Genomic DNA, 55,773 nt, shown 5'->3' with positions numbered 1-55,773 from the left:
CGCCGTGTATTTCGCGCTGTATTACGGGCTGTTCCGCTTCGTCATCCTGCGTTTCGACCTGAAGACGCTGGGCCGCGACGACATCGCCATCCCGGCGGGGCAGGCGGAGCCGGCGGCGTCCGGCGTCCGCTCCCCCGCGCCCGTTCCCGCCGGCGGCGTGGTGGCGAGCGACCGTGCCACCGCCTATCTGGCGGCGCTGGGCGGTGCGGAGAATCTGCGCGCGGTGGAAGCCTGCACGACGCGACTGCGCCTCAGCGTCGCCGACGGCGGCCGCGTGAACGAGGCGGAGCTGAAACGGCTCGGCGCCCGTGGCGTGGTCCGGCCGTCGAACAACTCGGTGCAGGTCATCGTCGGCCCTATCGCCGACCAGTTGGCCGGCGAGATCCAGGACGTCATGCGGCCGAGCGTCCGGGCGTAACCCGACGCCCGACCACCATCAGCGGGGCGTCAGCACGGTCACGATGGTGACCGGCTCCGCCCCGTCCAGCGCGCGCCGCATCGCCGCTTCGTCGGTGAAGCGGCCGTGCAGCCGGCGCCCCTCGCAGACCACCTCGACACGGCCGGCGGTGAAGGGCCAGGGGGAGACGGTGAGGGCGACGGTGATCGCCCTGGGCCCCGCGCCGGCGGCGGGGGCGACGCGAAGCTCCGTCCTGCCGTCCCCGCCCGTCGGCACGTTGCGCACCGTCACGTCGCTCCGCACGCCCCAGCCGATCTCCAGCGACAGCCGGTCGACGGTGGCGACCAGCAGCCGGTTGCGCTCGATCGCCTCCCGCGTCAGGGCGTCGGCGTAGCGCGGATCGGCCGACAGCGCGTCGATGCAGGCGCGCTGAAACCGTTGCTGCTCCTCCAGGAAATCGCGGACGCGCGCCGCGTCGCCGGCCGTCGCCTTGCTGGAATCGAAAAAGTTGCCGTAGATCGTGTTCGCGTGCAGCGAGACCAGCAGGGCGGGGTAGCGCCCGAAGGCGAGCGCCCGGTGCACGCCCTGCCGCCACAGGCCGGTGTGCGTCGCGACGTCCAGTTCCTGGAAGCTGTGCGGCCGTCCGGTCTTCGGATTCAGTGTCGGCGCCGCTTCCCAGTCCAGCCAACCGATGTCGTGCTGCTCGGCCCCCAGGCAGACCTCCTCGCGCGGCGACGGCGCGTCGAAGGCGTCGTTCCCCCAGGCGCGCAGCAACTGGCCGGACAGCCAGGCGTGGCTCGGCTGCGGAATGGCGACCACGCTGTCGCCGGGATCGCCATCCTGGGCATCGTTGCGTCTGAACAGCATGGCCTGTGCCAATCTCCTGCGTCCGGTGGGCCTCGTTTTTGTCAACAGCGCCTTTAGCGCCCTCTCCCGCCCCGGGAGAGGGAAGGGGCCCATGCGGAGCATGGGAAGGGTGAGGGGTAATGCAAGGATCGAACATCTGGATTCTTGGCCTACCCCTCACCCTCCCCACTTCGTGGGTCCCCTCCCTCTCCCGGGGCGGGAGAGGGCGTTTATCGCCAAACGCGATTGCCCGGCGTGCGGCTTGCCAATAATGGTGACGCCATGAAACGGACGGGCGTCAAGCCCAGGCTGCCGTCCGCTGGGCACCCTTGCGGGTGGGGTGGCGGATCCCCCTTGCCCATCACCGCCGTCCCGCCCACCCTGTTTCACCCCCACGGGCGCCACCAACACGAGTTCACGATGACGTCACCGACCGAAGACATCCATCCGCTGGACCGGACCGCCACCGCGATGGCCGCGGGCATCCGGTCCGGCAGCCTCAGAGCCGAAGCGGTGGTGGCGGAGGCGCTGCGCCGGGCCAGCACGCTGATCGGCCCGCTCAACCCCTTCACCCTGCTGCGCGAGGATCAAGCGCTCGACGCCGCGCGGCGGGCCGACCGGGCGGTGGCGCGCGGCGAGCCGACCGGGCCGCTGCACGGCGTGCCCTTCGCCGCCAAGGATCTGACGCCGACCGCCGGCGATCCGACCTCGCTCGGGTCGTGGACGGCGGGGGACTGGACGCCCGACGAGACCGCGCTGTGCATCCGCCGGCTGGAGCAGGCCGGCGCGATCCTGATCGGCAAGACGACGACGCCGGAGTTCGCCCATTCCGGCTTCACCGCCAGCCCGCGCTGGGGGGTGACGCGCAACCCCTGGGACCCGGCGCGCACCTGCGGCGGGTCGTCGGGCGGCTCGGCGGTGGCGGTCGCCACCGGGGTGGTCCCCTTCGCCGAGGGCACCGACATGGGCGGCTCGGTCCGCATCCCCGCCGCCCTGTGCGGCGCGGTCGGGCTGAAGCCCAGCCTGGGCCGCATCCCGATGACGATCCTGCCCAGCGTCTTCGACAACATCTCGCATTTCGGCCCGCTCGCCCGGACGGTGGAGGACGCGGTCGCCTTCATGGAGGCGGCCTCCGGCCCGAGCGACGAGGACATCGGCTCGCTTCCCCTGACCTTCTCCGGCGATGCGGCGCGGCGCGGCAGCCTGACGGGCCGCCGCTTCGCCCTGTCGATCGACCTCGGCTATTACGAGGTGCAGCCGGGGGTGGAATCGACGATCCGCGAGGCGGTGCGGGAGCTGCGCGCCGCCGGGGCCGAGGTCGACGAGGTGGCGATCCCCTGGACGCGGGCGGTGAACGACCAGTGGCTCGACGTCTGGTGCGTGTTCATGAGCGCCTATTTCGGCGATCGGCTCGACGCCCACCGCGCCCGGATGGACCCGGCGGTGGTGGCGATGATGGAGCACGGCTTCGCCATGGACGCCACCCACTACAAGCGGATCGAGTGTCTGCGCACCGCCATCTGGCGCGATCTGGCGCGGCTGTTCGAGCGGTACGACGCGCTGCTCTGCCCGACCTGCGCGGTGACGGCGCCGCTGGCCAGCGCCGGTGACGACGATTTCATGGCGACCTCGGCCGACGGGCGCTACCAGGGCATGGACATGACCTGCCCGTTCAACCTGCTGCCGCAATGCCCGGCGCTGTCGCTGCCGGTAGGGTTGGCATCGGCCGGCTTGGCGACGGGACCGTTGCCGGTCGGCTTGCAGATCGTCGGGCACCGCTTCGCCGACGAGGCGGTGCTGGGCATCGGCATGGCGATCGAAGCCGTTCTGGCGGACGCCGGCCGGACCGCTCAGATCCCGCCCTGGCACGCGGCGCGGCGCCGCTGAGCCGGCACCCGTGGCGCTGCCCGGTCATCGGCGCTTCCCTTCGCACAAAAAAGGGGTACGCTGGCAATCCGCGCGGCCAACCGATTGATAGGAGACCAGATGCCTGCCGAAACGGGCGACATCGTGTTCTTTCCGGGAAAGATCGGGCACATCGGCATGTTCTACGATGCGAACCGCATCATCCACGCCACGAATTCCGAGAACTTTCACCTCTCCGACAATCAGACGATGGACGGAGGGTCGATCAGCTACATGACCAGCCGGGCGTTCCGCCCGCCCTGGTCGAAGCTCCCCGCCGGGCAGGAGGCGGTGAAGAAGGCCGAGCTGCGCCGTGTTGCCGACCGCATGAAGGACATCGCCACCTACGGCCTTTACCGCGCCTTCCGCCTGTGGGCCGGCAACAGCAGCTTCGGCCCCGGCGCCGAAGCCCGGCTGGCCAAGTATCGGGCGCGGCTGGACGGCACGGCGACCGACGCCGACCGGAAATTCGTGACCCACATCACCTGCTCCGAGGCGGTGATGCTGACCTACCAGCTGGCCTTTCCCGACCGGGAAGCGCCGTTCTTCATCCGGCTCGACGCCGCGCACACGATGCCGAACACGTTGGCCGACTGGCTGCAGAAGAACGGATGGACGGCGGAAAGCGTGTGAACGCCCGAACCGCCGCCCCTCTGCCGGAAAATCGGCCGGTGTCGTCACCGGCCGACCGGTGTCACTCGCTGTTCTTCTTCAGGAAGGCGATCAGATCCTTGCGGGCCTGCTCGTTCTTGACCCCGGCGAAGGCCATCTTGTTGCCCGGCCGCGCGGCCTTGGGATCGGTCAGGTAGGTGTCGAGGCTGGCCTCGTCCCAACTGGTGCCGGCGTTCTTCATCGCGTCGGAATAGGCGAACCCGTCGACGGAGCCGGCCTTGCGGCCGACGATGCCGTGCAGGTTGGGGCCGACGCGGTTGGGGCCGCCGGCCTCGATGGTGTGGCAGGCCTTGCACTGGGAGAAGACCTTCGCGCCCGCCTCGGCGTCCTGCGCCGCGGCGCTGCCGGGCGCCATCATGAACAGACCCAGCGTCACGCCGGCAACGCCGAGCGCGGCAACAAATCCTGTCATCCTCTGCACCTTTCCTTGTGGAGTTGAAACGTCGGCCGGCAGCACCGGCGGACTCCGGAAGGCGGGCGCGGGGGTTACGCCGGTAAAGCGGCCCCGGCGCTGGCGACGTGACGCGCGCCCGCCGTGTCGTGGAAGAAGCCGTTGACGAGCGGGGCGTCGATCAGGCCGCCCAGTTCGGCCGCCACATCCCGCCCGTCGCGTTCACCGTCGATCAGCGCGCGGAACGCCTGGGCCACCCGCACCATGTCGACGGCCTGCGGCGACAGGCGGAAGCGGTCGACGCCCATCGCGACCAGCGCCTCCAGCTCCTCCGCCAGGCAGAGGCAGCCGTGCGACATCGTCTGGGTGCCGTTGACCGCCAGGAAGGGCTGGCCGTCCATCGTCGTCACCGCCAGGCCGTCCGGATCGTTGCCGCAGACGAACTGGCAGCCGTCCTTGTGCAGCCCATGGGCGCGGGCGTGGTAGCAGCGGGCGGAGATGGCGAGCGGGGCGCGGCCGAACACCTGCACCTCCACCGCGACGCCATGCTCCCGCCCGGCCTTCGCCAGGGTGGCGACCGAGGCCGCCGGCAGTTCGGCCGGCAGCGACACCGCCACCGCGCCGCGCCCGGCCAGCCAAGCCAGCGTCGCCTCGTTGTAGAGGTTGATCATCGGGCCGACGGCGTGGGGACGGCCGGCCAGCAGGGCCAGCGCGCCCATGTCGTTGGCCTCGATCGTCATCCCCTCACCGGTCACGAGGTCGCGCATCGCGGCGCGTTCGCGGTCGCTGCCGACCAGGATCGGGCTGGCGAACCAGACCGTCTTGCCGGCGGCGGTCAGCCGCTCCACCACCTCGCCCATCGCGTCGGCGAAGAAGGGCGCCCGCTTGAAGCAGACGATCTCGCCGACGATCACGGTGTCGACCGGCGCCTCGTCGGCGATGCGGGCGTAGAAGTCGCGCCAGCGGTCGACCGGCCAGTTGAACAGGACTGGTCCAAGCGTCAATGACGGCATCATGAAGTCTTTCCTCTCAGCGCCACGCGCGCTTGTAGGCGCCGGTCGTCTGGGTTCCGCCTTCGACCATCGCCTGCAAATCCAGCCGCGGCACCGGCTGCCCGGCGGCGAAGGCGGTCAGCGCCTCGCGGTAGGCGCCGACGACCGCGCCGATGTAGGCCTTGCCGCGCTGCCGCCCCTCGATCTTCAGGGCGTGGACCCCGGCCGCCTTCAGCTCGGGCAGCAGGTCCATGGCGTTGAGGCTGGTCGGCTCCTCGAACAGGTAGGCGGGGGTGTCGCCGGCGACGAAGCGGCCCTTGCACAGGGTGGGGTAGCCGGCCGGCTCGTCGGCGCCGACGACGTTGATGGTGAAGTCGCCCAGCTTGGTGGCCAGCGCGGTGCCGCGCGGCTCGTAGCGGACGTGGCTGGCCGGGGAGCAGACCCCCTGCTTGTTGGGCGACAGCCCGGTCGCGTAGGACGACAGCGAGCAGCGCCCCTCCGCCATCGGGCACAGGCCGCCGAACACGAACACCTCGGTCTCGATGTCGACCTCGGCGTTCAGGCGGGCGATCTCCGGCACGGTCAGCACGCGGGGCAGCACGACGCGGCGCACGCCGAACGCCTCGCGGTAGAGCCGGATCGCCTCGGCGTTGGCCGCCGATGCCTGGACCGACAGGTGCAGCCGCAGGTCGGGGTGGCGGCGCGCCGCGTACTCCAGCAGGCCGAGGTCGGCCAGGATCACCGCGTCGACCTTCAGCCGGGCCGCGTCGTCCACCGCGCGCTGCCAGGGGGCGAGGTTGCCGGCCTGGGGGTAGGTGTTGATGGCGACGAAGACCTCCACCTTGCGGGCGTGGGCGTAGGCCACCGCCTCCGCCACGTCGTCGCGGGTGAAGTTCAGGCCGGGGAAGTTCCGTGCGTTGGTTTCGTCGCGGAAGCCCAGATAGACCGCGTCGGCTCCGGCATCGACGGCGGCGCGTAGCGCGGCCGGGGTGCCGGCCGGGCAGATCAGTTCGAACCCGTCCATTCGCCTAAACCTCCGACGCCGGGCGCGTTCCGGCAAGGCGCGCCTCCACCCGGTCGAGCCCACGCCGCAGCGGCGGGGGCAGCAGCCGGCGCGCCGCCTCCAGCCGGTCGAGCGCCGGCCCGGCGTTGCGCCGCAGCACCGGCAGGACGCGGGCCAGCGGCCCGGCGATGGACGCGGCGTCGGCCATCAGGTCCATCTCCTCCCCGTCCAGCGTGTTGCGGAGCGCCAGGATCAGCGCGGTGTCGCCCTCGATCGCCAGTTCGCGGCGGAAGAACAGGGCGTCGCCGTCGATGCGGCCTTCCAGCAGGTCGAGCAGCCGGGCGTAGGGGCCGCGGATGATGGCGTCCGGCCTTGCGGCGTCGGGTCCGGCGTCGTCGTCGCGCCGGGTGACCCGCAGGGACAGCGCCGGCCCGACGCGCAGCGTCAGCGCGGCCGGCGTGTCCACCGGCTCGATCCGCAGGCTGGCTTCCGGCATGCTCCGCAGGGTGGCGAAGGCGCGCGGGTGGCGGGCGGCCAGCCGTTGGAACAGGCGGTCGAGCAGCGCGTCGCTCAGCCGCCCGCCCAGACGGGGGACGAGCCCGAGCCCCGCGCGGCCCAGGCGCATTTCGAACAGACGGGCGCGGTCGTCAGGTGTGGTATCGGGATCGCGCATCGGCGGCTCCCCTCCATGTCACTCGTTTGCATCACTCGTTTACAAGGGCCATGAAACGCGATACGGACCGCCCGTCTTTGATCAAGGTCAAGCTTACGCTGGAAAATCCGCGGCCATTATGCCGCACCGGCCAGCGCCACGCGGTCGATGACGTCGTACAGCTCGTGGTCCTCGCGGGCGATGCGCTGTTTCAGCGCGGTGACGACCTCGCGCGTTTCCCGGACGAAGGTGTCGGGATCCTTGGCGACCGCCAGCGGGCCGGGCCAGCGCGTGCGGTAGCGGTCGAAGCGCGCCCGCAGATCGCCCATCTCGGTCTGGAACCGCGCGGCGGTGCGCTGGAGCCCGGCGTCGGGATGGCTCATCAGCCGCGGGTAGAGCGCGCTGTCCTCCAGCGAGAGATGGACGGCGAAGATGCCGAACAGGTCGCGCACCGTGGCGGTCAGCGCGGTGGTGTCCGACGCCACCGTCGGCGACGTGAGCAGTGATTCGATGCGGCCGACCAGCCGGCTGACGGTGGCGTGGTGGTCGCGGTAGAGGGTGGTGCTGATCATCATGGTGTCTCCAACCGGTGCCGCGGGTTGTGTGGGCGGCGTTGGGACCAGAGTGCCGGCCGGAGCCCCGGTCATCGTTGCGCCGGCGCAAGCAGCGCGGCGAAAGACCGGATCGCCGCCGGCGACCGCGGCGCAAGGCGCGCGGTCGCCGGTCCCACGGCCGTCAGCCGCACATCCCGCCGCAGCAGGAGCCGTTGCGCCGCGCCAGCAGGCGTTCGTAGGGCAGGCTGACGACGCCCGCCGGCGGGATCACGCCCTGCAGCAGCGACAGCACGTCGGCCGGCATGGTGCCGGGCGGGCAGTCGGTCACCTCGCAGACTGAGGCGCCGGTGCCGGTCGGGCCCAGCGGTTCGTCGGCGGCGGCGATGACGACGTCGCCGTCCCGCTCGATGCGGACACGGTAGAGGGTGGCGGCCGCGTTCACCGGCCGGCCGATGCGGACGCGCCAGGCCCTGGGACCCTTCTCCTGGTAGTCCCAGGTGAAGCCGGGGCCGAAATGGCTCAGCAGCTGGTGGTGCAGCGGGCGCGGGTCATGGTCGTTGACCAGCACGAAGGCCTCGCCGGCCGCCAGGCCCTGGACGGCCTGGAAGATCAGCGGGTGGCGCTGGAAGGGCGGGATGGTCTGGAGGTCGATGACCGGATCGGTTGCGGCGGAGGTCTGCATCGTGGTCCGTCTGACAGCGTGGGTGACGGCGGGAGCGCCTGTGCCCTGCTGTAACCCGGACCGAGCGATGCTTCTTTGCTCCAGCACAAACAAGCGCCGCTCAGTGGGGCGGCGCTGCTGCCCCGGCCATGGCGCCGGCGAACGCTGCGTCGTCGGCCGGCGACAGCAGGGCGTCGGTGGCGGGCAGCAGGGTGGTTTCCTCTGTTTCGATGTGCGCCACCAGCGCGTCGACCAGCTCGCCGCCGAAGCTGTGGAACACCGGCCAGGTCTCGCTGTCGAAACCCTCGCGCAGCGCCAGCCGGCACAGCCGGCCCAGGCGCCGGGCGAGCGGCAGGATGTGGGCATGGTCGGTCAGCAGCGCCGCCGTCAGCTCATGCCCGCCCGCGGCGGCGAGCGCGGGGAACAGCGCCTCCTCCGCGGCGAAATGGCCGTCGAGCCCGCCATCCAGCTCGTCGGCGAGCGTGGCGACCAGCGCGCGGTCCGGCGACGCCGCCAGCGGCGGCGGGACGGCGTCGCCGGCGTGGCGGCCGAGGAAGGCCTCCAGCCGGTCGAGCAGGTCGAGCACGCGGTGGTGGTCGTCGTGCAGGATGCGGCCGGTCAGGCTGTCGGTGTGCATTCCCGGGACTCCGTGGGGGTGTGGGGGGCCGGCGTTGCGGCGAGGTCGGACAGGAAGGCGTCGAGGTCGAGCCCATAGGCGTCGGCCGCTTCGCGCACCGTCATGAAGGGTGCCATCGCGCATCCCGGGCAGGCCAGACCGCGGCGGAGCAGCACCGGGACGCACGCGGGACGCAGCCGCATCAGGTCGGCCATGGTCAGGTCGGCCAAATTCGTATCCGGTTGTGGCGGGCGGCGCCTGTGATCGGCGTCCATGGCGTCTGCTCCCTGCGGCGTGACGAAGGCGGGACCTCACCCTACGCGCCCGCCCGGCCCCGCTCTTTGCGCCGCCGCAAGCAGAAGGACCGATGAGGCACGACGGTCCCCGCTACCGGCCCCCGCTACCGGCCCCCGCTACCGGCCCTGGTCACCGGTCCGGGCGGAGCGGCGGCAGATCCTCGGCGATGGCGACCAGGGCGTGGGGCTTGCGGATCACCACCTGCTGGCGGCCGCTCTCGACGATGCCCTGGCTTTCCCAGGCCGACAGCGTCCGGCTGACGGTGTGCAGCGTGGTGCCGGTCATCTCCGCCACATCCTGGCGGGACAGCGGGAAGTCGATCTCCACCCCGGCCTCCACCCGCCGGCCGGCCTGACGCACCAGACGGATCAGGGCGTGGGCGATGCGGCGCTCGACCCGCTCGGTCGACACCTCGCGCAGCCGGTTCTGCACCTCGCGCAGCCGGTCGCCGACGATGGTCAGGGCGTTCATGGCGATGGCGGGATGGCGCTCCATCAGCACGGTCATCGCCGCCGTCGGCCAGGACAGCGCCAGGCTGTCGGACACCGCGACGGCGTCGGCGGGATAGAGGCCGTCGGTGAAGATCGCCAGCGTGCCGAACATCTCGCCCGGCCCGATGAAGCGCATCACCACCTGCTGCCCGTCCGGTCCGGTCTGCACGATCTTGACCCGGCCGTCGATCAGCGCGTGCCCGGCCGCCGCCGTCTCACCCTGGCTGAAGATGGGCGTCCCCTTGGGCACCCGCCGGGGGCGGGCGTGGCGGACGACCTCGGCCAGCGCGTCGGCGTCGAGGCCGGCGAACAGCGGCATGCCGCGCAGCACGGCGGGATCGGGGGACGGCGGCATGGCGGTGATCCTGTTGCTGCGTGGCGGGGTGGCGCTGCCAGTGTACCCATTCGCTCGTACCCATTCGCACACGAATTTGTTGTCCGTCAAACCGCCGGCACCCGATTTCGGGCAGGATGGCGCCATCCGGGGGCCGCGGACCAACCAGCAGAGGCTTGCCGTCATGAGCGTTTCACCCGCCGTCACCAGCGGCCACCGGCTGATGTACCCGGCCGCGGCGCTGTATGGCGCGCTGATGGTGCCGCTGTGGGTTGCCCAGTTCAGCGGCCTGCTGCCGCTCGGCTGGACGGCGGCGGTGCACGCGCACGAGATGGTCGGCGGCTACGCGCTGGCCGTCGTCGGCGGTTTCCTGATGACCCGGCTGTCGCGGGCGACGCTGGCGCTGGCGGCGCTGTCCTGGCTGGCGGGGCGGCTGGCGATGCTGGCGGGCCTGCCGCCGGTGGTGGCGCTGCCGGCCAGCTTCGCCTATCCGCTGCTGCTGTTCATCGTCGCCGGCGTGCCGTTCCTGCGCGGCGCGCGGAGCGGGCACAACGCGGTGTTCGGCCCGCTGATCGCCGCCTTCATCCTGTCCGAAGCCCTGTTCTGGGCGGCGGAGCTGGGCATCACCGGCGGCGGCGGAGCGCCGTTCGGCCTGGCTCTGGTCGGCACGCTGCTGATGACGATGGGCGGGCGCGTCATCCCGGCGGCCACCGCCGGCGCCCTGCGCAGCCAGGGGTTGACCCTGGTGCAGCGGGTGCAGCCGCGGCTGGAATGGATCGGCATCGCCGGGGCCGCCGTCGCCCTCCTGTCCGCCGCGTCCGGCCTGTACCCGGAGGTCGGCGCCGTCGGCGCGATCCTGGCCGGGGTCAGCGCGCTGGCGCGGCTGGCGCGCTGGCGGACCGCCGCCATCCTGCGGCATCCGGAGATCGCCAGCCTCCACCTCGGCTATCTGTGCGTCGGGGCCGGCTGGGTGCTGGCGGGGGGCGGGACGCTGCTCGACCTGCCGGGCGCCGCGGCGTGGCACCTCCTGGCGGTCGGCGGCTTGGGCATCCTGGCCAACGCCATGATGCTGCGGACGGCGCTGCAGCGGGAGGCGGAGGCGGTCCGCTTTCCGCTGCCGGCAACGGTCGCGGTCGGGATGCTGGCGGGGGCGGCGCTGCTGCGGGTGGCCGCGCTGTGGTGGCCGGCGATGCCGCCCCTGGTCGGCGCGGCGGTCCTGTGGACGCTGGGCCATCTGCTGATGGCCGCCGTCCTGCTCACCCGGCGCCGACGGTCGCCGCGGCGTCTTTCAGAATCAGATCGGGCAGAATCAGATCGGGGCCGTCACAGGAACGGCCCCTCACCGGTGTCATGAGGTCGGCGAAGGCCGACCCGTTACATGCAGGTCGCCTGCGCCGTCATCAGCAGCTCGGCGCCCTTGGCGTGCTTGCTGGTCGCGGCGGCGGCGTCTTCCGCCTTGCCGCTGGCCATGGCGGCGTTGAGCGCCTTCATCGCGTCCAGGACCGTGACGCGGTCGGCGCCGGTGATCTTTTCCGAGGCGCACTTGCAAGACTTGGCCGTCTCGGCCGACTTGTCGACACCCGTGCACAGAGCTTCGAAATCATCGGCGAACGCGACGGCCGGAAACAGGGCGGCGGCAAAGACGGCGGCGATCGCAAGCTTGGTCTTGAACATTTTTTGAAATCTTTCGAATGGATGATGCGGAAGATATGCTTACAATTTCGAATAAAAATCAAACTGTATTCTCGATTGGCGTCATGGACAACAAACAGTGCCAAATGAATGTGGTAAGTTTGTTTCGCAGTTGCCTGTCCTGCATTTCGCCATCGTCTCCCGCCGCCATCTTCCGCCGCCGACGGATGGCTGCGGTGAAACGTCGGTGAGCAGCCGTTGACAAATGGCCGAGCGCTCTTCTAGGCTTTGCCGCGTTCCCTGGGGCGCCTCGTTAGGAGGCTGAGACTCCGCCGGTCCGGACCTTGGTTCGGACAACGCGGTGACCCTTAGAACCTGATCCGGGTCATGCCGGCGTAGGGATGCGGGACGTTGCGGCCTCGATTGCGCGGCCGTGCTTTGACCGACCCCACGCGCACGCCCGGAACAGCCAGCGCCTCCCCCGGTCCATCGCCGGCGGAGACCGGGAATCCGATGGCGGAAAGGTGCGGGCGGACGTGAGCGACGAAGCGATCTACCAGGGCATGCTGGCGTTCATCGACGCCGGACAGGCCAGCGATGCGGAGTTCAACGCCAAGGCGCTGGAGATCTTCGCCCACCAGTTCGAACACAATCTGCCCTACCGGCGCTTCGCCATGCAGCGGGCGAAGACGCCGCGCAGCGTCAGGAGCTGGCGCGACATCCCGGCGGTGCCGATCAACGCCTTCAAGGACCTGACCCTGAGCTGCCGCCCGGCGGAGGAGTCGGCCCGCATCTTCATGACCAGCGGCACCACCAGGGGCGGCATCCGCGGCCAGATTCATCACACGACGCTGGCGGTCTACGACCGGTCGATGATCGTCAACTTCCGCCAGCGCGTCATGGCGGGGGCGGACCGGCTGCCGATGGCCGTGCTGTTCCCGGATGAGGAGGCGATGCCGAACTCCTCGCTGGCGCATTATCTGGCGCTGGCGCTGCGGATGTTCGGGACGGAGGGCAGCCGCCATTTCATCGGCGCCGACGGCTTGGACATCGACGGGCTGTTCGCGGCGCTGGCCGCGGCCGAGCGGACCGGCGAGCCCTTCGCCCTGCTGGGCGCCAGCTACAGCTTTGTCCATCTGATGGACGCGATGGAGCGGACGGGCCGCCGTTTCGCGCTGCCCGACGGCAGCCGGATCCTCGACACCGGCGGCTTCAAGGGCCAGTCGCGCGAGTTGGAGCCGGACGCGTTCTACGGCCAGCTCTCCGCCCGGTTCGGCGTGCCGCGCGGGCGCTGCATCAACATGTACGGCATGACCGAGCTGAGCACCCAGTTCTACGACGACGGCAACGCCACCTGCCCGTCGCTGAAGTCCGGTCCGCACTGGATCCGCAGCCGCGTCGTCAACCCGCTGACCGGCCAGGACGTGCCGCCGGGCAGCGTCGGCGTGCTGGTCCACCATGATCTGGCGCACATCAACTCGGTCGCCGCCATCCTGACCGAGGACGCCGGCATCCTGGAGGCGGACAGCGGCTTCCGCCTGCTCGGCCGCGTCGCCGGGGCCGACGCCAAGGGCTGCTCGCTGGCGGTCGATGATTTCCTCACCGCGGCGCGGGGCTGACGGGTCGTGGCCGCCGTGGGGAGCGCCGAATACGCCGGGCATCTGCCGGGCCTGTCCGCCGACGCGGTGGAACGGCGGGTCCTGACCTTCCGCGGCGTCGGCGGGGCGGTGGAGGTCGCGGTCCCCGTGCTGACCGCGGCGCAGGTCGCGCGGGTGGCGGAAACGGTGCGCGCGGCCGCCCACGGCTATCTGAAGACCCTGACCGTCGCCGAGATCGTCACGATCCTCGACCGCGCGGTGGCGCGGCTGCTCGACCGTGATGACCCGTGGCGGCAAAAGGCCGAACGGCTGCTGCCCATCGTCACCGGCTATGACGCCGAGATGGTCCGGCTCGGCCTGACCGGCTACCTGAAGACCTTCCGTGCGCCGGAGCTGCGCAAGTTCCTGGCAGAGGATTTCGCCAGCCCGCAGATCCTCGACGACTTCCAGCCGGTGCCGAAGGGTGGCTTCGCCCGCGCCTTCGGGCCGGACCTGCTGCTGCATGTCTGGGCCGGCAACGTGCCGGCTCTGCCGCTGTGGAGCCTGGTTTCCGGCCTGCTGGTCAAGGCCGGCACGGTGGGCAAGCTGCCGAGCGCCGAGCCGCTGTTCGCCGGCTGGTTCGCGCAACTGCTGGCGGAGATCGACCCGCGGCTCGGCGACTGCCTTGCCGTGGTCTGGTGGAAGGGCGGCGACGAGGCGGCGGAGCGGGCGTGGCTGGCCCAGGCCGACACGGTGGTCGCCTATGGCGGCAACGCGGCGCTGGCGGCGATCCGCGACCGCGTGCCGGTCACCACCCGCTTCCTGCCCCACGGCCACAAGATCAGCGTCGCCCTGGTGTCGCGCGCCGCGCTCGACCCGCGCCGGGTGGGGGAGGCGGCGCGGCTCGCCGCGCACGACATCGTCCGCTACGACCAGCAGGGCTGCTACTCGCCGCAGACCCTCTTCGTCGAGCGCGGCGGCCGGGTGTCGCCGCGCGATTTCGCCGGCTGCCTCGCCCATGAGCTGGCGGCGCTGGCCCGCAAGTTCCCCCGCCGCGAGCTGTCGATGGCGGAGGCCGGCGCCGTCGCGTCCTGGCGCGACGCGCAGGAGATGAAGGGCTTCGCCGATCCCGGCCGGCTGCTGCTGAGCGACCCGGCCGGCGGCTGGTGCGTCGGCTACACCGAGGCGGCGGAGGGACCGGCGCCGGGCGGGCTGAACCGCACCATCACCGTCGTCGCCGTCGATAGCCTGGACGAGGTGGCGGCGCGGCTGGCCCCCGCCAAGGCGTTCCTCCAGACCGCCGGCATCGCCGCGTCGCCGGAGGAGCTGTTCCGCCTCGCCGGTCCGCTGGGCGCCGCCGGGGTGACGCGGATCTGCGCGCTCGGCCGGATGACCGCGCCGGAGGCCGGCTGGCACCATGACGGGCGCTTCAACCTGCTGGACCTCGTCACCATGACCGAGATCGAGCGGTCGGCGGAGATCGCCGCCGACGGCTTCGCCCGCTATGCCGACTGAGCGGCCGGCCATGGGTTTCGTCGACATCGAGCGGGCGCGCTTCGGCTACGGCACCGAGCCCGCCATCGTCGACGGCGTCGACTGGACCATCGGCGAGGGCGCCTTCCATTGCCTCGTCGGCCGCAGCGGCTGCGGCAAGACCACGCTGCTGAAGCTGGCGGCCGGGCTGCTGGCGCCGACCGCCGGCGCCGTGCGCATCGGCGGTGCGGCGGTGCGGGCGCCGCGGCCCGACGTCGGCTTCGTCTTCCAGGCGCCGACGCTGCTGGAATGGCGCAGCGTGCTCGACAATGTGCTGCTGCCGATGGCGTTGCGCGGCCGGCCGGGGCCGCAGGACCGCGCCCGCGCGTTGGAGCTGCTCGACCTCGTCGGGCTGTCCGCTTATGCCGACCGCGGCCCGCGCGCCTTGTCGGGCGGGCAGCAGAGCCGCGTCGCCATCGCCCGCGCCCTGGTCACCCGGCCGGCCTTGCTGCTGCTCGACGAACCCTTCGCGGCGCTCGATGCCATCACGCGGGAGGAGTTGCAGGACGACCTGCTGCGGCTGTGCGCGCGGCACGGCACCACCGTGCTGTTCGTCACCCACGACATCGCCGAGGCGATCTATCTCGGCGACCGCGTCGCGGTGATGGCGGCCGGGCGCCTCAGCCACACGCTGACCGTCGATCTGCCGCGCCCGCGCCCGCCGGATCTGCGCTACGACCCGCGCTTCAACGATCTGTGCCGGGCGCTGCGCCACGCCATGGACGGGGAGGGCGCATGACCCGCGGGCGCCTCGCCTCCTGGCTGCTGCTGCCGGCGCTGCTCGCCGCGTGGGAGGGCTATTGCCGGCTGTCGGGCATTCCCGCCCTGGTCGTCCCGCCGCCGTCGGCGGTGGCCGCCGCGCTGTGGAACGGTCTGGCCGGCGGCCGCCTGCTGCCGCACATCGCCATGACCGCCACGGAGATGGCGTTGGGGCTGGCGCTCGGCTGCGTCGTCGGCTTCCTCGCCGGGGTGGTGCTGGCGGAGGCGCCGGGGCTGCGCCGGCTGCTCTACCCCTACATCATCGCCAGCCAGGTGGTGCCGAAGCTGGCGCTGGCGCCGCTGTTCATCATCTGGTTCGGCTTCGGCATGACCTCCACCGTGGCGATCACCGCGCTGATCTGCTTCTTCCCGCTGCTGGAAAACACCCTGACCGGGTTGGAGCAGACCGACCCGAACAAGCGCGAGCTGTTCCGCATGCTGCGGGCGACCCGGCTGCAGACCCTGCTGCGGCTGAAGATCCCCTCGGGCCTGCCGGTGATCCTGGCCGGGCTGCGCGTCGCCGTGGTGCTGGCCCTGGTCGGCGCGGTGGTGGGCGAGTTCATCGGCGGGCGGCAGGGGCTTGGCGCCTCGATCATCGCGGCGCAGGGCATGATGGACAGCGCCCTGATGTTCGCCCTGTTCGCGCTCATCACCGCGCTCGGCATGATCGTTTACCAGGCCACCCTCCGTCTGGAGCGGTGGCTTTTGAACCGCCAGTCGAAAGGATAGAGGTATGGTCCTGTTGTCGCGTGCCGCGGGCGTCGCCGCGCTGGTTGCGTCCCTGGCGCTGGGCCTCGCGCTGGGCGACGCCTCCGCTGTCCGGGCCGAGGGGCTGGACAAGGTCACCGTCGCCGGCTGGAGCCAGCCGATCAGCGAGATCACCAACCTGCTGGCCGAACCCGACAAGGGCTTCTTCAAGGCCAAGGGGATCGCTCTCGACTATGTCCCCGGCACCGGCGGCGGGTCGGCAATCCAGACCATGCTGACCGGCAAGGCCGACGTCGCCTTCACCGACCCGGCCTCCTTCTATCTGGCGCTCGACAAGGGCGAGAAGCTGGTCGCCATCTACGACATCTACCCGCAGAACGTCTTCAACGTGGTGTCGCCCAAGGCGCGCAACATCACCAAGCCGGCCGATTTGAAGGGCAAGCGGATCGGCGTCTACAGCCTGTCCAGCGGCACCCGCCAGAACCTGGACGTGCTGCTGCATCAGGTCGGCCTTGCTGAGCAGGACGTCACCATCGAGGTGACCGGCCTGCTGAACTTCGCCCCCGTCATCCAGGGGCAGGTCGACGCGACCGCCGCCACCGACACCGGTCTTTACGTCGCCAAGCTGAAAGGCCTGCCCGAGGTGAACGTCATCGAGGTGCGCGACACGCTGAACCTGCCGAGCGACATCTTCGTGGTGACGGAAGAGGCGTACCGCACCCGGAAGCCGCTGCTGTCGCGCTTCCTCGCCGCCTACCGCGACAGCGCGTCCTGGATGATCGCCAACCCGGAAGAGGCGGCGCGCATCGCCGTGACCCGCGCCATCAACGGCTCGGACGAGGCGGTCAACCTCGGCATCATCAACCTGCGCAACAGCTCGTCCCTGTCCCCGGCGACGGAGAAGGACGGGCTGGGCGCCTTCGAGCCCGGCGTGATGCAGAAGGGCGCCGACACCTTCAAGCAGCTGGGCCTGATCGCCAACCGGCTCGACATGGACCAGCTGGTCCGCACCGATCTGATCCCCAAGTAACGGAGGCGCGACGCGATGGATTTCCAGGGCAGGACGGTCCTCGTCACCGGCTCCAGCCGCGGCATCGGCGCCGCCATCGCCCGCGCCTTTGCGGCCGAAGGGGCGATGGTCGTCGTCAACTACCTCCGCAACGAGGACGCGGCGGCGCGGGTGGTCGCCGACTGCAAGGCGCTGGGCGGCGACGCGCTGGCCTGCCGCGCCGACGTCACCGACGCCGCGGCGGTCGCGGCGATGGTGGAGCGCGCGGTGGCCGAGTTCGGCAGCCTCGACGTCGCGGTCAACAACGCCTTCGCCCCCTATGTCTTCGACCCCGACCGCCGGCGGATGTTCTGGGACACGCCCTGGTCGGACTACCAGACCCAGGTCGACGGCGCCTTGAAGGGGACCTACACCGTCTGCCAGGCGGTGCTGCCGGTGATGAAGCGCCGGGCCGGCGGCAGCATCGTCAACCTGACGACCGACCTCGTGGCGCGGCCGACGGTGCCCTACCACGACTACACCACCGCCAAGGCGGCGCTGACCGGCTTCAGCCGCACCCTGGCGGCGGAGCTGGGACCGTTCGGCATCCGCGTCAACTGCGTGGCGCCGGGGCTGGTCTACCCGACCGACGCCAGCCGGACGACGCCGGAAGCGGTCAAGGACCAGATCGCCGCCCAGACCCCGCTGCGCCGCATCGCCACGCCGGAGGACATCGCCGGCCCGGTGCTGTTCCTGGCCTCGGACTGGAGCCGATTCATGACCGGCCAGACGCTGACGGTGGACGGCGGCCTCGTCATGGCGTGAAGGAACATGGCGTGAAGGGGCACGGCGGCGGCCGGTCACCGCGTCCCTTTACGACGCCGCCGCGCTCCTTACCCCATCATCAGGGAGGGGAGCCACGACACCATCCCCGGAAAGACCCACAGCAGGGCCACCATCACCACCATCAGCGCGAAGAAGGGCAGGCTCGCCTTGCCGATGGTGAAGATGTCGCGGCCGGTCATCGCCTGCAGGACGAACAGGTTGAAGCCGACCGGCGGCGTGATCTGCGCCATCTCCACCACGATGATGATGTAGATGCCGAACCACAGCAGGTCGATCCCCGCCTTCTGCACCATCGGCAGGATGACCGAGGTGGTCAGCACCACCATCGAGATGCCGTCGAGGAAGCAGCCCATGACGATGAAGAACAGCGTCAGCGCCACCATCAGCTGCTCCGGCGACAGCTGGAGGGCGATGATCCATTCCGCCAGCAGGCGGGGGATGCCGGTGTAGCCCATGGCGACGGTCAGGAAGGCCGCGCCGGCCAGGATGAAGCCGATCATGCAGGAGGTGTGGGCGGCGCCGAACAGGCTGTCGCGGAAGGTCCCCCAGTTCAGCGTCCCGGTCACCAGCGCCAGCACCAGCGAGCCGAGCACGCCGATGCCCGCCGCCTCGGTCGGGGTGGCGATGCCGACATAGATCGACCCCAGCACCGCGACGATCAGCAGCACCACCGGGATCAGCGATCCGGTGTCGCGCAGCTTCTCGGCGAGGCTCTGCCGTCCGTCCAGCGGCGGCACCCGGCCGGGGTTCAGCAGCGACCAGCCGCCGACATACAGCATGAACAGGCCGGTCAGGACGATGCCGGGAATGACACCGGCGATGAACAGCCGGGCGATCGACACGTCGGCGGCGACGCCGTAGACGATCATGATGATCGACGGCGGGATCAGCAGCCCCAGCGTGCCGGCGCCGGCCAGCGAGCCGAGGATCAGCATCGGGTCGTAGCCGCGCCGGGTCAGCTCCGGAATGGTCATGCGGCCGATGGTGGCGGCGGTCGCCGCCGAGGAGCCCGACACCGCGGCGAAGATCGAGCAGCCGATGATGTTGACGTGCATCAGCCGGCCGGGCAGCCAGCCGGTCCAGGGCGCCAGCCCCTTGAACATGTCGGACGAGATGCGGGTGCGGAACAGGATCTCGCCCATCCAGATGAACAGCGGCAGTGCCGTCAGCGTCCAGGAGGTGCTGGCGCCCCAGATGTTGGTCGCCATCACCATGCCGATCGGCCGGGCGGTGAACAGCGCCATGGCGACGAAGCCGACGCCGGCCAGCGCCAGCGCCACCCAGACGCCGGCCCCCAGCATCAGCAGCATCGTCACCACGACGACGACGGAGGCGGTTGTCTCGTCCATGGTCAGCCCTCGCTCTGCATCTGGGCGTTCTGGTAGGAGGCGGGGCGGCCCTGCAGCACCGCCAGCAGGTCGTCGACCAGCGCCACCACCAGCACGACCAGCCCGGCGGCCATCGTCGCCTGCGGCATCCACAGCGGGATCGGCAGCACCCCCTGGCTGAGATCGCCGAACTCGTAGGAATCGCTGGTCATGCGCAGCCAGTACCAGGCGAAATAGCCGCTGAGCGCGGTGGCGAAGGCCAGGCACAGCAGCTCCATGGCGCGGCGGGCGCCGCCGCGCAGCCGCTCCACCAGCACGCCGACGCGGATGTGCGCGCCGCGGCGCAGCGCCGGCCCCAGCATCAGGAAGAAGGACGCGGCCATGCAGTAGCCGGCCAGCTCGTCGGCGCCCGGCACCATGCGGCCGAACAGGCGGGAGGCCACCTGGGTGACGATCAGGACGGCGATGAGGGCCAGCGCAACGGCCCCCAGGATCTCGGCGGCACGATAAAGGATGGACAATGCGGTGCGCATGGCGCGACCACCTCCCGCGATCGGTCGTGGTGGAAAGGGCGTGGTGGAGAGGGGCCGCCGGTCCGTCCGCGCCCCCCGCCGATGCGGGGAGGCGCGGTGCCGGATGAGGGCCGCCTACTTGCGATAGGCCGCGACGATGGCCTCGCCGTCGGCGCCGGCGGCCTTGGTCCACTCGTCGGTCATGGTCTTGCCGATGGCGGCGAAGCCGCTTTTCAGCGTGTCCGACGGCGGCAGGACCTTCATGCCGTTGTCGGCCATCGTCTTGTTCAGGTCGGCGGTCTTCTTCTCCCACTCGGCCCAGCCGGCGGCCTCGGCCTTGGCCGCGGCGTCCTGCACCGCCTTCTGGGTGGCGGCGTCCAGCCCCTTCCAGACGTCGGCGCCGATGAAGACCATGTTGCGCGGCAGCCAGGCCTGGACGTCGTAATAGACCTTCACGAAGTCCCAGGCCTTGGTGTCGACGCCGGTCGCGGCCGAGGTGATCATCGCGGTGACGATGCCGGTGCCGAAGGCCTGCGCCACCTCGGCGGCCTCGATCTTGACCGGGACGGCGCCGGTCAGCTCGGCGATGCGGGTGGTGGCCGGGTTGTAGGCGCGGAACTTCTGCCCCTTCAGCCCGTCGACCGAGGCGATCTCGTCCTTCACATACAGGCCCTGCGGCGGCCACGGGATCGAGTAGAGCAGCTTGAGGCGCTGGCGCTCCAGCTTCTTCTCAAGGTAAGGCTTCGACACCTCGTAGAGCTTTTTGGCCGACGCGAAGTCGGTGGCCAGGAACGGCACCGAATCGAGGCCGTAGAGCGGGTCCTCGTTGGCCCAGGAGCTGATCAGGACCTCGCCGAGCTGGGCCTGGCCCGACTGCACCGCCCGCTTGATCTCCGGATGCCGGACCAGCGAGCCGTTGGAATGGACGGTGATCTTGATCTTGCCGCCGGTGGCCGCCTTCACGTCCTCGGCGAACTGGCGCACCGTGATGGTGTGCAGGTTCGTGTCCGGGTAGGGCGTCGGCATGTCCCAGTTTTCCGCGAGCGCGGCGACCGGCACGGCCGCCAGGCCGAGACCGAAGGCGCCGGCGAAGAGCGGGGCGATCATCCGGGCAGCGAGACGCGATCGCAGGGTGGTGGCGGTCATGGTATCGGAAGCTCCCTGTTTGTTGGCCGGAACGGCGGTCTCTGGCGGACGGCGGGGGCGAAAGGCGGACGTCGGCCCGGCGGCGGAGCGTGCCGGCATCCCGCGGCTGGCGATGCCAGAGGACCGCATCGGGACGATGACCTCCATGACCCTGTCCATTCGATATCCAAGGGTCCACCGATCCGGCCGCCCCGTCAAACCCCTCGTCTCACGACCGCGAAAAATCAGCGATATCAGTCCACTCCCACCCGCTTTCCCGCCTCCGCGCCCCAGGAAACGAAGCCGGACGGTTGTGGCGGAAAAGGGAAGGACCCGCAGAGATGTAAAACCGCCCCGCAGGGCGCGCCACGGATTCGGGCGTCAACCGGACGCCGGACTTGACCGAGGCCTGGGCGTTCCGGTCCAGGAAGGCCCAGCGCCACTACGGCCATCACGCCTCCGAGAATCTGCTTCAATGAGGCCTGGGCGTTTCAGCCCAGGAAGACGCCCCTCGTTGACCAGCCACTCGGCCGCGGCCTCAGCGCTTCAATGAGGCCTGGGCGTTTCAGCCCAGGAAGACTGATCGAGAAGGCGCAGCGTCCGGAGACGGCGCAGCTGCTTCAATGAGGCCTGGGCGTTTCAGCCCAGGAAGACGGGCTCCATCTGCCACGACGAGCGCCCGAGCACCTATGCTTCAATGAGGCCTGGGCGTTTCAGCCCAGGAAGACGTTCCTCAAGGGAACGCTGCGGAATGCTGCCAAGCGGCTTCAATGAGGCCTGGGCGTTTCAGCCCAGGAAGACCCCCCGGCGTTACGGCGTGACAGGCCCCCGCGCCCCCGCTTCAATGAGGCCTGGGCGTTTCAGCCCAGGAAGACTCGCCAGCATCGGAGGATGCCATGGGCGATGTTCACGCTTCAATGAGGCCTGGGCGTTTCAGCCCAGGAAGACCTGACGCCGCGGGCGGTCGATCGCCGGATGAAGTCGCTGCTTCAATGAGGCCTGGGCGTTTCAGCCCAGGAAGACGACCTCCTTGCCGATCACCGTGCGCAGCGTGGAGTAGCTTCAATGAGGCCTGGGCGTTTCAGCCCAGGAAGACGTTTCACGCGTCCGACGTTGGCGCTCCCCACCAGCGTGCTTCAATGAGGCCTGGGCGTTTCAGCCCAGGAAGACAGTCCTTCAGGCCGTCCATCGCCTCTTCGCGGATGCTGCTTCAATGAGGCCTGGGCGTTTCAGCCCAGGAAGACGGCGCATCGTCGGAGAGACGGAACCTTTCGCCGAAGGGCTTCAATGAGGCCTGGGCGTTTCAGCCCAGGAAGACAGGCCCTCTCTACCTTTTTGTTCCACCTTCGAACATCGGCCCGGATTCGAGCGGTCCGCGGCCGCGGTGCCTGAATCGGGATTCACGGTGTCGTTTCGTTCTGCACCATGTCCAGGAACCCTTTGGAATCAACGGTCCGCCTCGTGCGAGCGGGTCCCGGGAATCCGCGTGTGCCGGACCGCTCGCGCGGCAGACGGCAGGGGCAGTCTACACGCACCGCGCGCATCGCGCCACCGCGGCCTCGCGCCGGAGGGCTTTGCTGTGGATCGGTCCGTGCGCCGTCCCGACGCTCTCCCGGTCGATGGTCCGTCATCGACCGGGTGGCGCTTGCGGTCACGCCGCGGTGGGGGTGAACAGGCCCAGGCCGAAGTGGCAGGCGTAGCCGAGGGCCAGGGGGCCGGACCATTCCTCCGGCAGGGTGATGTGGAGGAAGCAGCCGGTCGCGTCGGGTTGAGGTTCGGCGCGGTGGGCGCGGGAGCGGTGGAAGTGCAGGGGAAGCAGGCTGCGCCCGCCGATGACGATCGACCGCGTCTCGGTCACCGTCACCTCGTCGGCGCGGTCGGCCGGAACGATGCCGCGCCGCACCAGCAGGCGCCGCACCTCCGCCTGATACCCGCCGCGCTTCAGGTGCCCGGCGGCCAGGAAGGGGGTGGCGCTGACCCAGTGCCGGCTTGTGCCGAGGAAGGGTGCATCGGCCTCGAAGTCCCCGGCGGCGCCGAAGCCCTCCAGCGCCAGCCGCCATTCCTGGCGCGCCTCGGGCGAGCCGTCGTCGTCCGGCTGCCGCCGCTGGTCGCGGACCCAGAGCCGGACGACGCCGTCCAGCGCGGCACGGGCCGGCGCGTCGAACCCCATGGCGGCGCAGACCACGACATGGTCGATGAAGCCGTCGCCGTCGGCGTCCTGCGGCAGCCAGAAGGCGTGGCCGTGCGCCGGGTCCTGGACCAGCCGCTGGCCGTCGGCGTCCTTGCCGGCGAAGACCGCGGGCGCGCGGGGCCGCTTCCGCCCGGATGCCGGATCGACGTCCCAGGGAAAGCGCGCCAGCGTGGCGAGCCGCATCAGCTCGCCGATCTTCACCGCATCCTCGATGCGCGGCCGCGGCCGGCCGGCCAGCAGGAAGCGGGCGACGGTGGGCCGGCTTGCCGACGCCGGTTCCGCTGCCGGACCCTGGCGGGGGCGGGGCAGCGGCGACAGGGGCGCGCGGCGGTACAGCACCTCGCGACTGGCGGGCGGGCGGTTCCAGCCCTGGCGCTGCAGGTCGCCGGTGTCGAGCGCCACGGCGTCGACCAGCCGTTCCGGCAACAGGGCGGCGGTCGGGGCGGTCAGCTTGGCCATGGCCTTGTCCGTCGGCGGTTTGGGTTTGCTCCAGGACGCCAGGACCCGCGCCTCCGCCTCGGCCAGCAGGCGGGCGCGCGCTTCGGCGTAGCGGCCGGCCGGCAGCGCGGTGATCACCCGCACCGTGTCCAGCCGGCGGTCGTCCGGGCGGCGGTCGTCCAAATGGCGGCCGGGCCCGTCCGGCTCCGGTCCACCGCCGTCCGCCTCGGCCCGGCGGCAGTTGACACGCCACGGTTCCGGCTCGGTCGAGACGCGGCAGGCGGCCCAACTCTCGGCCCGGCCCAGATAGCCGATGCGCTCGGCCAGATGGCGCAGCAGGGCGAGCGCGTCGTCTTCCAGCGTCAGGTCGGGCCACAGCGCGACGATCGGGTCGGCGGCGGGAAAGCGGGCGAAGGCGTCGAACACCAGCCTGGTGTCGCCGGCTGCCGCCTGGGGCATGTAATGGCGGCTGTGGGCGTGGACGACCCGGTCCGGCAGGGCGTAGTCGGGCGGCTGTTCGGCCAGGCGGTCGATCAGGGCGGCGAGGGTCTCCTCGGTGAAGGCCTCGCGGTCGGCCTTGCGGAACCAGGTCGCGACCAGCGTGCGCAGGATGCGCCAGGGCTCCGGCGGCCAGGCCACGTCGGCCTCGTTGACGTGGCGGCCCCACGGGGTCGCGTGGTAGCGCCCGGCGGGAAAGGTGAAGACGAGCGCCAGCATCGGCGGCTCACTTCCGCCAGATGACGGTCAAGGCCGGCGGCTGGTTGAGCAGGCCCTCCTTGCCCACCGCCTGGATCAGGTTGGGCAGCGCGGCCTCCAGCTCCGCCAGCGGGGGCAGGGCGAAACCCCCGGGCAGCGTCACCCGCGGCTCCCCCGCCAGGCCGAGGTCGCAGGCGGTGCGCAGCCGCAGGCTTCCGTCCAGGAAGCGCCGGACCTTGTAGAGCGCAAGCGCGACCAGCAGCGTCTCCACCGTCGCGCCCAGGCCGAAGCCGCGGATCTGGTGAAGGTCCAGGTTGAAATAGGCGACGATGCGCCCCGCCACCCACTCGTCGCGCGCGAAGGGGACGTTGCCGAAGCCCTTGGCGGTGTCGCCGCTGGGGCTGACGCTGTCGTTCTTCACGCCGCCGCTGGTCGCCTCGCGCACGTCCCCGGCCTCGATGAAGGCCGACAGCGCGCGGGGCAGGCGCAGACGCCCGCCGGCCAGATCCTTCTTCGCCAGGAACAGGCCGTGCAGCAGCGCGCTGGTGTCGAGCTTCAGGACCACGCGCGCCAGCTTGCGCAGGTCGACCCGCCCCTGCTCCATCGCCGCGAGTTCGGCCTTCAGCAGGTCGAAGACCGTCCGGTCCTTGCCTTCCAGGATGTAGGGCGAGTTCAGCCGGTGCGCCTCCAGGACGGAGTTGGTGAGCGGGACGCCGTTCTCGTCGACCACCTTGACCAGGGGCAGCCCGCCCAGCGGCGCCTGCCAGTCGTCGGCGGCCTCGTCCCAGCAGACTTCTTCCAGGCGGTTCGCCATGCTCTGGGCGCTTTCCACCAGGATCATCTGCCCGTTGCCGTCCGGCGCCGGGTAGACGGCGTGGCCGAGGTTGGGGAAGCCGGTCGGCTGGAAACGGGTGCCCTGGAGCGGCTTCAGGTCCGCCTCGATCAGCAGGCGCGGTGCGGTCGCAAGCGGGGAGAGGTCAAGCGGCATGGTCGGCGGTCTCCGTTTCGGCGTCGGTATCGGTGTCGGCGTTGGGCGGCGGGTAGGCGCGCAGGATCGTCCGGACCAGCCCGGCCTCGTCGAGGGGGATGAGCAGGGCAGCGGCAAGGCGTTGGGGATCGACCGGGGGGCCGGCCCCGTTCACCGCCGCCTGGAAGGGCGAGGCGATGCCGGAGGCGTGGGCACGCCGCAACGCGTCGCGCACGGCCTGCGTCACCGACCCGTCGCCTGTCCGCCCCTTGGACAGCCGGGCCACCAGACCCGGCGGGATGGGCAGCGCCCGGTCCTCGGGCAGCAGGCGCACGGGGCGGTCCCCGATGATGCGGTCCTTGATGATCCGTTCCCGGTGCAGCCGGTCGGCGGGCGTGAACAACGGCTTCAGCGCGGCATAGGCCAGCGGCATCGCCGCCGGCGCCACCGCCGTCCGGGACAGCCCGCGGTGGCCGGGCCGGACCCAGACCAGCCCGGCCAGCAGGGCGGCGCAACGCGCGTCGTTGAACGACGCGCCGCCGTCGAGGAAGGCGAGCACGGCCGGCAGCGGCGCCCCGACGGCGGCGCACAGCGGGTCGGCCACCCCGGCCTCGCGCGCCGTGCGGTCGATCAGCCGGCGTTCCAGCACCGTGACGAGGTTGCGCGGCAGGTCGCCGTCGTTCCACACCGCCTCCAGCCGGCCGTTGCGGGTGCCGGGCTTGTGGCGTTTGTCGTCGTACCAAAGCGGATCGCCCGTCAGCGGCCGGGTGAGGTCGAGCGGGGCGAAGTGCGCGGCCATCGGCAGCAGCGCCGGCGCTGCGTCCGGGGCAGCGTTCGGGGTGGCGGCCGGCGCATGCCCCAGGCTGGCCAGCGCGGCCGCGACCTGGACCTCCGGCGACCCGTCATCGGCCAGCCGCAGCCAGCGGCCGGACAGGGCGGGCGGCGCCGTCAGGGACTCCCGTGCCTCGGGGGCAACGGCGAGGTAACGCGCCACCGCGCCCAGCGCGACCAGGGCGGCCTGCACCTCGTTCGGCCCGGCGTCCGGCACGGCCAGGGCGAACAGCGCGTCGTCCAGGCGCCGGGCCAGGACGCGGGCGCGGGCCCCGGTCTTGCCGCCGCGCAACCGCAGCCGCACCCGCTCCAGCCAGTGGCCACGCTCCAGCTCGGCGATCAGGTCGACGGTCTTGGGTGGAACGACCCCCACCGGGTGGCGGCCGAGCGGCGTCGCCAGATAGGCCTTGCCGGCGCGCATGACGAAGCCGTAGCGCTGGAACGCCGCGATCCCGCGCGACGCGCCGAGCGCCGCGGCGGCACGGGCGAATTCCAGCCCGTCGCGCGCGGTGCGACCGTTCAGCACGGCCCGGCCTTCCGCCAGGAAACGGCCGATCTCCGCGGCGGTGGTCGGGCGGGACCACAGCGGTGCCCAGAACTCCGCCCGCGCGTCGCCCTCGTCCTCCACCCCGATGCCGCCCCAGCCGGCGCCGGTCGTCCGCACGGTGAAGGGGAAGCTGGCCCCGGACTGGCGGGCGCTCTCGTTCCGCCGGGTCAACGCGCCGGCGAACATCAGCGTCCCTTCGATCATCAGGACGAAGTCCCAGGGGTTGAGGTTGGAGGCGCCCTCGAACCCGGCGGTGGAGTTGGGGCCACCGGCCGCCCCGGGGGCGAACTGCCCGATCGCCGCGTCGCTCAGCCCGCTGGCGGCGTCGCCGAACAGCGCCGCCGGCAGCACCTCGGCGGCGTCCGGCCGCGCCGCGCCGGTCTCGGCGTCGAACAGCCCGCGCGGCGTCCGGGCCGAGGCGAGGCGCCGCATGAAGTTGTTGGTGAAGTCCAGCCGCCCGTCGTTGCCGCCGGTGCCGAGCAGCGGCGGAAACAGCAGATCGTCGCGCGACAGGGCCAGCGCGGCGTCGATCCAGCTCAGCGCCTCGTCCGGCAACCGGCCGCGCAGCTGCAGGACGAAGGCGGTCTTGGCATCGCCCTGCGGGCGCTCTTCCAGCCCGGCCTCGGCCAGCGCCCGTTCGCAGCCGGCCATCGCGGCGCGCAGCCCGGCGAAGCGGTCCGCCGGGCTGTCCAGCAAGGGCGTGAAGCCGTCGCGGTTGTCGCCGGCGAAGAAGCCGCTGCCGCCGTTCCACGGCGCCACCACCGGGCTTGGCCGGTAGTCGTTCAGGAAGAAGGCCAGCAGCTCGTCGCGGCTCAGCCGGGTGCGGAGGTGGAAGGTTTCGTCCTGCCACCAGCCGCGGGCATCGCCGTCCGCCTGTTCGGCGACCAGACGCAGGATGCCGAGCGCCTTGAGATAGCCGGCCAGCGGCGTGGGCGCGCAGCCGGCAAGGGCGTGCGCCTGCGGTTCAGCGTTCACCATCGCGTCCTCCCTCCCGATCCGCCGCCTGCTCGTCGGCCGAGGCGCGCCAGTCGGCGATCCGCAGCAGGGACTCCAGCCAGGCGAGCCGGAACGGTCCGTGGTCGGCCAGCAGGCGCCCGGCGCGGGCGGACCAGCTCGGTTCTCCCGCCGGGGTGTCGCCCAACTCCATCAGGTCGAGGGTGAGGGCGACCGGATCGGACCGCGTGCCGTTGCCCAGATCCACCAGCGGCAGTTCGTCGCCCTCGTGGACGCCGCGCGCGAAGCGGGTGACGCCGGCCGGCGCCCTTTCGGTCGGCAGGGCGCGCAGCGACAGCCGCACCTTGCCGTGATGGGCGGCGATCAGATAGGCGGTCAGCTCCGCCCCCGCGTCGCCGCCACGCTGCTGGAGGTAGGCGAGCGCCGAGGCCAATTCGTGCCGGAAATAGGCCCGGCCCCTGGTCCGGTCGTAGGCGGCGGCCTTGGCGAGCGGCCGGCCGTCCCAGCCCGCGGGCTTGACCATCCGCTCCTGGAAGGCGGGGTGCGCCTTGCCGACATCGTGCCAGCGGGCGGCGGTGACCACCGCGGCCTGCGCCGCCGGGTCGATCGCGCCGCGTCGGTCCAGGGCGGTGCACAGGGCGTGTGCCGCCGCCGCGACATGGCCGAGATGGGTGGTCAGCGCGACCGGCCGGTTCTGGCGGCTGTCGCGATCGTCGTCGTGGCTTTCGGCGTCGTGGCTCTGGGTATCGTGGCTTTCGGCGTCGTGGCTCCCGGGGCCGTCCGGCGGCTCGACCGTCGACACGGGCACCGGCGGTGCGGTGATCTCCGGCGCGAGGCCGATGTCGGGGCGATAGCCGCCGTCCGCCGCGTCCAGCATGACCACCAGACCCGGCCAGGGCCGGCTGTTGCCGAGCGGCATCCACACCGCGTCCCGGCCGGGCTTCGCCATCGGGTCGAGCCGCCAGCCGGACCGCTCCTTCAGCAGTTCGGCGGCGCGGCGGATCGGCACGGCGCACAGCTCCTCCCGCCCGGGCAGGGGCTGGCGCGACGGCTCCAGCGCCGCGAAGTCCCGCCAGAACACCTGGAAATCGGTGTCGCGGGCGTCGCGGATGAAGGGGCTGACGTCGATGTCGAAGCCGGTCAGGTCGGGATCGGTGTCGAACAGGTCGAGCAGATCCTTGCGCCGCAGGACGTGCCGCAACGGCGGCCCGCGGTCGGGTGGCGGCAGGTTGGCCGGCGCGGCGTCGGTCAGCGACGCCAGCCGGCGGCGCGCGTCCGCCAGCTCCTCCGGCGGGTAGGGGGCGGCCAGCTCGCCCTTGGGGTCGTCCAGGTCGATCCAGCGGATCTCCGCCCCGTCCGCGCATTCGCCGTAGCGGTTGACCCGGCCGAAGCGCTGGACCAGCGACGACCAGGGCGCCAGTTCGGTGAACAGCACGGCGGAGGTGACGTCCACCCCGGCCTCGATCGCCTGGGTCGCCACCACGATGCGGCCGGCGCTGCGGTGGTCCGGGGCGCCGTTGTCCGGGGCGCCGGCCTCCGGGGTCGCCGGGCCGGTGAGGCGTGCCAGCTGGGCCTGCCGCTCGGCCGGGCGGAACCGGCTGTGGAGCAGCAGCAGCCGGTCCGCGCCGGCCGGCCCCAGCCGCTGGAGCAGAATCCGGTACACCTCCTGCGCCCGCGCCACGGTGTTCAGGATGATCAGGGTGGTGCGGCCGGGGCGATGGCTCTCCAGCACCTCGCCGGCCAGCGCCGCGGCGTAGGCGGCAACGTCCTTCCTCGTCGTCCCATCGGGCCGCGCCGCCGCCGGACCCACCCGCTTGCGCGCCTCCACCAGCAGGCGCCTCACCCGGGGTGAGGTGGCATCCTCGGGCACGTCGTCGGGCACGCGCAGGACCCGGGCCGGGGCCGGATGGTCCACCGTGGCGAGCCAGCCGGGGTCCAGGGTCGCCGACAGCCACAGCGACCGCGCCGGCCGGATGGTGCCGAGCGCATTGCGCAACCCGTGGAGTTGGGCCGAGGTGGCCAGCCCGGCGCCCATCGCCTGCACCTCGTCGAACACCCATTGGGCGTCGCTGTGCAACAGCGCGAAGTCGACCGGCCAGCGGAAACGGCTCATGCCGTACCCACGCATCAGGGCGCGGCTCAGCAGCATGTCCTGGGTGCCGATCAGGATGGCGGGGCGGTCCGGACACCGCACCCAGGGCGGCGGCGCCTTGTCGCGCTCGCCCCCGCCCATCAGGACGGCGACGCCGTCGTCGGGATGGGGCAGGGGCCGTTCCGCCGTCCCCTGGTCCTCCGCCGCGCCGAGATTGGCCAGGAAACGCCGGACCTGCGCCTCGGTCTGCTCCACCAGCGTCCGCATGGGAAGGCAGAGCACCAGCCGCAGCGGCGTCGATTGCGGCGCGTTCTGCCGCTGCCACAGCCACCCGAGCACGACCGCCGCCGTCTTGCCGAGCCCCGTCGGGGCGATCAGCACCTCCGGCCAGGGCTCCAGCGCCAACCGCCGCTGGTAGTCGTAGGGAGCCCGGAGCGGGTCCCCCATGGCGCGGGCGAAGAAGGAATCGAAGGGAATCACGGCGACGGCTCCCGCACAGCCAAAACACGCACTCAGCCCGACGGAGGCGCACTTTCAGACGCGAAGCTGCGCATCGGAGCGCGGTTTGTTGGATTTGATCTTAGTTTTTGCAATCTTCAGATTGCAACGCCGATCATGATCCTCGGCGTGGGTTGCGCATCCCGGGCCTCCGGGCGGCCGCCTGGGACGTTGCGATTGAACCCGGCGCCGGGGCTCGTCCAACGGGCTGGTCCGGGCTTGCTGGCGCAAGGGATTGGCGGCATGATGGATGGCTAGGGCCGCCGGAGTTCACACCATGCCGCTGCCACCGCCTGCAAAGCTGCAAGAGCTTGCGCGGATCTTCCGCGACAACGCGCCGCCCCTGTCGAAGCTCGAACCGTTCAGCGAGACGAAGGCGAAGCTCGCCAAATATTCCAAGATGCTGCTGATCGCCTCGGCGCAGACCGGCCTTCAGACCGGGGTGACCATGCTGTCCGGTGCGCCGACGGTGGCGGTCAGCGTCGGCATCGGCTCCATCGCCCTGTTCCCGCTGGGGGCGGCGCTGGGGCCCTGGCTGGGCGCGCTGGCCATCGGCCTGAAGGCCAACGGCATCTTCGCCCTGCACGACCTGCGCAGCAGCGCCGGCGGCAAGGGCGACAACGCCTACACCTGCACCTGCGGCCACTGCGTCACCAACCTGACCTACGTCATCGACCGCAAGGAAGCGAACACCGCGATCATGGCGCTCGGCATCTTCACCGGCGGGCTGACCATCATCGTCGACCGCCTGAACTCGATCCGCAAGAGCTTCCAGAAGAACCGGCCGAAGGAGAAGATCTGCGTCAGCATGATCGACGGCGCCCGCGGCGGCTGCCTGTGCGCCATCGCGTCGGTCATGATGCTGTGCGGCGAGTGGAAGCAGGACGAAAAGGCCGACGCCGCCCTGGCCGCCGAGGCCATCGCCGTCATCTGGTCGAGCGACGGGCACGCGCGCCTGAAAAGCAAGTGGTGAGGCCCCGCAGCGCCTGACGGCGGCGTCCCCCGCCGCCGGGCTGCGCGCCGTCCCCGCTTACGGCATCGCCTTTTCCGCCGCCGTGTGGGCGGTGGCGAACTGGTCGTTCAGGAACGCGCTGACGTCCCCGCAGATCGCGGCGACCTGCCGGGTGCCGGCGACGTAGTCGGTGCAGCGTTCCACCGACCAGGAGGCCGGACGCTCGACCGCCAGCGCGCGCAGGATGGAGATCTGCTCACCCATCTTGATGCGCTTGGCGCCGTCGCTGGCGGTGGCGAGCCGTGCGGCCTGGGCGGTCTTGCGCTCCTTGATCGGCAGCGAGCCGACGTCGGCGGGGTCGGTCACCGCCTCGACCAGGGCGGCGATGGCGCTGCCGAACTGTTCCCGGATCGTGGCGAGGGACGCGTGCCCGTCCTCGACGACGTCGTGCAGCCAAGCGGCCGCGACCTCGTCCGGCGTGCCTCCGGCCCTGGCCACCAGCTCCGCCGTTTCGCTGAGGTGCGTCACGAAGGGCGCGCGCGACGAACCCGGGCGATAGATGCCGTCATAGATCTCCGCCGCATACCGCAGGGCGGACGTCACAATGCTCGCATCGGTCATGCGATGTCTCCAGTGTTTGGCCGCCCGCAGGAAGAGCTGCGGGGGCTTCGTGCACCGGCCACCTTATGCCCAGCGCGGCGACGGCGGTTTGCAATGGATCAAATGCGACGAAGCGCCTCAGTTCAACGCACCGACTGTTCGGCCGTGCCGCCGGCACTCCGCCCGGAGCCTGGACGCCGGCCGGCGCCCCGCGCCTGCCGCCGCCGCCCGCAAGATCGGCGGCGAGGTGAACCCGGCCAATCCGACGCGGGTGGAAGGCGACGATGGCTCCGGCTAAGATCCCGGTAATTCCCTGGCCCGGCGGAATGCGCGACGATGGCGCACGGTCGGTGTTCTAGAGTGTGATCGGTTCAAGCGGAATCGCTTGAAGCGTGAATCACACGGAAAACCAAAAGCTTAGAGTCCATCAGGCGCTTCAATGAGCGCCTGATGGACTCTAAACCTGCAGGAAAGGATGCGCCATGCCGTCACGCCGCCCCGCGACCCCACCCTGGTCACCGTTCGCCCGCCCCGACGGGTCCTGCCTCGGCCGTCCGCCCGAGGAGGATCGCGAGGACCCGGTGCCCACGGCGCCCGCCGGCCCCGAGGATCCGCCCGCCGACCCGGCCGCTCCGATGAATCCGGCTTGATCCGCCCGGGGCAGGCCGCGCGCGGTCAGGACTGCAACGGCTCCCTGTCCTCCTGCGGTTCGGGCAGGCGCCGGGTGGTGGCGCGCAGAACGGCGACCAGCCCCAGCGCCGCCAGCACCATCGCGCCGACCAGATTGGTCCGGATCGCGCCGCCATAGACACAGCTGGTGAGGTACAGCGCGGCGATGCCGATGGTCAGGGCGGTCACCGGCAGGCCGAAATGCAGGAACGCGACGAACGGCATGTGGTGGCCGTCCTTTTCCAGCAGCCCGACGGTGGTGACGTTGGCGCTGGCGCCGATCAGGGTGCCGTTGCCGCCCAGGCAGGCGCCGAGCGCCAGCGCCCACCACAGCACGTTGGTGGTGAGCTGGAGGTCGGCCCCGTCCAACCCGGCCGCGGCGAACTCGGCGGAGAAGGAGCCGACCAGCACGCGCACGATGGCGACGGCGGCGATGGTGTAGGGGATGTTGTCGACCACCGCCGACACCACGGCGCTGAAGACCAGGATCAGCAGCGCCGCGGTCAGCAGCTTGGCCTGGAGCCCCAGGCCGAAACCGGCGGAGACCGCCTGCACCAGATCCTGCAGCGCCGCCGCGGCGGTCGCGATCAGGCCGGTGTGCTCGGCGGAGCTGATGGCCATGAACAGGAAGATGAAGAAGCCCAGCGTCAGCCATTCGATCCCATGCTCGAACCCATGGGTGAAGACATGCTCCGCCTTCTTGGCGCCGATCGCGGCGCGCAGGATGACGTGGCGCCCGGTCATGGTCAGCACCGCCCCGGCGAAGGCGATGACGCCGACCGGCAGATGGGTCAGGCTGTGGGTGAAGAAGCCCAGGAAGGTCAGCCCGACGACGCCCAGCGTCCAGGACAGGACCTTGACGTCCTGCAACTCCACCGCGTCGATCTCATCGGCGACGACGGTATGGGCGCCCGCCAGATCCTCGCGGTACCAGAAGGCGCTGAAGGCGCAGAGCGCGACGATCATGACGATCACCGGCACGGTCAGGAAACAGATGAAGTCCATGAAGGACAGCCCGGCGGCCACGCCGACGATGACGTTGGGCGGATCGCCGATCAGCGTCGCGGTGCCGCCGATGTTGGCCGCCATGACCATCGGCATCGCCAGCGCCCACACCGACAGCCGCAGGCTGCGCGCCGCCTTGGCGACGACCGGCGCCATGAACAGCACGGTGGTGACGTTGTCGGCGAAGGCCGACAGCACGGCCGTGGCGGCGATGACGGTGTTCGCCAGCCGCTTCGGCCGGCCGCGGGTCCAGGCCACCATGCGGGCGTTCAGCCAGTCGAACACCCGGCTTTCGATCAGGACCGAGACGATCGCCATCATGCTGCCCAGCAGGAAGATGACGTTCCAGTCGACCGACCGCACCGCGGTATCGAAATCCATGATGCGCAACGGCGTCGCCGCCGACAGCAGCAGCATGACGGCGACGACGGCGCCGGCCGCCAGCGTCTTGTGGAAGGCCTCGACGATGAGGATGGCGAACAGCGCGACCAGCAGCACCCCGACGGCGACCTGGGCGCCGCCGCTGGTCGCATACTCGACGTGACCGGCCTCCGCCAGGGTCGGGGTTGCCGGCAGCACAAGCAGCCCGGCGGTCAGGGCAGCGGAGATCTTGTTCATGGCGTGCTCGTCCCTTTTGCCCGGACGGTCGTCCAGACCCGCATGCGGAAATCCGGTGCCGGGAGAAGGGACCGGGCGGGGCGTCGGACCCCGCCCGGTTTCCCGCACCGTGGTTTCCACCGGGCAAGCATACGCGGCGGTGCGGGAGAGATCGACCGAATGCCGGCGGCGCGGGCACGCGTAATGTCGCAGGGGAGGTCTGCGGCATTCTGTCCGGAATCGGCGCGGCCCCCCACTTCGCGCTTGTGTTGACAGTTGATATACTAGTATTGCAGTTATGCAGGACGCGTCGCGCCACGGGCCGGCCGTCTGGAACGGACCCGATCCGCCTGGGGCGGATGGCCCAAGAGCGCTGGGGAGCGGCCACATGGCCCTGCAGATCGACCAACGCGGTTGTGGACACGGCGATACCGGTGGCGACGGCCGCCGTCACCGCAAGCGATGCGGCAGGACGCAGGCATCCTCCCGCCACACACCCCCTGCCGGGCAAACCACGCCCCGATCGATGGCCCTGATCCATGCCCGGGCCGCGCGCCGTCCGGTCGCCGATCGCTCGCTCAAGGAGTACCAGCCATGAACATCAAGTCCCGGATCGACCGCATTCCCGGCGGGATGATGATCGTTCCCCTGTTTCTCGGCGCCTGCCTGAACACCTTCGCGCCGGGCACGGGCAAGTTCTTCGGGTCCTTCACCAACGGGCTGATCACCGGCACCCTGCCGATCCTGTCGGTGTGGTTCTTCTGCATCGGCGCCAGCATCAGCCTGAAGGCCACCCCGATCGTCCTGCGCAAGAGCGGCGTCCTGGTCTCGGTCAAGATCCTGACCGCGGCGCTGGCCGGCATCCTCGCCTCCTGGTTCATCCCGACCGAGGGCATCAGCTCGGGCTTCCTCAGCGGCCTGTCGGTGCTGGCGATCATCGCCGCGATGAACGACACCAACGGCGGCATGTACATGGCGCTGATGCAGCAGTACGGCACCAAGGAGGAGGCCGGCGCCTTCTGCCTGATGTGCCTGGAGTCGGGACCCTTCATGACGATGGTCACGCTGGGCATCGCCGGTCTGGCGGTCTTCCCGTGGCAGACCATGGTCGGCGCCCTGCTGCCCTTCGTCATCGGCTTCGCGCTGGGCAACCTGGACAAGGACCTGCGCGCCTTCTTCACCCAGGGCGTCACCGTCATGGTGCCGTTCTTCGCCTTCGCGCTCGGCAACAACCTGAACTTCACCACCATCCTGAACACCGGCCTGCTCGGCATCGCGTTGAGCCTGGCGGTGATCGCCGTCACCGGCACGACGCTGGTGCTGGCCGACATCTTCCTGGCCAAGGGCAACGGCACCGCCGGCATCGGCGCCGCCTCCACCGCCGGCGCGGCGGTCACCGTCCCGCCGATCATCGCCTCGATCGAGCCGTCCTTCGCCCCCAGCGCCCCCGCCGCCACCGCCCTGGTCGCCACCTGCGTCGTCGTCACCGCCCTGCTGACCCCGCCGCTGACCGCCTGGTGGGCCCGCAACTTCGGCGTCCTGTCGGAGCGCTACCAGAAGGCCGAGGCCGCCAAGGCCGCCGCGTTCGAAACCGCCGCCGCCGAGTGACACGGCACGCCTGACGAGTGAAACGGCACCCCGAGAGGACCAGCCCGATGACCGACCGTTCCGAAGCCCTGTCCCAGGCCGTCGAGGCCCTGCTCGCCAGCCGGCAGACCCGCCAGCCGCTCCAAGCCCTTCCCGAGGGCGCGCGCCCCGCCGACAAGGACGAGGCCTACGCGATCCAGAACGAGGTGGCGCGCCGCCTGGGCCCCGTCGTCGCCTGGAAGGTCGGCGCCTCCGGCCCGGACGCCGAACCGTCCTGCGCCCCGATCAACGCCGCCACGCTGTTCTTCGGCACCGAGCGGCTGCCGGCCTCCATGTTCAACGTGATCGGCATCGAGGCCGAGATCGTCTACCGCTTCGCCCGTGACCTGCCGCCCCGGGAAGAGCCCTGGAGCCGCAGGGAGGTGCTGGACGCCGTGGCCTCCGTTCATCCGGGCTTCGAGATCTGCGACACCCGCTTTGCCAAGTACGGCTCGCTCGACCCGCTCAGCCACATGGCCGATCAGGCCAACCACGGCGCGCTGATCGTCGGCCCGGCGGTCGGCAACTGGCGCGGGGTCGACCCGGTGGGGCAGCCGCTGATGCTGGCGATCGACGGCAAGCTGGTCGTCGACGTGCTCGGCGGCAACAGCGCGGTCGATCCGGTCCGCCTGCTGGTGTGGCTGGCCAACGTCGGCGCGCGGCCGTTCGGCGGCCTGCATGCCGGCGACACGGTGACCACCGGCTCCTGCACCGGCACGATCTTCATCGAACCCGGCAGCCGCAGCGTCGCCCGCTTCGCCGACATCGGCAGCATCGAGTTGACCGTGCAGTGACCGCAGGCCCGGCCTGCGCCGCATCCTAGACGAAATCCATTGCCGGCGGCCCCACCGATGGGGCGCCGCCCACCGAAACGAGGGTTCTCCGATGAAGATCAACGTCCGATACGCCAACCATCCCGACGATGTGCGCGGCTACGACACGCAGAAGCTGCGCGATCATTTCCTGGTCGAAACGCTGTTCGAGGCGGACGAGACGGTGCTGACCTACAGCCACGTCGACCGCTTCATCGTCGGCGGCGCCATGCCGGTGGCCGGCCCGATCACGCTCGATTCGGCCAAGGAGATCGGCACCGCCACCTTCCTGGAGCGGCGGGAGCTTGGCGTCTACAACGTCGGCGGCCCCGGCCGCGTCACGGTGGACGGCGCCGTGTTCGACCTCGACCCGCGCGACGCGCTCTACGTCGCCCAGGGCAGCGTCGATGTCCGGTTCGAAAGCCTGGACCGCAGCCGCCCGGCCAAGTTCTACCTCGCCAGCACCCCGGCCCACGCCCGGTTCGAGACGATGAAGATCTCGGCGGCGCAGGCCAAGCAACGCCCGCTCGGCAGCCAGGACACCTCGAACGAGCGGGTCATCTACCAGATGATCCACCCCGACGTCTGCCGCACCGCGCAGCTCGTCATGGGCATGACCATGCTGAAGCCGGGCAACATGTGGAACAGCATGCCCTGCCACACGCATGAGCGCCGCTGCGAGGTCTATTTCTACTTCGACGTCCCCGAAGACGCCCGCGTCTTCCACTTCATGGGCCAGCCGACCGAGACCCGCCACATCGCGATGGCGAACGAGCAGGCGGTGATCTCGCCGTCCTGGTCGATCCATTGCGGCGTCGGCACCCACAACTACACCTTCATCTGGGCGATGGGCGGCGACAACCAGACCTTCGACGACATGGACGCCGTTCCCATCTCGACCATTCGCTGAGCGGAGACCACGATCATGAGCAATCCTTTCGACCTCTCCGGCAAGGTGGCGCTGGTCACCGGCGCCAACACCGGCATCGGCCAGGGCATCGCCGTGGCGCTCGCCCGCGCCGGCGCCGACATCGCGGCGGTCGACATCGTCCCGTTGGATGAAACCAAGGGTCTGGTCGAGGCCGCCGGCCGCAAGTTCCACGCCATGAAGGCCGACCTCACCAGCATCGCCCCGGTCGCCGGGCTGGTGGAGGAGACGGTCGGCACCTTCGGCAAGGTCGACATCCTGGTCAACAACGCCGGGCTGATCCGCCGGGCCGACGCGGTCGACTTCACCGAGGCCGACTGGGACCTGGTGATGAACATCAACATCAAGACGCTGTTCTTCCTCTGCCAGGCCTTCGGCCGCTACGCCATCGACAACGGGCGCAAGGGCAAGATCATCAACATCGCGTCGATGCTGTCCTTCCAGGGCGGCATCCGCGTGCCGTCCTACACCGCGTCGAAGAGCGGCGTCGCCGGCATCACCAAGCTGCTGGCCTGCGAGTGGGCGGCCAAGGGCATCAACGTCAACGCGCTGGCGCCGGGCTACGTCGCCACCAACAACACGGCGCAGCTGCGCGCCGACGCCCAGCGCAGCGCCGAGATCCTCGGCCGCATCCCCGCCGGCCGCTGGAGCGAGCCCGGCGACCTCGGCGGTCCGGCGGTGTTCCTGGCGTCGGAGGCGTCCGACTACGTCCACGGCACCATCCTGCCGGTCGACGGCGGCTGGCTGGCGCGCTGAACGCGATGGACGCCGCTCCCGACCGCCGGACGGACGTGTTCGTCCTGGATGACGCCGTCGCCTGGGAAGACCTGGGCGGCGGGGTCCGCCGCAAGATCCTCGGCTACAACCCGACCATGATGATGACCCGCGTCGCCTTCGACGCGGGTGCCGTCGGCGCCCCGCACCGGCACCCGCACCACCAGTGCGCGGTGGTGGAGAGCGGCGTCTTCGACGTGACGATCGACGGCCGCACCCAGCGCCTGTCGGCCGGCGACGGCTACATCGTCCCGTCGAACGCCCTGCATGGCGTCGTGGCGATCGGGCCGGGGGTCCTGCTCGACATCTTCACCCCGATGCGCCAGGACTTCCTGGACTGAACGCCTTTCAGGCTCTCCGCCATCCCGGCCGGGGTGGCGGAGGGGGCGCGTGCAGCAAGCAATGTTTCATTGCGACATGCCGATCACTATCAATCGTTCGACATATCGACCGGTCCGCCCACCGCGCTACATGATCCTTCAGGACGTTGTCGTGCCAGGGAGGATCGATGCGGAGGACGATGGCCTTAGAGGACATCCACGACATCCGTGTGCTTGGGGCCGGCGCGGACACCGTCGTGCTGTCGCATGGGTTCGGCTGCAATCAAACGGTCTGGCAGCCGATCGCCGATGGGCTCGCCTCCTCCTTCCGCCTCGTGCTGTTCGACCTCATGGGGTGCAACCGGCGCAGCGCCGCCGTCTTCAACGCCGGCACGCACCGCCATCTCGACGCCTTCGCCACCGACCTGATCGCGGTGCTGGAGCATGTGGACGCCGGACCGGTGAGCTATGTCGGCCATTCGATGAGCGGCATGATCGGCGTCCTGGCGTCGATCCGGCGTCCGGATCTGTTCCGCAAGCTCGTTCTGATCGAACCGTCGCCCTGCTACCTGAATGTCGATGGCTACAAGGGCGGCTTCGAGAAGGAGGATTTGGAGGGGATCTTCGACGCGGCCCGGCACAATTATGTGTCCTGGACCCAGCGTTTCGCCCCGTTCATCGTGGGGAGCGCACCCTCCAGCGCCGCCACCGGCGAATTCAGCAGGGGGCTGCTGGCGATGCAACCCGACATCGCGCTGTCCATGCTGGTGACGATCTTCACGTCGGATGTCCGCAGCCGATTGCCGCTGGTCGGGACGCCGACGGTGGTGGTCCAATCCATCCGGGATCCGGCCGTGCCGATGGAGGTCGCGGAGTTCATTCGGGACAGCATTCCCGATTGCCAACTGGAAATCGCCGAGGCGGAGGGGCATCTGCCACACCTGACGGAGCCGGACCTGATGCTCGGCATTCTGAGGCGGCATCTGCCCTGAAGGGGGCAAACTGGGGTGGGTCGCCGTGGGGCCTGTCGGCACCCGGCTGCCCGACCCATATGGAGGTGCTCCCGGCCCGCCGCGGCCGGCCAGAGCTTGGGACAGGATCCATGCAGCACACGACGCTCCGTCCGTTTCCAGCCGATTTCCTGTGGGGTGCGGCGTCGGCCGCCTATCAGGTGGAAGGCGCCTGGGACGCGGACGGCAAGGGGCCGTCGGTGTGGGACCGCTTCTGCAAGGAGCCCGGACGGACCTTCCAGGGCAGCAACGGCGACGTCGCGGTCGACCATTACCACCGGTTCGCGGACGACATCGCGCTGATGGCCGAGGCGGGGCTGACGGCCTATCGCTTCTCGGTCAGTTGGCCGCGCGTCCTTCCCGAAGGCCGCGGTGCGGTGAACGAGGCCGGGCTGGCCTTCTATGAACAGCTGATCGACGGGCTGCTCGCCCATGGCATCCGGCCGGTGCTGACGCTCTATCATTGGGACCTGCCCCAGGCGCTGCAGGACGCCTATCAGGGCTGGGAGGACCGGCGGATCATCGATGATTTCGAGGCCTATTGCGTGATCCTGTTCCAGCGCTTCGGCGACCGGGTGAAGCATTGGGTCTCGCTCAACGAGCAGAACTACAACCTGACCAACGCCTACCAGCTCGGCACCCACCCGCCGGCGGTCCAGGACCGCAAGCGCTTCTTCCAGGCCAACCACCACGCCTTCCTGGCCAACGCGCGGGTGATTGCCGCCTTCCGCCGCTGGGTCCCGGACGGCCGGATCGGCCCGAGCTTCGCCTATTCGCCGGCCTACCCGGCCTCGGCGAGCCCGTCCGACATGCTGGCCTTCGAGAACGCCGAGGAGTTCACCAACCATTGGTGGCTCGACCCCTATTGCCTCGGCCGCTACCCGCGCTCGGCGCTGGCTTGGCTGAGGGAGGTCGGCGAGGCGCCGGACCTGCTGCCCGGGGACCTGGACCTGCTGGCGTCAAGCCGTCCGGACTTCATCGGCGTGAATTACTACCAGAGCCTGACCTTCACCGAAAACCCGCCCGACGGGGTGACGATGCAGCGCATCAACACCTCGGGCCAGAAGGGCACCACGCCGGCCAGCGGCGTGCCGGGGCTCTACCGGACGGCGACCAACCCGCATCTCGCCACCACCAACTGGGACTGGGCGATCGACCCGACCGGGCTGCGCATCGGCCTGCGCCGGCTGGCCTCGCGCTACGGCCTGCCGATCCTGATCACCGAAAACGGCCTCGGCGAGTTCGACAGGCTTGAAGACGGCGACCGGGTGCATGACCCCTACCGCATCGCCTACCTGCGCGATCACCTGACCGCCTGCCGCGCGGCGATGTCCGACGGCGTCGATCTGCTGGGCTATTGCGTCTGGTCCTTCACCGACATCCTGAGCTGGCTGAACGGCTACCAGAAGCGCTACGGCCTCGTGTACGTGAACCGCGACGAGCGGGACGAGAGGGATCTCCGGCGCGTCCGCAAGGACAGCTTCTTCTGGTATCGCGACATCATCGCCCGGAATGGGGCGGACCTGTAGCGCGGCTTTCGGCGCACAATGAGGAGTGGTGACATGCCGACCGACGACCCCTTCGACCTCCAGCGGTTCATCGACGCGCAGGAGCCGGTCTTCACGGCGGTGATGAATGAACTGCGGGACGGGCGCAAGCGCAGCCACTGGATGTGGTTCGTCTTCCCGCAATTGCGCGGGCTTGGCCGCTCGCCGACCGCCCAGCTCTACGGCATCGCCTCCCTCGACGAGGCGCGGGCCTATCTCGCGCACCCGATCCTCGGCGCGCGGCTCGATCAGGCCACCCGCGCCGTGCTGGCGGTGCCGGAGCGCTCGCTCCACGCGATCTTCGGCTCGCCCGACGACATGAAGTTCCGCTCCTCCATGACCCTGTTCGCCGTGGTCGCCGACGACGCCGGCTCCCCCTACCACGCCGCGCTCGCCCGCTTCTGCGACGGCCGGATGGACGAGGCGACGCTGGGGCTTTTGGGCGCTTGAAGCGGATTGTGATCCGCTTTAGAGGTGAAGATAGCTGTGCTGGACGTCCTGCGCCGCGGCCAGCTCGCGGCTGGTCCCGCTCCAGACGGTGCGGCCCTTCTCGATCACCACGCCCTTGTCGGCGAGGCGCAGCACCGCCGACAGGTTCTTGTCCACCAGCAGGATCGACTGCCCCTCGCGCTTGAGCGTGTCGAGCACCGACCAGATCTCGCCGCGGATCACCGGCGCCAGCCCTTCGGTCGCCTCGTCCAGGATCAGCAGACGCGGGTTGGTCATCAGCGCCCGGCCGATCGCCAGCATCTGCTGCTCGCCGCCCGACAGCCGGTTGCCCAGGTTGCGCCGCCGCTCTTGCAGGCGGGGGAACAGCGTCCAGATCGCCTCCAGCGTCCAGCGCGGCGCGGCGGTCCCGCGCGCCGCCGCCGTGGCGACCAGATTCTCCTCCACCGTCAGGGTCGGGAAGATCTGGCGGCCCTCCGGCACCAGCCCGACGCCCATCTGGGCCACCCGGTAGGGCGGCAGGCCGTCGATGGCGCGGCCGTCGAAGCTCAGGCGGCCGTCCCAACTCGGCAGCAGCCCCATGATGGTGGCGATGGTCGTGGTCTTGCCCATCCCGTTGCGGCCGAGCAGGGCCAGGACCTCGCCGGCGCCGATGGACAGCGAGACGTCGAACAGCACCTGGCTCTGGCCGTAGCCGGCCTTGAGATTCTCGATCGTCAGCATCAGGCCAGCTCGTCCTCTCCCAGATAGGCCCTGCGGACCTCCGGATGGCTGCGGATTTCCGCGACCGTCCCGGTGACGATCACCCGGCCATAGACCAGCACCGAAACACGGTCGGCGAGCGCGAAGACGGCCTGCATGTCGTGCTCGACCAGCAGGATGCCGTAGCGCGCCCGCAGGCCGCGCAGGATGCCGATCAGCCGTTCGGTGTCCTCCGGCCCGGCCCCCGCCAGCGGTTCGTCGAGCAGCAGCAGGCGCGGCCGCATGGCGATGGCGATGGCGAGTTCGAGCTGGCGCTTGGCGCCGTGCGACAGCGCCGCCGCGGGCGTGCCGGCAACGGCCCCCAGCCCGATGGTGTCGAGCGCTGCCCGCGCCTCGCCGTTCAGCGCCGCCTCGCCGGCGGCGGGCCGCAGGAAGCGGAAGGACGACCCGCTGCGCGCCTGCACCGCCAGTGCGACGTTCTCCAGCGCGGTGAAGCTGGGAACGACGCTGGTGATCTGGAAGCTGCGGGCCAGCCCCAGCCGGGCGCGGCGTTCCAGCGGCAGGGCGGTGACGTCCCGCCCGGCGAATCGCACCGTCCCGCGGTCGGGGCGCAGCGTGCCGCTGATCTGGTGGATCAGCGTCGTCTTGCCGGCGCCGTTCGGGCCGATGACGGCGTGGATCTCGCCGGGCAGCACGGTCAGCGACACGTCGCTGGTGACGGTCAGCGCGCCGAAGCTCTTGCGCAGCCCGTCCAGCTCCAGCAATGGCTCAGGCATTGGCGTTGCTCCCCTTCAGACCGGCGGCGCGGCCCGGGCGGCGCGCGCGCAGGCTCGCCGGCAGGCCGGCCAGCCCGTTGTGGAGGAACAGCACCGACAGCACCAGCAGCGGCCCGAAGACCAGACGCCAGTAGACCAGCAGGTGCGACAGCCACTCCTCCAGCAGCACGATGGCCAGCGCGCCGAGGATGGCGCCGTAGAGCTGGCCGAGCCCGCCGAGGATCACCATGAACAGCAGCTCGCCGGAGCGGGTCCAGGACAGGGTGGCGGGCGACACGAACTCCGACGCGTTGGCGAGCAGGGCGCCGGCCAGCCCGCTGACCGCGCCGGCCAGCACATAGGCGACCAGCCGGTACGGGTAGGGCTGGAAGCCGACCGCCTGCACCCGCTGCTGGTTCTCGCGCGCCGCCCGCAGCACCCGGCCGAACCGGCTGGCGAGCAGGACGGATCCCAGGATCCACACCAGCGCCAGCAGGCCCAGGCACAGGAAATGGAAGGCCAGCCGGTTGTCCATCGCCCGCGATCCCAGCCACTCGGTGCGGGCGTAGAGCGTGTAGCCGTCGTCGCCGCCCAGGGTGGAGAGCGAGGACGCGGTGAAGAAGGCCATCTGGCCGAAGGCCAGCGTGATCATGATGAAATGCACGCCGCTGGTCCGCAGCGACACCGCGCCGGTGACCAGGGCGAACAGCGCCGCGGCGGCGATGGCGGCGGGGAAGACCACCAGTCCCTCGGTGATGCCGGCGGCGTCCAGCGCCGCGACGGTGTAGGCGCCGATGCCCATCATGGCGGCCTGGCCCAGGCTGACCAGCCCGGCGCCGCCGACCAGCAGCGACAGGCTGACCGCCGCCATGCCCAGGATCATCGCCCGCGCCAGCAGGCCGAGGGCGAAGCTGCCGCCGAAGCCCAGGAAGGGCAGGGCGGCGAGCGCCAGCAGGACGAGGACCGGCGTCGCCTGACGGCGCAGGACCCCGCTCATGCCCGCGCTCCCGGAAAGAGCCCGGCCGGGCGGAAGAACAGGATGCCGGCCATGGCGATGTAGACCAGCATCGAGGCCAGCGCCGCCCCGGTCTGCCGGGCGGCGGACGGGTCGAGCACCAGCCGCAGCAGGTCCGGCAGCATGGCCCGCCCCACCGTGTCGAGCAGCCCGACCAGCAGCGCGGCGAGGAAGGCGCCGCGGATCGAGCCGATGCCGCCGATGACGATGACGACGAAGCACAGGATCAGCACGTTGTCGCCCATGCCCGGTGCCACCGGGAAGATCGGGCTGGCCAGCGCCCCGGCGAACCCGGCGAGCATCGCGCCGAAGGCGAAGACGATGGTGAACAGGCGGCGGATGTTCACACCCAGCGCCGACACCATGGCGGCGTTGGTCGCGCCGGCGCGGATCAGCATCCCGGCCCGCGTCCGCTCGACGATGAACCACAGCGCCAGCGGCACCGCGAAGCCGATGGCGATGATCACCAGCCGGTAGGTCGGGTAGAGCAGGCCGGGGATCAGCTCGATCCCGTCCGGCAGGCCGTCCGGTTGCAGCACGTTCAACGGCGCGCTTCCCCACAGCGCCCGCGTCGCCTCGTCCAGCGTCAGGATGACGCCGAAGGTGGCGAGCACCTGGCTCATGTGGTCGCGCCGGTAGAGGTGCCGGAACACCAGCCATTCCAGCGCCAGCCCGACCAGCAGGCTCACCGGCAGCGACAGCAGCGCCCCCAGCCAGAAGTTGCCGCTCCACACCCCCAGCGTCGCGGCGACATAGGCGCCCAGCATGTACTGGACCCCGTGCGCCAGGTTGATCAGGTCCATGACGCCGAAGACCAGACTGAGACCCGCCGCGACCAGGAACAGCAGGACGCCGAACTGCAACCCGTTCAGCGTTTGGACGAGGAGCATCGCCATCGCGCCGTCTCCGTCAGGTCATCCGGCAGGCGGCGGCGTGGCTGTCGACGTCGGCCTCCAGCACCTTGCGCACCGTCTCGGTCTGGAACTTGCCGTCGGCCCGCTTGGCGACCTGGCAGAGCCAGAAGTCCTGGATCGGGAAATGGTTGGCGCCGAGGCGGATCGGGCCGCGCACCGACGGGAAGTCGCCCTTTTCCATGGCGGCCCGCAGCGCCGCCTTGTTGGCGACGTCGCCGCCGGTCCGCCGGATGGCGGCGTCGAGCATGTGCGCCGCGTCATAGGCGTGCGCCGCGTAGCTGGCCGGGACGTAGCCGTAGGCGGCCTCGAAGGCCTGGACGAAGCGGCGGCTGTGCGGGTTGTCGAGGTTGGGCGCCCAGCTCGCCGCGGTGAAGAAGCCGACCGCCGCGTCGCCCTGCGCCGGCAGCGTCGATTCGTCGACGGTGAAGGTCGACAGGAAGGGGATGCTGCCCAGTCCGGCCTGCCGGTACTGCCGCACCAGATTGACGCCCAGCGCGCCCGGCATGAAGGTGAAGACGGCGTCCGGCTTGGCGGCGGCGATCTTGGTGATCTCGGTCGAGAAATCGAGCTGGGTCAGCGGCACATAGACCTCGTCGATCACCTCGCCCTTGAAACGGCTGCGGAAACCGGCGACCGAGTCCTTGCCGGCCTGGTAGTTCGGCACCAGCACGAAGACCCGCTTGTAGCCGGCGTCCTGCGCCGCCTGCCCCATCGCCGCGTGCGGCTGGTCGTTCTGGTAGGCGCTGCTGAACAGGAACGGGCTGCAGCCCTTGCCGGCGACGGTCGACGGGCCGGCGTTGGCGGTGATCAGGAAGGTCTCGCTTTCGGTGACCGGGCGGACGATCGCCTGCAGGATGTTGCTGAAGACGACGCCGACCACGAAATCGACCTTGTCGCGTTCCAGCGCGGCGCGGATCTTGGAGACGGCGACGTCCGGCTTCAGTTCGTCGTCGATGATCAGCGTCTCGACCGGCCGGCCGCCGAGCTGGTTGTTCAACTGCGCCACGCCGGCCAGCCAGCCGTCGCGCAGATGGTTGCCCAGCGCGGCGCCGGGGCCCGACAGCGTGCCGACGAAGCCGACCTTCACCGCCGCCGGCTGGGCCCGCAGGATGGCCGGCTTGAAGCCGAGCGCGCCGGCCGTCGCGGCGGCGGCGGCCGTGGTGAGAAGAGTGCGTCTGTTCATTGCGAAGTCTCCCTGACCTCTTTTGGGTTTCGGAACGCGCGTTCCGCTCCCGGATTGGCTTCCACCTCTCGACGGTGCCCGGGTTTTCTTCGAATTGGAACAGGCTTTTGATGCGGAACGTCCGTGTGGTCAGCGGACCGGGCCTGGACCCGGTTGGGTCCGGCCGGTCGCGGCCGTCCCCGGCGCCGTCAGCGGGGTGCCGGGCCGATGCCGCGCTGCTGCGCCGCGTCCAGCAGGCTCACCAGCTCGCCCGACACCCACCAGCGGCATTTGCGGCGCTCTTCGGCCGCGATCGTGACCACGCGTTCGATCAGCCGGCTCTCGCCGTCGTCCAGCTCGCGCCCGTCGCGCAACGCGCGTTCCACGGTGGCCAGCAGCGTCTTGTCGATGACCGTCATTTCGATGGGATAGCCGGTTTCCTCCGCCAGCTCGCACAGCCGGGCCATCGCCGCCAGGGCGCTCTCCCGGCCCTCGGCGCCGACCTGACGGAACAGGTTGGCCAGATGCTCGCCGATCGCCGGCAACCAAGGGTTGGTGGACGCGGCGATGCCGCGCCGCCGCAGCCGGTGGTTGAAGCTGTTGATGAAGCGGACCGGCTCCATCAGCGGCAGGACCGACGCGGTGACGTTGAGCGTCAGCAGGCGGTGGCTCAGCACCGGCACCACCTCGCCTTCGACCAGACCGGTCACCCGTCCCACCGCGGAGGACACCGCCGCCCAGTTGCGGCCGCCGCGCTCGATGCCGAAGCCTTGCAACGCGTCGTACCAGCGGAAGGCGCGCTCGGTCAGCCGCTCCACCGTTTCACCGGCGGTGAGCTGCGGCGGGGCGGGGCGTCCGAGATGGAGGTCTTCCAGCTTCTGGCGCAGGCATTGCCAGGCGAACTGCACATGGCCGAGGGCCGAATCGACCAGGGCCGGGCTGGAGAGCTGGCCATAGAGGGCGAGCGCCTGGTCGGGGTCGCGCGACGCGTTCACCAGGGACAGGGCGTAGAGCAGGGCGCCGTCGGACCCGCCGCCGCGATCGACCATGACGGAGGTGGCGTGCAGCATGCCGATCAGGTCGCGCGGGCGCGCCGTCCCCTTCCACAGCGGGGCATGCTCCAGCATCGCGTCCAGCATCGCCAGATCGGTCATCGTCAGCGGATGGACGCCGGCAAGGCCGCGCTTGCGCAGCAGGGTGGTCCGCTCCGCGTTGGCGGTGGCCAGCAGCGGACCGGCGCCGCCGCGCTGGCGCAGAACCGCCAGCGACCGGCTGCGCAACTCCTCCGCCCACTCATCGGCGGCGGGGGAGGCGAGGACGATGTCCAGCGGATGCTCGCGGGCGCGTTGGGCGATGTCGCTCTGCACCCGCCCGGCCAACTCGCGCAGATGTGGCAGCAGCGCGAACCACCAAGCGCTGGCGTCGACCACATGCATGCAGCCGGGCGGGCGGGTTTCCGCCATCATCAGGGCGTCGGTGCGCAGCATCACCGGGTCGAACCAGCCGGTCCAGATGCGGCGCGCGTGCTCGGTGCGCGGACCGTTCAGCATGGCGACGATCAGGCGCCCGACCTCGATCGTCATCTGGTCGTCTTCCAGATGGCCCGCCCGCACCAATTCGAAGAGCTTCGACTTCTGCGCCCGGTCGAGCGGGGTCAGAATCGCCTTCACCTTGTCCAGGCTGACGGCCGCCGGATCGGGTTCGCTGGTCTGGAGGGAGGCGCTGCGGTTCGGGCGGCCGGCCATGATCTTCACGGGCGCTGATATCTCGCTTACTACTCTAATTAGAAGCAGTATCTATTGCTACTGATATGTCGTGACATCTTCTGTCGATCTGCGTCAGGCCAACGCCCCGAAGCGCGGCACGGCGCGCATCGGTAACGGATTGTATCGAATACGGCTTAAATTTGTTCCATTTCAACACCAAGTCCCGTCTTCACGCTCGGCGGCCATAGCCCCATTATCCGGGTAGGCAAACGCGTCCATGATCGAGGCGCCTTCATGATCCCCCAGCCCACCACCGGCTCCACCTCCGCCCCGGCCTTCAGGTTGTTTCCCGCCATGACCGATACCGATCCGTGCAAGGCCGCAGAGGTCGTGGATGAGTTCGTCGCCCGTCTGGCCGCGGGCGACCTGAGCGACCGCGACCGCAAGGCTGCCTGCGAAGCGGCCCTCAAGCATCTGATGGGCTATCTGATCGATCGCGAAGGCTGGCTGGCCGAGGAGTTCTCCGGCCTCGCCCGGTCGCTCGGCGCCTACTGACCCGGCGTCTCGTCCTCCGTCCAAGGTTCCGGCCAGCTCGCATCACGAAGGCCGCCCGTCCCCATCCGGACGGGCGGCCTTCGGCGTTCCGGCGTCCCCCGCCGGTCAGCGTTCGTTGAAGCTGTCGGACAGCGCGAAGTAGATCGGCTTCAGCAGGTACTCCAGCAGCGACCGTTCGCCGGTGGTCATCTCGACCTGCGTCGTCATGCCGGGCAGCACCGGGTGCTGGGCGTCGTCGTGGCCAACGTAATTGCGGCTCAGCCCGACGATCGCCTTGTAGTAGGGCCGGTGCTGCTCATCGAGGAAGGTGGAGGCGGAGATCCGCAGCAGTTTGCCGGGGATCGAGCCGTAGCGGGCGAAGTCGTAGGTCAGCACCTTCACCGTCGCCTCCAGCCCGATGTGGAGCTGGCCGACGTCGCGCGGGGTGACGTGGGCCTCGACCGTCATCTCGTGGTCGACCGGGACGATCTGCATCAGGACACCGCCTTCGGGAACCACGGCGCCGACGGTGTTGACCCGCAGGTCCTGCACCAGCCCGCGCACCGGCGACAGCACGGTCAGCCGGTGGGAGCGGTCGTCCAGCTTGCCGCGGGCCTCGCGCAACTGCGCGATCTCGGCGGTGACGGTGCCCATCTCGTTCACCGCGTCCTGCGCCAGCTTGGCCGACTGGTCGAGGATGCGGTTGCCGGCCTCGGTGATCGCCTGCCGGGTGGCGACGATCTGGCCTTCGATCCGCCGTTCCTCGCCCATCAGGCGCGACTGCTCGCGCTGGGTTTCCAGCGACTGGAGCTTCGACGACAGCCCCATCGATTCCAGCTTGTTGCGGATGTCGACCGAGCCGGTGATCAGCGCGATCTGGTCCCTGATGCTGGCGAGCTGGCCCTGGTACAGCGCCAGTTCGGCCACCCGCTGCGACACCTGGGCGCGCAGCACGGCGATGGCGGTGTCGCGCGCCTGGCTCTGGGTGTCGAAGATCAGGCGCTGGTCGGCCACCTGGGCCGGGTCGGCGCCGGCGAAGCGGCCGAAGTCCGGCTCGCGCCCGGCGGCGAAGGCGCGCAGCCGTTCCGCCCGCAGGTCAAGCGTCAGCAGGCGGGCGTTCATCTGCTCCAGCTCGGACTGCACCTGCTTGGGATCGAACACCGCCAGCGGCTGCCCGGCCTCCACCAGATCGCTGTCCTTGACCAGGATGGACGCGACGATGCCGCCCTCCAGATGCTGGACGACCTGGGCGTTGCCGGACGGCACCACCTGACCGGCGGTGACGACCGCCTCCTTGACCGGCATCAGCGTGGCCCAGGCCAGCAGGGCCGCCAGCAGCAGGACCAGCACGAGGATGGTGGCGCGGACCAGCGACAGCGTCGCGTCGTCGGCGCTGAGCGATTTGCCGGTCGGTCGGGCGAGGTCGGAAGCGGCCATGGGATGGGTCACACGGAGTAAAGGAAAAAGGTCAGCGGGGCGGGGTGGCGGCGAGGCCGGGCGGGCGTTGGAGCGCGGCCCCGCCCAGCAGCGCGCCGGCGATGCCGTTGGCGATGCTGTTGCCGGGGCCGCCGGGGCGGGGGCCACCGGGATTGGGGCCACCGGGATTAGGGCCGGGCAGGCCGGCACCCGGGTTGGCGGGGGCGATCATGCCGGCGTCCATGGTCAGCACCGTGTCGGCCAGCGTCAGATGGCTCGGCCGGTGGGTGACCAGGAAGATGGTGCTGTGCCCGCGCAAGGCCGTCAGGGCGGCGTGCAGCGCCTTGTCGCCCTCGAAATCCAGCCGGCTGGCCGGCTCGTCGAGCAGCAGGATGCGCGGCCGGCGGATGTAGGCGCGGGCCAGGCAGATCTTCTGCATCAGGCTGGGCGACAGGCGGACCGACTGGTTGTCGCCGATCCGGGTGTCGAGCCCGTTCGACAGCGCCTCCACCTCGTCCAGCGCACCGGCCAGCGACAAGGCCCAGCGCAGCTCGGCGTCGTCGGCGGTCTGGTCGGCGAAGCGCAGGTTCTGGGCGACCGTGCCGTAGAACAGCGCGCTGGCCTGCGGCACATAGCCGATCGACTTGCGCAGCTCGATCGGGTCCATCTGGCGGATGTCGACGCCGTCGACCCGCACATTGCCGGCCTGCGGCGCGTACAGCCCCAGCATGACCTTCAGCAGCGAGGATTTGCCGGCGCCGTCCGGGCCGACGATGGCGACGATCTGCCCCGGCTTGACCGTGAAGGACACGCCGACCAGCGCCGGGTCGGCGTCGTTGCGGTAGCGCAGCGACACGCGCGACAGCGACACCTCGCCCTTCAGCCGGCGCGGCTGCAGGGTGGCGCAGCGCGGCTCGCGTTCCGGCCGGATGCTCATCAGGCTGTTGATCTGGCGGGCGTTGGCGCGCAGCTGCTCGATGCGCGGCAGCATCGACACCGCGGTCTGCAGCGGCACCATCACCCGCCACAGCAGCATCATCGACGCCATCAGGGCGCCCGGCGTCATCGTGCCGGCGAACACCTGGAGGGCGCCGACGCCGACGGTGGCCAGCCCGGCGACCGGCACCACCAGCCCGGCGAGCGCCGCGTGGGTGGCCGACAGGTTGGCGGCGGTGTGGCCCGACCGCGCGGTGCGGGCCGACAGCCGGTCGTAGCGGTCGCGCCAGTGGGCCAGCCCGCCGATGGCGCGCAGCGCCGGCATCTTGGCGACCATCTCGACGAAGAACTCCTGCCGTTCGGTGTCGGCCCGCGCGGTGGAGCCGGTGCGGGCGCGCACCAGCGGGTGGACGGCGGCGCCGATGGCGGCGGTCAGCAGCACGGCGGCCAGCGGCACCAGCGCCAGCGGCCCGCCCAGCACCGCCATCACCCCCAGGTAGAACAGGGCGAACGGCACGTCGAACAGGGCGGCGACCTGGCCCTGGCTGATGAAGTCGCGGATCGATTCCAGGTCCTTCACCCGGGCGATCTGGGTGCCGATGGCGGCGCGCTCGCTCATGCCCACCGGCAGCATCAGGATGCGGTCGATGGTGGCGTTGCTGATCGACCGGGCGATGCGCGACCCGGCGTGGGCCAGCGCGCGGCCGCGGATCTGGCGCAGCGCGAAATCGCCCGCCACCACCAGGGCGGCGCCGACCGCGATGGTCACCAGCGTGTCGATCGACCCGGTGGCGACCACCTTGTCGTAGATCGCCATGGTGAAGAGCGGGGCGGCAATGGACAGCAGGTTGATGACGGCGCTGAGCCCCAGCACCGCCCACAGCAGCGGCAGGAAGCCGTGCACGACCGTGCCGACCCAGTTCTGCGCCCCGGCGCCGGCGGCGGCCTCCAGCGGGGTGAAGACGTAGGCGGCGCCCTTGCCGGCGGTCAGCGTGACGGTGCCGCGGGCCTGCCCGCTGTAGGCGGTGATGCCGTCCGGTCCGTCGGACAGCAGGGTGTGGACGGTGCCGTCGGCCCGCCGGAACAGGCAGGGCAGCAGGGACGGGTCCAGCCGGGCGAGGTCGACGCGGACCCGCCGCCCGTCGAAATGCAGGCGCTGGAAGACCTCGCACAGCTCCTCGACCGTCTGGACCTCGGAGACGTGGGGCAGCGCCTCGGCCAGGGCCTGCGGGCCGCCGCGCCAGCCCAGGGCGTCCAGCAGCGGCACCATGCAGGCGCCGACGGCGGAGGCTTCGGACAGGCGGCGGCGCAGGGCGTCGTCGTCATCGTGCGCCGCGCGGATCGGGTCGGCGTCGGCGGCCGTCCCCGGTGTCACGGGATCGCTGGTGGCGACCAGGACGGGTTGGCCGGCGGTGCCGTCGGACCCGGCCTGCGGGCGGCTCACCACGCGCCCGTCGACGATCTGCACCACCCGGTCGGCGAGCGTCAGCAGCGACGGCCGGCTGGTGACCAGCAGGATGGTGACGCCGCCGCGCAGCTCCTCGAGCGCGCGGCGGAACACCTTGTCCGATTCGGTGTCGAGCGAGGAGTTCGGCTCGTCCAGCAGCAGCACCGCCGGTTCGCGGACCAGCGCGCGGGCCAGGCAGATCATCTGGCGGGCGCCGCGCGGCAGCGCTTCCTGCGAGGCGTCGCCGACGATGGTCTCATAGCCCTGCGGCAGGCTGGCGATGCGGCGGTCGAGCCCGAAGCGCCGGCACACCTCCATCGCCAGATCGGCCCGGCTGGGGTCGAACAGGGTCAGGTTCTGCAGGATGGTGCCTTTGAACAGCTCCGGATGCTCGCCGACATAGACGACGCCGCCGATGCCGGTCATCGCGTCGGCGTCGGTGTGGGACGTGCCGTCGCGCACCCCGACCCGCACGTCGCCGGCGGTCGGGCGCAGCACGCCGAGGATCAGGCGCAGCAGCGTCGTCTTGCCCGACGCGTTGGTCGCCACCACCCCCAGGAACTCGCCGGGGCCGACGCTGAGCGACAGGTCGCTCAGGATCTCGGGCCCGCGGTGGTAGGCGAAGCGGACGTTGTCGATCTCGATCGAGCCGCAGGCCAGCGGCGCGCCGGCGCTGTCGGTGGCCATGCCGGCGGCCGGCGCCATCGTTCCGTCCGGCCGCGCGGCGCTGCCGTCCGACCCGACCTCCAGCAGGACATGGCCGATGCGGCGCAGCGCCAGCGACACCGACTGGTAGCGCACCCAGCGGTCGAACAGCGCCTGGACCGGCTGGACGCAACGCCCGGCCAGCATCGAGCAGGCGGTGAGCACGCCGGTCGTCATCGCCCCGTCGATCACCGACACGCTGCCGACGATGACCACCAGCATCATGGTCGCCTGCGCCAGCGTGCCGGCGACCACCGATGCGGTGCCGCTCAGCCGGGCGACGTTGAAATCCTCCTCGCTGCAGCCCTGCTGCAGGCGTTCGTGGCGGCGCAGCAGCCCGGCCTCGGCCCCCAGGCCCTTGACGGTGTGGACGCCGGCCAGGACCTCGCTGATGAAGTTCAGGCGCCGCTCCTCCAGCGTGTGGCGGCTTTCCAGCGCCCGGCGCATCCGCCGGCCGAGGATGCCGCCGACGACCAGGAACAGCACCAGCACCACCAGCGGGATCGCCACCAGCTCCCCCGCCAGCAGCGCGATCAGCCCGAGGTAGAGAAAGGCGAAGGGAATGTCGATGGCCGATTGCAGCGCCTGGCCGGCGTAGAACTCGCGCACCATCTTGATGGCGCGGTAGACCTCGAAATGGGTGCCGATGCCCTGCTGGGAAAAGGCGTTCAGCGGCATGTGCATCAGGCGGTCGATCAGCGCCGCGCTGGACTGGTGCTCGATCCGGGCGCCCATCCAGGTGGTCAGGGCGGAGCGTGCGACCCGCAGGATCGCCTCCAGCACCGCCGCGGCACCACAGCCGATGCCGAGCAGCAGCATGGTCCCGTAGGACTCGTTGGGCAGGATGCGGTCGTAGACATGCAGCAGCGTGACCGGCAGCGCCAGGCCGAAGACGTTCAGCGCAAAGGACGCCAGCACCAGCATGACCCGGTCGCGGCGCGGGCCCAGCATGCCCGACAGCAGCCGGCGCGCGGCGCCTTCGGCGGACCGGTCGCGGTCGGCGACGGCCTTCGCCGGCGGGGGGTTGCGGGTGGAGGGCGGAAGAGCGGGCTGCAAAACGACGGACCTGTACACAAGGGTAACCGAGCCGCCAATCAACATCATAATTGCTAGTGATAGGTAAATCCGCGAATAGCAACAAATGGCAACCGCGCGATGACTCAATATGCGCACAGCCGGTCCGATGCGCCTCGCGGCCTGGCCGAAAATGAGGGTTTCCAAGGTCTTTTTGCCACCGGAGCCGGCAACGAAGCTGCTCGGAACGGCCCGAAATCGGCACTTGCTTGCTTCAGTCCGTTGATTTTCATCACAGGAAGATTCTTATCACAAGCAACTCATAACGCTAGAACCTAGCCTTAGGTGCATAGGCACAAAGTGCGCCACGGCGCATGTCCATTGGGAGCGGTTCGATGGCTGAGGAAGCGGGACAGGGGAACAATCCGGCGGTTGACGATCGCCAGATCCTCGACGATCTGACCCTCCTCCAGCAGGTCGACGGCACCCGGCTGGGCGGCGTGATCCACGAGGTCAACAGCGTCGAGCTGGAGCGGCCGGACGACACGCTCGGCTATGTGCAGACCGACTATCGCGGGGCCGAGGACCTGATGGTCGGCGGTTCCGTGCAGACCGGCAGCGTCGTCAGCGACTCCACCGCGGTGGCGGCCGACCAGGCGACGACCGCACAGCTGCTGAACGGCGACCTGCTCCGCACCAACGGCACCCGGGGGTCCGGGCCCAGCGGTCCCGAGGGCTCCGGCCTTTCCGAGGAAGGCCGCGAGGCGGCCGGGACGGGCACCAGCCGGGCAGCGCTGCTGTCGACGGCGCGCACGACGACGGTCTACACCGAGTTGCCGGCCGCCGCACCCGACGCCGTCGCGCTGGCGACGCCCGGTCTGGCGGACGGGACGGGGACGGCCGTGGATGTCCCGGCCCCGGTCGCGGTGCCCGACGCTGCGGCTGCCACCACCGCCACGGTCGATGTGCCTGCCGCCACCACGCCCACCACGCCCACCACCGCGCCGGCCGTGTCCGACCCGCCGAGCCTGACGGTGAACGGCGTTTCGGGTGACGAGGACAGCGCCATCGCCCTGAACGTCGCCGCGGCTCTGACCGACACCGGCGGCACCGAGACGCTGACCGTCACCCTGTCGGGCATCCCGACCGGGGCGGTGCTGCGCGACGGCTCCGGCACGGTTCTGAGCGTGGTTGATGGCACCATCGTCCTGACCTCCACCCAACTGGCCGGCCTGACGCTGACCCCGCCGACCAACAGCGGCGACAGCTTCACCCTGACGGTGACGGCGACCAGCACCGACGGTGGCGCGGCGCCCACCAGCGTCACCGCCACCCTGCCGGTCACCGTCAACCCGGTTTCGGACACGCCGACGCTGAGCGTCTCCGCGACCGCCGGCAACGAAGACAGCGCGATTCCGCTGACCATCAGCCCGGCGCTGACCGACACCGACGGCTCGGAGACGCTGACCATCACCATCAGCGGCATCCCCACGGGTGCCAGCCTGAGCAACACCGCTCACGACACGCTGACGATCAGCAACGGCTCGATCACCCTGACGCCGACCCAGCTTGCGGGTTTGGCGATCACGCCGCCGCTGAACAGCGACGTCGACTTCACCCTGACGGTGACGGCGACCAGCACCGACGGCACCGCCGCTCCGGCCAGCACCAGCGCCCCGCTGCTCGTCACCGTCAACCCGGTGACGGACACCCCGACGCTGAGCGTATCGGCGGCAGCCGGCAACGAAGACAGCGCGATCCCGCTGACGATCACTCCGGCGCTGACCGACACCGACGGCTCGGAGACGCTGAGCATCACCATCAGCGGCATCCCGACTGGCGCCAGCCTGAGCAACACCGCTCACGACACGCTGACGATCAGCAACGGCTCGATCACCCTGACGCCGACGCAGCTTGCCGGCCTGACGATCACGCCGCCGGCCAACAGCGACGTCGACTTCACCCTGACGGTCACCGCCACCGCCAAGGACGGTGTGGCCGATGCGGTGCCGGTGACCAAGACTCTGGCGGTGACGGTGAACCCGGTGACCGACACCCCGACGCTCAGCGTGTCAGCGGCGACCGGCAATGAAGACAGCGCGATCCCGCTGACCATCAGCCCGGCGCTGACCGACACGGACGGCTCG

General features: G+C 70.7%; 49 protein-coding genes, 1 pseudogene, 1 CRISPR repeat array and 1 riboswitch (1 of these 52 only partly in view). Of the genes and pseudogenes, 22 read left to right on the top strand and 28 right to left on the bottom strand.

From position 1 onward, the window contains the following. Positions 1–418, top strand: partial view of an N-acetylglucosamine-specific PTS transporter subunit IIBC gene (gene nagE, locus TSO352_RS12055; protein WP_109107584.1) — the final stretch only. The gene continues 1,040 nt to the left of window position 1, outside the view; only the last 418 of its 1,458 coding nucleotides appear in the window; its start codon lies beyond the left edge, outside the window; its stop codon occupies positions 416–418. Positions 419–436: 18 nt separating this feature from the next. Here the strand turns inward: nagE and TSO352_RS12050 are convergent, their stop codons facing one another. After that, positions 437–1,264, bottom strand: a complete 828-nt coding sequence (locus TSO352_RS12050; protein WP_109107583.1) for a DUF3891 family protein — start codon at positions 1,262–1,264, stop codon at positions 437–439. A 399-nt stretch (positions 1,265–1,663) separates the two neighbouring features. On the opposite strand from TSO352_RS12050, the gene TSO352_RS12040 reads away from it, so the two are divergent. Together TSO352_RS12040 and TSO352_RS12035 are read left to right on the top strand one after the other, a co-directional pair. Then, entirely contained in the window at positions 1,664–3,130 is a 1,467-nt protein-coding gene (locus TSO352_RS12040) for an amidase (protein WP_109108286.1), read from the top strand. A gap of 99 nt (positions 3,131–3,229) precedes the next feature. Then, positions 3,230–3,781 (top strand): hypothetical protein, encoded by a 552-nt coding sequence (locus TSO352_RS12035; protein ID WP_109107582.1) that lies wholly within the window; start codon positions 3,230–3,232, stop codon positions 3,779–3,781. 61 nt (positions 3,782–3,842) lie between these two features. Here the strand turns inward: TSO352_RS12035 and TSO352_RS12030 are convergent, their stop codons facing one another. The 9 genes from TSO352_RS12030 to TSO352_RS11990 all read right to left on the bottom strand — a co-directional run bounded on the left by TSO352_RS12030 (position 3,843) and on the right by TSO352_RS11990 (position 9,832). After that, positions 3,843–4,232: a cytochrome c family protein gene (locus TSO352_RS12030; RefSeq protein ID WP_109107581.1), complete on the bottom strand. Its 390-nt coding sequence runs from the start codon at positions 4,230–4,232 to the stop codon at positions 3,843–3,845. Between the two features lie 74 nt (positions 4,233–4,306). After that, entirely contained in the window at positions 4,307–5,227 is a 921-nt protein-coding gene (locus TSO352_RS12025) for a U32 family peptidase (protein ID WP_109107580.1), read from the bottom strand. Positions 5,228–5,240: 13 nt separating this feature from the next. Further along, positions 5,241–6,227, bottom strand: coding sequence for a peptidase U32 family protein (locus TSO352_RS12020; RefSeq protein ID WP_109107579.1), 987 nt, complete (start codon positions 6,225–6,227; stop codon positions 5,241–5,243). Between the two features lie 4 nt (positions 6,228–6,231). Further along, on the bottom strand, positions 6,232–6,879 hold the full coding sequence (locus tag TSO352_RS12015) for an SCP2 sterol-binding domain-containing protein (protein WP_109107578.1): 648 nt from the start codon (positions 6,877–6,879) through the stop codon (positions 6,232–6,234). 116 nt (positions 6,880–6,995) lie between these two features. After that, a complete protein-coding gene (locus TSO352_RS12010) occupies positions 6,996–7,433 on the bottom strand; it encodes a hemerythrin domain-containing protein (RefSeq protein ID WP_109107577.1) in 438 nt (145 codons plus the stop codon). A gap of 160 nt (positions 7,434–7,593) precedes the next feature. After that, positions 7,594–8,094, bottom strand: a complete 501-nt coding sequence (locus TSO352_RS12005; protein WP_109107576.1) for a DUF2249 domain-containing protein — start codon at positions 8,092–8,094, stop codon at positions 7,594–7,596. 100 nt (positions 8,095–8,194) lie between these two features. Continuing rightward, positions 8,195–8,710, bottom strand: coding sequence for a hemerythrin domain-containing protein (locus TSO352_RS12000; RefSeq protein WP_158284573.1), 516 nt, complete (start codon positions 8,708–8,710; stop codon positions 8,195–8,197). Continuing rightward, on the bottom strand, positions 8,692–8,964 hold the full coding sequence (locus TSO352_RS11995) for a DUF1858 domain-containing protein (protein WP_109107574.1): 273 nt from the start codon (positions 8,962–8,964) through the stop codon (positions 8,692–8,694). Before TSO352_RS11995 ends, TSO352_RS12000 begins: the two co-directional genes overlap by 19 nt. Before the next feature lie 151 nt (positions 8,965–9,115). Next, on the bottom strand, positions 9,116–9,832 hold the full coding sequence (locus TSO352_RS11990) for a Crp/Fnr family transcriptional regulator (protein ID WP_109107573.1): 717 nt from the start codon (positions 9,830–9,832) through the stop codon (positions 9,116–9,118). A 163-nt stretch (positions 9,833–9,995) separates the two neighbouring features. Here TSO352_RS11990 and TSO352_RS11985 point away from each other — a divergent pair, with 163 nt between their 5' ends. Then, positions 9,996–11,165 carry an NnrS family protein gene (locus tag TSO352_RS11985; protein ID WP_109107572.1) on the top strand — a complete coding sequence of 390 codons (1,170 nt, stop codon included), beginning with the start codon at positions 9,996–9,998 and terminating at the stop codon, positions 11,163–11,165. Between the two features lie 20 nt (positions 11,166–11,185). On the opposite strand, the gene TSO352_RS11980 is transcribed toward TSO352_RS11985, so the two are convergent. Continuing rightward, positions 11,186–11,485 carry a hypothetical protein gene (locus TSO352_RS11980; RefSeq protein ID WP_109107571.1) on the bottom strand — a complete coding sequence of 100 codons (300 nt, stop codon included), beginning with the start codon at positions 11,483–11,485 and terminating at the stop codon, positions 11,186–11,188. A gap of 249 nt (positions 11,486–11,734) precedes the next feature. Beyond that, positions 11,735–11,863, top strand: a riboswitch (TPP riboswitch). Between the two features lie 116 nt (positions 11,864–11,979). Between TSO352_RS11980 and TSO352_RS11975 the strand changes: the two genes are divergently transcribed. From TSO352_RS11975 to TSO352_RS11950, 6 genes are read left to right on the top strand one after another with little or no spacing between them, the layout of a single operon-like run. Next, positions 11,980–13,062: a long-chain fatty acid--CoA ligase gene (locus TSO352_RS11975; protein WP_247872055.1), complete on the top strand. Its 1,083-nt coding sequence runs from the start codon at positions 11,980–11,982 to the stop codon at positions 13,060–13,062. A 6-nt stretch (positions 13,063–13,068) separates the two neighbouring features. Next, positions 13,069–14,535 carry an acyl-CoA reductase gene (locus TSO352_RS11970; RefSeq protein WP_199231574.1) on the top strand — a complete coding sequence of 489 codons (1,467 nt, stop codon included), beginning with the start codon at positions 13,069–13,071 and terminating at the stop codon, positions 14,533–14,535. Positions 14,536–14,545: 10 nt separating this feature from the next. Beyond that, the gene (locus tag TSO352_RS11965) at positions 14,546–15,292 is read left to right on the top strand and encodes an ABC transporter ATP-binding protein (protein WP_247872054.1); all 747 of its coding nucleotides are present in this window, start codon (positions 14,546–14,548) and stop codon (positions 15,290–15,292) included. Continuing rightward, positions 15,289–16,041: an ABC transporter permease gene (locus tag TSO352_RS11960; protein ID WP_109107569.1), complete on the top strand. Its 753-nt coding sequence runs from the start codon at positions 15,289–15,291 to the stop codon at positions 16,039–16,041. The genes TSO352_RS11965 and TSO352_RS11960 overlap by 4 nt, the downstream gene beginning before the upstream one ends. 4 nt (positions 16,042–16,045) lie before the next feature. Then, positions 16,046–17,050, top strand: coding sequence for an ABC transporter substrate-binding protein (locus tag TSO352_RS11955; protein ID WP_109107568.1), 1,005 nt, complete (start codon positions 16,046–16,048; stop codon positions 17,048–17,050). A gap of 15 nt (positions 17,051–17,065) precedes the next feature. Further along, entirely contained in the window at positions 17,066–17,833 is a 768-nt protein-coding gene (locus tag TSO352_RS11950) for a 3-oxoacyl-ACP reductase (RefSeq protein WP_109107567.1), read from the top strand. A gap of 68 nt (positions 17,834–17,901) precedes the next feature. On the opposite strand, the gene TSO352_RS11945 is transcribed toward TSO352_RS11950, so the two are convergent. From TSO352_RS11945 to TSO352_RS11915, 7 genes are all read right to left on the bottom strand, one after another. After that, the gene (locus tag TSO352_RS11945) at positions 17,902–19,203 is read right to left on the bottom strand and encodes a TRAP transporter large permease subunit (RefSeq protein ID WP_109107566.1); all 1,302 of its coding nucleotides are present in this window, start codon (positions 19,201–19,203) and stop codon (positions 17,902–17,904) included. A 2-nt stretch (positions 19,204–19,205) separates the two neighbouring features. Continuing rightward, positions 19,206–19,715: a TRAP transporter small permease gene (locus tag TSO352_RS11940; RefSeq protein WP_109107565.1), complete on the bottom strand. Its 510-nt coding sequence runs from the start codon at positions 19,713–19,715 to the stop codon at positions 19,206–19,208. A 114-nt stretch (positions 19,716–19,829) separates the two neighbouring features. Then, complete coding sequence (locus TSO352_RS11935; protein ID WP_109107564.1) at positions 19,830–20,840, bottom strand: TRAP transporter substrate-binding protein; 1,011 nt, start codon at positions 20,838–20,840, stop codon at positions 19,830–19,832. Positions 20,841–21,215: 375 nt separating this feature from the next. After that, positions 21,216–22,137: a CRISPR direct-repeat array (repeat unit 37 nt; unit sequence GCTTCAATGAGGCCTGGGCGTTTCAGCCCAGGAAGAC). A 333-nt stretch (positions 22,138–22,470) separates the two neighbouring features. Beyond that, complete coding sequence (gene csb2, locus TSO352_RS11930) at positions 22,471–24,165, bottom strand: type I-U CRISPR-associated protein Csb2 (protein WP_109107563.1); 1,695 nt, start codon at positions 24,163–24,165, stop codon at positions 22,471–22,473. Between the two features lie 7 nt (positions 24,166–24,172). After that, positions 24,173–25,132, bottom strand: a complete 960-nt coding sequence (cas7u, locus tag TSO352_RS11925; RefSeq protein WP_109107562.1) for a type I-U CRISPR-associated RAMP protein Csb1/Cas7u — start codon at positions 25,130–25,132, stop codon at positions 24,173–24,175. Further along, positions 25,122–27,467, bottom strand: coding sequence for a type I-U CRISPR-associated protein Csx17 (gene csx17, locus TSO352_RS11920; protein WP_109107561.1), 2,346 nt, complete (start codon positions 27,465–27,467; stop codon positions 25,122–25,124). Before csx17 ends, cas7u begins: the two co-directional genes overlap by 11 nt. Next, the gene (locus TSO352_RS11915; protein WP_199231573.1) at positions 27,454–30,015 is read right to left on the bottom strand and encodes a CRISPR-associated endonuclease Cas3''; all 2,562 of its coding nucleotides are present in this window, start codon (positions 30,013–30,015) and stop codon (positions 27,454–27,456) included. Before TSO352_RS11915 ends, csx17 begins: the two co-directional genes overlap by 14 nt. Before the next feature lie 295 nt (positions 30,016–30,310). On the opposite strand from TSO352_RS11915, the gene TSO352_RS11910 reads away from it, so the two are divergent. Beyond that, entirely contained in the window at positions 30,311–31,006 is a 696-nt protein-coding gene (locus tag TSO352_RS11910; RefSeq protein ID WP_247872053.1) for a hypothetical protein, read from the top strand. A gap of 57 nt (positions 31,007–31,063) precedes the next feature. Here the strand turns inward: TSO352_RS11910 and TSO352_RS11905 are convergent, their stop codons facing one another. Then, on the bottom strand, positions 31,064–31,606 hold the full coding sequence (locus tag TSO352_RS11905) for an HD domain-containing protein (RefSeq protein WP_109107560.1): 543 nt from the start codon (positions 31,604–31,606) through the stop codon (positions 31,064–31,066). Between the two features lie 654 nt (positions 31,607–32,260). Then, positions 32,261–33,877, bottom strand: a complete 1,617-nt coding sequence (locus TSO352_RS11900; protein WP_158284572.1) for an SLC13 family permease — start codon at positions 33,875–33,877, stop codon at positions 32,261–32,263. Between the two features lie 367 nt (positions 33,878–34,244). Here TSO352_RS11900 and TSO352_RS33500 point away from each other — a divergent pair, with 367 nt between their 5' ends. The 9 genes from TSO352_RS33500 to TSO352_RS11860 all read left to right on the top strand — a co-directional run bounded on the left by TSO352_RS33500 (position 34,245) and on the right by TSO352_RS11860 (position 41,323). Further along, positions 34,245–34,454 (top strand): hypothetical protein, encoded by a 210-nt coding sequence (locus TSO352_RS33500; protein WP_199231572.1) that lies wholly within the window; start codon positions 34,245–34,247, stop codon positions 34,452–34,454. Next, positions 34,451–35,464, top strand: a complete 1,014-nt coding sequence (gene kdgT / locus TSO352_RS11895) for a 2-keto-3-deoxygluconate transporter (RefSeq protein WP_109107558.1) — start codon at positions 34,451–34,453, stop codon at positions 35,462–35,464. The genes TSO352_RS33500 and kdgT overlap by 4 nt, the downstream gene beginning before the upstream one ends. 47 nt (positions 35,465–35,511) lie before the next feature. Further along, positions 35,512–36,276, top strand: a complete 765-nt coding sequence (locus tag TSO352_RS11890; RefSeq protein ID WP_109107557.1) for a fumarylacetoacetate hydrolase family protein — start codon at positions 35,512–35,514, stop codon at positions 36,274–36,276. A gap of 91 nt (positions 36,277–36,367) precedes the next feature. Beyond that, positions 36,368–37,204, top strand: coding sequence for a 5-dehydro-4-deoxy-D-glucuronate isomerase (gene kduI / locus TSO352_RS11885; protein ID WP_109107556.1), 837 nt, complete (start codon positions 36,368–36,370; stop codon positions 37,202–37,204). A gap of 15 nt (positions 37,205–37,219) precedes the next feature. Then, the gene (kduD, locus tag TSO352_RS11880) at positions 37,220–37,978 is read left to right on the top strand and encodes a 2-dehydro-3-deoxy-D-gluconate 5-dehydrogenase KduD (RefSeq protein WP_109107555.1); all 759 of its coding nucleotides are present in this window, start codon (positions 37,220–37,222) and stop codon (positions 37,976–37,978) included. A 5-nt stretch (positions 37,979–37,983) separates the two neighbouring features. Beyond that, positions 37,984–38,337, top strand: a complete 354-nt coding sequence (locus TSO352_RS11875; protein WP_109107554.1) for a cupin domain-containing protein — start codon at positions 37,984–37,986, stop codon at positions 38,335–38,337. A 179-nt stretch (positions 38,338–38,516) separates the two neighbouring features. Then, a complete protein-coding gene (locus TSO352_RS11870; protein ID WP_158284571.1) occupies positions 38,517–39,308 on the top strand; it encodes an alpha/beta hydrolase in 792 nt (263 codons plus the stop codon). Between the two features lie 110 nt (positions 39,309–39,418). Continuing rightward, complete coding sequence (locus TSO352_RS11865) at positions 39,419–40,855, top strand: glycoside hydrolase family 1 protein (RefSeq protein ID WP_109107552.1); 1,437 nt, start codon at positions 39,419–39,421, stop codon at positions 40,853–40,855. A 33-nt stretch (positions 40,856–40,888) separates the two neighbouring features. Next, positions 40,889–41,323 carry a DUF1810 domain-containing protein gene (locus tag TSO352_RS11860; protein WP_109107551.1) on the top strand — a complete coding sequence of 145 codons (435 nt, stop codon included), beginning with the start codon at positions 40,889–40,891 and terminating at the stop codon, positions 41,321–41,323. 18 nt (positions 41,324–41,341) lie between these two features. On the opposite strand, the gene TSO352_RS11855 is transcribed toward TSO352_RS11860, so the two are convergent. From TSO352_RS11855 to TSO352_RS11830, 6 genes are all read right to left on the bottom strand, one after another. Beyond that, positions 41,342–42,043 (bottom strand): ABC transporter ATP-binding protein, encoded by a 702-nt coding sequence (locus tag TSO352_RS11855; RefSeq protein WP_109107550.1) that lies wholly within the window; start codon positions 42,041–42,043, stop codon positions 41,342–41,344. Then, on the bottom strand, positions 42,043–42,798 hold the full coding sequence (locus tag TSO352_RS11850) for an ABC transporter ATP-binding protein (RefSeq protein WP_109107549.1): 756 nt from the start codon (positions 42,796–42,798) through the stop codon (positions 42,043–42,045). Before TSO352_RS11850 ends, TSO352_RS11855 begins: the two co-directional genes overlap by 1 nt. Next, entirely contained in the window at positions 42,791–43,774 is a 984-nt protein-coding gene (locus tag TSO352_RS11845) for a branched-chain amino acid ABC transporter permease (RefSeq protein WP_109107548.1), read from the bottom strand. The genes TSO352_RS11850 and TSO352_RS11845 overlap by 8 nt, the downstream gene beginning before the upstream one ends. Further along, entirely contained in the window at positions 43,771–44,688 is a 918-nt protein-coding gene (locus TSO352_RS11840) for a branched-chain amino acid ABC transporter permease (protein WP_109107547.1), read from the bottom strand. The genes TSO352_RS11845 and TSO352_RS11840 overlap by 4 nt, the downstream gene beginning before the upstream one ends. A gap of 13 nt (positions 44,689–44,701) precedes the next feature. Further along, a complete protein-coding gene (locus tag TSO352_RS11835; RefSeq protein ID WP_109107546.1) occupies positions 44,702–45,889 on the bottom strand; it encodes an ABC transporter substrate-binding protein in 1,188 nt (395 codons plus the stop codon). Positions 45,890–46,077: 188 nt separating this feature from the next. Beyond that, positions 46,078–47,613 carry a hypothetical protein gene (locus TSO352_RS11830; protein WP_109108281.1) on the bottom strand — a complete coding sequence of 512 codons (1,536 nt, stop codon included), beginning with the start codon at positions 47,611–47,613 and terminating at the stop codon, positions 46,078–46,080. A gap of 255 nt (positions 47,614–47,868) precedes the next feature. On the opposite strand from TSO352_RS11830, the gene TSO352_RS11825 reads away from it, so the two are divergent. After that, positions 47,869–48,129 carry a hypothetical protein gene (locus TSO352_RS11825; RefSeq protein WP_247872052.1) on the top strand — a complete coding sequence of 87 codons (261 nt, stop codon included), beginning with the start codon at positions 47,869–47,871 and terminating at the stop codon, positions 48,127–48,129. Between the two features lie 105 nt (positions 48,130–48,234). Here the strand turns inward: TSO352_RS11825 and TSO352_RS11820 are convergent, their stop codons facing one another. After that, positions 48,235–49,545, bottom strand: a complete 1,311-nt coding sequence (locus TSO352_RS11820) for an HlyD family type I secretion periplasmic adaptor subunit (protein ID WP_109107545.1) — start codon at positions 49,543–49,545, stop codon at positions 48,235–48,237. A 31-nt stretch (positions 49,546–49,576) separates the two neighbouring features. Further along, the gene (locus tag TSO352_RS11815) at positions 49,577–53,668 is read right to left on the bottom strand and encodes an ATP-binding cassette domain-containing protein (RefSeq protein ID WP_247872051.1); all 4,092 of its coding nucleotides are present in this window, start codon (positions 53,666–53,668) and stop codon (positions 49,577–49,579) included. Between the two features lie 353 nt (positions 53,669–54,021). Here TSO352_RS11815 and TSO352_RS11810 point away from each other — a divergent pair. After that, positions 54,022–55,773, top strand: a pseudogene (locus TSO352_RS11810) (calcium-binding protein); the annotation flags it as partial.

This window comes from Azospirillum sp. TSO35-2 (assembly GCF_003116095.1).
Taxonomy (GTDB): Bacteria; Pseudomonadota; Alphaproteobacteria; order Azospirillales; family Azospirillaceae; genus Azospirillum.
Note: the sequence above shows the minus strand (reverse complement) of the source record. Positions and strands in the feature narration are given on the sequence as shown.

Excerpts from the sequence above, each read along its gene's own strand:
- TSO352_RS11905 (WP_109107560.1), bottom strand. The coding sequence starts at position 31,606 with ATGACCGATGCGAGCATTGTGACGTCCGCCCTGCGGTATGCGGCGGAG.
- TSO352_RS11840 (WP_109107547.1), bottom strand. The coding sequence starts at position 44,688 with ATGGCGATGCTCCTCGTCCAAACGCTGAACGGGTTGCAGTTCGGCGTC.
- TSO352_RS11960 (WP_109107569.1), top strand. The coding sequence starts at position 15,289 with ATGACCCGCGGGCGCCTCGCCTCCTGGCTGCTGCTGCCGGCGCTGCTC.
- TSO352_RS11890 (WP_109107557.1), top strand. The coding sequence starts at position 35,512 with ATGACCGACCGTTCCGAAGCCCTGTCCCAGGCCGTCGAGGCCCTGCTC.
- TSO352_RS11950 (WP_109107567.1), top strand. The coding sequence starts at position 17,066 with ATGGATTTCCAGGGCAGGACGGTCCTCGTCACCGGCTCCAGCCGCGGC.
- csb2 (WP_109107563.1), bottom strand. The coding sequence starts at position 24,165 with ATGCTGGCGCTCGTCTTCACCTTTCCCGCCGGGCGCTACCACGCGACC.
- TSO352_RS11870 (WP_158284571.1), top strand. The coding sequence starts at position 38,517 with ATGGCCTTAGAGGACATCCACGACATCCGTGTGCTTGGGGCCGGCGCG.
- TSO352_RS11935 (WP_109107564.1), bottom strand. The coding sequence starts at position 20,840 with ATGACCGCCACCACCCTGCGATCGCGTCTCGCTGCCCGGATGATCGCC.
- TSO352_RS11855 (WP_109107550.1), bottom strand. The coding sequence starts at position 42,043 with ATGCTGACGATCGAGAATCTCAAGGCCGGCTACGGCCAGAGCCAGGTG.
- TSO352_RS11900 (WP_158284572.1), bottom strand. The coding sequence starts at position 33,877 with ATGAACAAGATCTCCGCTGCCCTGACCGCCGGGCTGCTTGTGCTGCCG.
- TSO352_RS11910 (WP_247872053.1), top strand. The coding sequence starts at position 30,311 with ATGCCGCTGCCACCGCCTGCAAAGCTGCAAGAGCTTGCGCGGATCTTC.
- TSO352_RS11995 (WP_109107574.1), bottom strand. The coding sequence starts at position 8,964 with ATGGACGCCGATCACAGGCGCCGCCCGCCACAACCGGATACGAATTTG.
- TSO352_RS11985 (WP_109107572.1), top strand. The coding sequence starts at position 9,996 with ATGAGCGTTTCACCCGCCGTCACCAGCGGCCACCGGCTGATGTACCCG.
- TSO352_RS12010 (WP_109107577.1), bottom strand. The coding sequence starts at position 7,433 with ATGATGATCAGCACCACCCTCTACCGCGACCACCACGCCACCGTCAGC.
- TSO352_RS11940 (WP_109107565.1), bottom strand. The coding sequence starts at position 19,715 with ATGCGCACCGCATTGTCCATCCTTTATCGTGCCGCCGAGATCCTGGGG.
- TSO352_RS11980 (WP_109107571.1), bottom strand. The coding sequence starts at position 11,485 with ATGTTCAAGACCAAGCTTGCGATCGCCGCCGTCTTTGCCGCCGCCCTG.
- TSO352_RS11860 (WP_109107551.1), top strand. The coding sequence starts at position 40,889 with ATGCCGACCGACGACCCCTTCGACCTCCAGCGGTTCATCGACGCGCAG.
- TSO352_RS12000 (WP_158284573.1), bottom strand. The coding sequence starts at position 8,710 with ATGCACACCGACAGCCTGACCGGCCGCATCCTGCACGACGACCACCAC.
- TSO352_RS12035 (WP_109107582.1), top strand. The coding sequence starts at position 3,230 with ATGCCTGCCGAAACGGGCGACATCGTGTTCTTTCCGGGAAAGATCGGG.
- TSO352_RS33500 (WP_199231572.1), top strand. The coding sequence starts at position 34,245 with ATGGCCCTGCAGATCGACCAACGCGGTTGTGGACACGGCGATACCGGT.
- TSO352_RS12050 (WP_109107583.1), bottom strand. The coding sequence starts at position 1,264 with ATGCTGTTCAGACGCAACGATGCCCAGGATGGCGATCCCGGCGACAGC.
- TSO352_RS12015 (WP_109107578.1), bottom strand. The coding sequence starts at position 6,879 with ATGCGCGATCCCGATACCACACCTGACGACCGCGCCCGTCTGTTCGAA.
- kduI (WP_109107556.1), top strand. The coding sequence starts at position 36,368 with ATGAAGATCAACGTCCGATACGCCAACCATCCCGACGATGTGCGCGGC.
- TSO352_RS11945 (WP_109107566.1), bottom strand. The coding sequence starts at position 19,203 with ATGGACGAGACAACCGCCTCCGTCGTCGTCGTGGTGACGATGCTGCTG.
- kdgT (WP_109107558.1), top strand. The coding sequence starts at position 34,451 with ATGAACATCAAGTCCCGGATCGACCGCATTCCCGGCGGGATGATGATC.
- TSO352_RS11850 (WP_109107549.1), bottom strand. The coding sequence starts at position 42,798 with ATGCCTGAGCCATTGCTGGAGCTGGACGGGCTGCGCAAGAGCTTCGGC.
- TSO352_RS11965 (WP_247872054.1), top strand. The coding sequence starts at position 14,546 with ATGGGTTTCGTCGACATCGAGCGGGCGCGCTTCGGCTACGGCACCGAG.
- TSO352_RS11875 (WP_109107554.1), top strand. The coding sequence starts at position 37,984 with ATGGACGCCGCTCCCGACCGCCGGACGGACGTGTTCGTCCTGGATGAC.
- TSO352_RS11825 (WP_247872052.1), top strand. The coding sequence starts at position 47,869 with ATGATCCCCCAGCCCACCACCGGCTCCACCTCCGCCCCGGCCTTCAGG.
- TSO352_RS12005 (WP_109107576.1), bottom strand. The coding sequence starts at position 8,094 with ATGCAGACCTCCGCCGCAACCGATCCGGTCATCGACCTCCAGACCATC.
- TSO352_RS12025 (WP_109107580.1), bottom strand. The coding sequence starts at position 5,227 with ATGATGCCGTCATTGACGCTTGGACCAGTCCTGTTCAACTGGCCGGTC.
- TSO352_RS11820 (WP_109107545.1), bottom strand. The coding sequence starts at position 49,545 with ATGGCCGCTTCCGACCTCGCCCGACCGACCGGCAAATCGCTCAGCGCC.
- TSO352_RS12040 (WP_109108286.1), top strand. The coding sequence starts at position 1,664 with ATGACGTCACCGACCGAAGACATCCATCCGCTGGACCGGACCGCCACC.
- TSO352_RS11990 (WP_109107573.1), bottom strand. The coding sequence starts at position 9,832 with ATGCCGCCGTCCCCCGATCCCGCCGTGCTGCGCGGCATGCCGCTGTTC.
- TSO352_RS12030 (WP_109107581.1), bottom strand. The coding sequence starts at position 4,232 with ATGACAGGATTTGTTGCCGCGCTCGGCGTTGCCGGCGTGACGCTGGGT.
- TSO352_RS12020 (WP_109107579.1), bottom strand. The coding sequence starts at position 6,227 with ATGGACGGGTTCGAACTGATCTGCCCGGCCGGCACCCCGGCCGCGCTA.
- TSO352_RS11830 (WP_109108281.1), bottom strand. The coding sequence starts at position 47,613 with ATGGCCGGCCGCCCGAACCGCAGCGCCTCCCTCCAGACCAGCGAACCC.
- TSO352_RS11955 (WP_109107568.1), top strand. The coding sequence starts at position 16,046 with ATGGTCCTGTTGTCGCGTGCCGCGGGCGTCGCCGCGCTGGTTGCGTCC.
- kduD (WP_109107555.1), top strand. The coding sequence starts at position 37,220 with ATGAGCAATCCTTTCGACCTCTCCGGCAAGGTGGCGCTGGTCACCGGC.
- csx17 (WP_109107561.1), bottom strand. The coding sequence starts at position 27,467 with ATGGTGAACGCTGAACCGCAGGCGCACGCCCTTGCCGGCTGCGCGCCC.
- TSO352_RS11845 (WP_109107548.1), bottom strand. The coding sequence starts at position 43,774 with ATGAGCGGGGTCCTGCGCCGTCAGGCGACGCCGGTCCTCGTCCTGCTG.
- TSO352_RS11835 (WP_109107546.1), bottom strand. The coding sequence starts at position 45,889 with ATGAACAGACGCACTCTTCTCACCACGGCCGCCGCCGCCGCGACGGCC.
- TSO352_RS11865 (WP_109107552.1), top strand. The coding sequence starts at position 39,419 with ATGCAGCACACGACGCTCCGTCCGTTTCCAGCCGATTTCCTGTGGGGT.
- cas7u (WP_109107562.1), bottom strand. The coding sequence starts at position 25,132 with ATGCCGCTTGACCTCTCCCCGCTTGCGACCGCACCGCGCCTGCTGATC.